Genomic DNA, 57671 nt, shown 5'->3' on the forward strand with positions numbered 1-57671 from the left:
AACTTTTGACTAAACAGCTTATTGATCTGCCCCCTTTACTGTTTCTTGACCTGCACTTTTAACGTAGTTGCCAGCATCTTGGGTATTGTCTTTGATATTTTCAATTCCACGGCGAGTACCTTTAGCTACGCCTTCTCCCACTTCCGCAGCGGAACCGCTGACATCTTCACCTATGCGTTTGACTCTTTCACCGAAAGGTGTGCCTTGCTGATAATTGCGAACATATTGCTCTCGGCTGTCAATGCCTTTTTGGTCTATGTTTCTTTGAGCATTTTTCGCTAGGGCATCACCGCGATCGCTTGCAGCTCGATCATCACCTTTTGCTCTAGGCTCTACATCACTAAAGTTGTTCATCCCACCTTCAGGACTGTTGAGACCATAATTTTTTGTAGGATCGTATCGCTTAGCATAGGGTTGAGCGCCAGAGCTTTGTGGCTGGGCTGAAGGCTGTGGTGGCTGTGTTGCTACTCCTGGTGCAGAACAAGCTTGTGCCACAATTAGGAAGATGCCTGCCAAAAAAACAGTTAAAACTTTCACTGGACGATAGTTTTTTAGCCAATTCATCACTCTTTTCATGTGTTCTCCTTGCGTTTTTGTAACTAAGTTAAATCTTCACCACAATAGGAATTGGGATTGACTTTAAGTCTCTAAATCGAAAACAAAACCAGATTTCTATCTACCTACTGCCGGATTTTTTTGTAACTCAGGTCTAGAACTTGCTTCGTTTCCTTTCTCTTTCAAAAAGCCAGAAGCGTCTTGAACTGCTTCTTTTACTGTTTCCAGACGCTCTTTAACACGAGTTCCTAATTCTGGTTCGTTCTGAATCAAATTACCTGGTTCAGGCTTTTGGAAGTTTTCTTCAGTAATGAGTGGCAATTCTCTTTGTTTTTCGACTCGACCTGCTGGTGTCTCAGCACCCGGATAAAGTATCTCAGACTGATTATTTGTGGCAATCAATACTTGTAAATTTGGCTGTAGGCTAGCTGATTCCCTATATTTGGTATATTTGTCTCCACCACCCTTGTAAGGATTGTTTGCGCCACCGGCTTGCACAGCAGGGTTTTGGGGATTTGCACCTTGAGCATTTGCTCCACTACAAGCAGTGCTAACTATTAAGAATATACCAGCCAGAAATACAGTTAAAATCTGACGCACTGGTAGCCTTTTCCATAAACTTTTCAAACCTTTCACCAAGTCCTCCTTTCAACTAATAACAAGCTTTCTCGCTGAACATATTCTTAGAATATACGAGACTGCATTATTATTTATTGTTGACTATATTTAACTAACAAATCTCAATATAAGCTTGAATTAATTAGATTTACATCTAGCGAAAGTAACATCTTTCTTGGACAAAATACATGAAATTGCTCTAACTCAAGAGAGATATAGAATAATATTATGTATTTTGAATTGTATAGTTCTAGTTAATAAATTAATTAGTAGTTCAGCAAATAAATTAAACAAATAATTCATCCTTGAGAAGGATATTAAATTCATCTTTAGTATATATTTTCGTCTACTCAATGCAAGTCAAGAAGACGAAGTTAACTAACTTCTAAAGAAAATTTGTTATTGCTCAAAAAGACAATAAAATTCGTTAAAACAAATACATCAATATATTTGATATCTGAAGGTAATTTTTCAAAAAATTTGGTATAACGCTGATGTACCATATGATTTGAGGTATTCAGCCCTTGGTGTCTTCGCTGTTAAATTACTAAAATGATGAAACGAATTTTACGCTGGATAATTTTGGGCGGGACGCTGTTTTTTTTAGGGAAAGCCCTGAAGGATCACTGGATCGAGGTGACAGCTATCCGTATTGATGGAGTGGGATGGGCAATTCTAGCGATCGCCACGGGTGTAACTTTACTGGCACATACTTGGGCAGGCTGGATATGGACTTGGGTTCTTCAAGAGTTAAATCAACCTGTACAGCCTGCTGTGTTTATTCAAGTTTACCTCAAAACCAACATTGCTAAGTATTTACCCGGTAATGTTTGGCATTATTACGGACGAATTGTCGCGGCGAAAAATGCCAATGTTTCTGCTGGTGCAGCGACTTTAAGTGTTTTGCTGGAACCGCTGCTGATGGCAGCAGCCGCTTTAATTATTATTGTTCTATTTGGTAGCCAATTGGCGATCGCTAATAATAACTTTGTTGTGCAAATGCTACGATTGCTGAGTTTAGTAGCAGTGCTTTGTGTGGTTCATCCTCGGTTTTTGAACCCAGCAGTTAGGTTTTTATCCCGCTTGAAGGTAAGAAAATCTAATACTAAGTCAGCCATTAGTTTAAGTCTCGAACGCTATCCCCTAATACCTTTGTTAGGAGAAGTAGGATTTTTAGGACTGCGTGGTACTGGATTTATATTAACGATGTTTGCCTTGGGTTCACTGAACTCGAATCAAATTCCTTTATTGCTAGGCGCTTTTAGTTTCGCTTGGTTGCTAGGTTTAGTTGTTCCTGGTGCCCCTGGTGGGTTGGGTGTATTTGAAGCCACTGCGATCGCACTTTTGCAGCATCACTTTCCAGCAGCGTTAGTTATTAGCGCGATCGCCTTATATCGTCTAATTAGTATCATAGCTGAAACTGCTGGTGCTGCTTTAGCTTGGCTTGATGGACAACTTGTTAAGTCTTAAGTTATCAGGACTGACGCACGGACTACGATTTTACGTCATTACGAGCTGAGCGTTGTAATCGCAAAAGCTTAGTTTTTCGTCACGAGTGTGTAAGTCCTAATAAAACTGGGTTACGGCTTTAGCCGTAACGCCACTACCCAAACCTCATGAGTCTATTTATCTTCATCCAGCTACTTGACTCATTTTTGAGTATTTCACTTTAACTGAGAAAAGACTCGATAAGCTTCTAGATTTGATTGCGAATTGCAATCAATATCTTCTTCCATCTTAATCAAGTTGTATTCAACGTTTTCTACATAGATGGCAAACATAATATTAAAAATTTCTATAAAATTAATTAACCACTTGCAATTATCCTCTGAATCATTTTGGTAATAAGTAATTAAATTAGCAATTCTAATTTCTAAATGATTACGTGCATCTGGACAAATTAAAATAATTTTCAGCAGGATAACTACTAATGTTAAAGGATGACCCTGAGAAAGTAATAAGGTAAATAATTGCGAAGGCTCTCGTCCATTTTCTATGGTTAGGCTGTCTATCACTCTGATACAAATTTTTAGCAACAAAATATCATTGATAGGTTCTTCATTTTCCTCTGCCTTCCAATATGCTAGCAACTCTTCTAAAGACTGCTTTAAAATATTTACCAATTCCGAATTTTTAACAGATACGAATAAATATTTATGTAGACTTTTTTTGAAATCTTTTAACAATTCATTTTGATTTTGTTTAATAAATATGTTGGCAATATTTTCATAATTGAAGACACCTCTTTTGATCACAATCAACTTAATTATACGCAAAACGTTATCTCCCAAAGCACTGGGATTTTTATAGCGTGTTTCACTAGAGGCAGCAGACTGAGAACGAGCAATGTACATTGCTAACTCAAATTTGAATCTGTTTCTTATCTGCTTAGAGAGTTTTGCAGCTGCCTCTTGTTGCTCTTTGGGATTATTTTTGTCACAATATTGAGGAACTAGTAAATAGGCAATATAGCGATTAGCCCATTTAGTTTTGTCTTTGTTGTCATGTCTATATGCAAATAATTTTAGTCCTTCATAGTCTCTACTATTGATAAAATTGTCTAACCATTTTTTGTAAATGTTTATAGGTGTAGACTGAGTTGAATTATAATGAGAGTGGTAGTTTTCAAAAATGTTAATTAATTCTTGGATATATCTAGTCTTTCTTTGAGATATCCAGTGATTAACTAAAATGTAACAGCAGCGCTTGAGTGTGTCGCAAAATTCCTGCTCGTTATTGATGAAATAGATTTCACTAAATACTGGTCGAATATTTAAATTGACTGAACCAAAATAGTCTATAAATAACCGTTTAAATTCTTGTAAAGCATCCTCTGGTGGACATTGGCTAACAATTTCCACCAATAATTTATAAATTTTTTCTTGTCTAGTTTTTAGGTTTATTTGTTTAGACCTTAACTGAACATCATTTGGATGTTTATAAATAGTTGGTAAATTATTAGCATTCATCCTAGTTTTTAAGACCAATGAATTTTCTGATCCTATTGTTCTCAGCTTACCTTTAATGAATAAGAGGAGCAATCTAGGTGTTCAAAGATTTTGTAATTTTTTTACGGGGATTTGATAAATTTACGGAATCAAAAGCTAAATATAAAATTTAAATAATCAAAAAATTGGAAAAAATACTAAAACTTAAAATTTTAAGCGATCGCAATACTGTATGAGCAATTTGGCATTGAGCCGAGATGCACACTATTACGGAAATTCAGGAAAGTTTCCGTATAATAAGTAATTGCACTGCTTTGCCTACTAACCTGTACCTATTGAGCATGGAAAAACAAGACACTCCACTTACGGGAGAAGCGCTCATCAAGGAAGTCTGTCGCCGGATTCGGGTAGCCCGTAGCTACTGGGATGCTCACAACAATGCTGCTTGTCGGGGTGAACGCGATCGCGCCCTAGCCCTTTACAATACCCTCAGCAAGGAAGAAAAAGAGCAAATTCCGCAAGTATTGCGGGTGTGGCTGCGCTACCGCAGTGAAAAATACTTCGGCGCACACCGAACGCCGCCTAAGTCGGTACGAAAATCAAAATAGACTTAGGCTTGGACATTAACGCTAACAATATCAAAGACATCAAGCAAAGGTGAGTTGTGCCAATTCGTAAAACTTTCACCACCCTAGCAGTTTGTGCTTTATCAACACTCACCATTTCCCGCATTTTATGACAGCTCAATCCGTAAAAGACTCAACTTTTTTGCAACAGGGTGATAATAGCAAATTCGTTGTTGGGACATATATCTTGTCTACCTTCCTCAATGGCGACTTTATAGGACGTAGAGTGATCACACTGACTCAAGACGGCAACTTTTTCGCCATTGACTCAAACCAAGGTGGCACAAAGGGCGTACCTGTGGCTGCTCAGTCCTTCCCCAACAACCGTTTTACTGATGGACAAGGAGTCTGGAAGGTTAACAAATCAGGAGAAATTGTCGCTACTGCATTTAACTTCAATTTCCCAGCTCCAGATAGTACAGCCTCTGTCACTACTGCTAGAGCCGATTATCGTTTCACATTTGATTCAACGACTCAGACAGTGGAAGGTAAATTTGAAATTCGTACCTTCGATTTAACTAAAAATCCTTTAGATAAAAACGAACCTGTGGGTGAAGGTGAACCGTTTACGTTTTCGTTCACAGGGCAGCGTGTCACTGTTGATGAATAGTCACTTAACCTCAAGCTAGATTAGTAATGTAGATGGCTTGCTGGTCACTTTAAGTGATTCACGATCAAAGGTGAAAAATCATAGCAAATATACAGTTAGACCTGCCTATAGTTGCTAGACAGGTCTGATTTGAATCTGGAGTTTTTTAGTGGGGGTGGAGGGACTTGAACCCTCACGACCTTTTAGGGTCAACGGATTTTCATTCTTCTGTAGCTTTCACTACTGCCTGCCAGCTTTAGCAACTTTGGGCTTTAAGAATTGGACTCTCCCTTTACCCTCGACTTTACGTTAGGGTAGCTCCCGTCGAGTCTCTGCACCTTCCTTCAATTTTAGATTTTGAATTTTGGGTTTTGGATTGACTAGCAATCTAAAATCTCAAATCTAAAATTTTTGGGCTTGGCTCAGGATTGCCATGTCTGTCACCAGATTTAGGTTTCCCTGAGTTTGAGAGCATCCACTTGAGGGATTTCTCCTTCAAGGCTCAGTTAGCTAAGTCCGTAGCGTCTGCCATTCCGCCACACCCCCCTAATTTACTTAGGAGTTACTTGTTTTGTAGGGGCAGTAAATATCCCCTTATCTATTTGAACATCAATTGTGTATTTTGTCCAACTAAATTTCAAAAATTTTTTCCAACTAGGTATGGGGAGGCAGTGCGTGGGAAACTCAGTACATAATTTGTATGATTAAGGACGTATATCTTATAAATACTGCAAATATAGTATTATTTACACACAAAAATACAGTTAAGATCTATGTCCTAGCTTGACACAAGTCTAGAGATTTCTATAGTCTAGAAGCTAGCCTGTAAAACATTCAACAAAACCTCAGATTCTCTGTTCTCTCTTTTCTTGGCAACCTTGCCTGCGCCAGTCTCCGTGAGAATAAGAAAGTCTTCATTTACCCTGGCTCGTCTTTGCAGTTAATCATTTTCACAAGTTCAAACAGGATTGCTAGATTCGCAAATTTCATAGCGAAAAGCATTGTAAGTTGCAAAACTCTGAAAGTAATTTACACACCAGGAGATAAACGTATGAAACGTTACCTCAAAAATTTCTCATTGGCTATACCGTTTTTATTTGTTGGAATCGCCGCACTAGTAGCCTGCGATTTCACACAGGAATCTTCTAACATTCATCAAGCATTGAGCAATTTGATGAATGATTTGCACTTGGGATTAATACCACTAGTATTACTCGGTTGTACCCGTGCCATCTATGTTGCTAACCAGGAAACAAAATCAATCTTTACCGTGCGTTCTATGGACTGGTCTGATCCCAATATACCCACAAGTCTATGGGCATCACCTAGAGGTAGCGATCGCACAGCTGCTGGTGAAAGTGATGAGGGTTATCCGCATACATGGAAATCTCAATATAAGAGCGTGGTTGTATGTAACTATAACAAGTCTGCGACTGATGGCATAAACGAGAAAGGCTTAGTTGCCAATCTGCTTTTTCTACTACAAGCCGACTATACGCATCATAAAGAGAGCCAGGAGAAACCGCGTTTACCGATTACTGCTTTGGCACAGTATGTACTGGACAACTACGCAACTGTCAAAGAAGCTGTAGACGATTTAAAGCAGGATCCATTTTTTATTGTTACCTCTGACCTAGCCGTAGCAATGTTAGACAAAAACAGCGAGCGTTTCAATGTATACCTTAAAAAGATAGTGTTACATTTGTCCATTTCAGATTCTAAGGGTGATTCGGCAGTCTTTCAATACGTGAAGGACGAGCCAACTCGCAAATCTAAGTTAATAATTTACTACCTTCCAGACAAGGAAAAAGTCAAAGGACAAGAAACGCTCAATGTGTTGACTAACGGACTGTTGGACAAGCAATTAGACCTTTTAAAGCAATTTCAAAACAAGAATAAAAACTTTAATTGGGGAGATGAAAATGAAGTTTTTAGCTGGGATGATCTGAAGAAGTATAATTCCCGAAATGAGGAGGTTAAAGAGATGAATCCGCCAATGAATGGCGCTGATATTCGATTTGTCCGCGCTTCATTCTACAGCAATATGCTCGATAAAATTGATAACGATACCAAAAATAAAAGACCATTTATTGATGAGACTCAAAGAGTTCCTGGCAAGTCCGAATCTTATAAAACATGGGTTGAAGACTGGTCAAAACACGAAGGTCTTGCCAGAGCTTTTTCGTTGATTCGTAATATGTCAACGCCTTTAAATGTTCAGGCAATAGATGATAACCCATTCCTTGCCTCTACAGTCTGGCGTACTGTTGTAGATCATGGGAATAAGCGCTATTTCTTTGAATTAAATAGGGCTTTATATCCAGTATATGTTGATTTGGAAGAATTGTTTGCTGACTTAGAGACAGTGAAAAAGCTTGATCTGTATGTGCCGCCAGCAAAAGAGGGTGATACAAGAATTGACCTACTGGAGGATCAACTAAACAAAGGAGAAAAGATAGGCAAGGTTAATCATCTGTTTGAAGATGTGAAAGACAATAAATGGTTTTATTTTGACTATCAGAAGCCGTAACTAAGAAACTAGTGCTTCATTGCAGTAATTAAAAGCCAGCCCGTATAACAGGCGTATAGTGCCGTCCAAGCATATTTCAGTTTGGTAATGCTTGGACGGCGTTTACTCCTAGATCATGTTAACTATGGTATTGGAATCCGATTTGATTCCTGAAAACATTTGCGTAGGAAGGGAACGGGGAACAGTAAGAAGGAATAAAAGTGTACTGAGTTTTGTTCAGAACTCAAATATGAGTCCTATATCCAACGCATCGACCAAGTTAGTCAAGATATTGCTCGTGGCATTGTCACAGCTTTCGATGCCGATTTCAAGACACTGCATATACGATGTGGTTCAGATATTCAAAATAAACTAGCGATCGCAGGTTTCTGTGGTGATTTCCTAGAATTTACTGACCCATACTGCCAGGGGCCTGTTCCTTTAGACACTGAACAGTCGCAATTTCTCAACACACGAGCCACTTTCATCTCACAGGCATACGGTATTACTTTCAAAGATGCCCAAAACCGCCTAGAACGAGAATACAGCCAATTGCATCGCAGCCATGAATATGAGCGAGTGGTGCTGTGGTTTGAGCATGATTCCTACGACCAGCTAATTCTAGCTCGTGTTCTTCACCACTTTTGGAAACATCAATCATTTCCCCAACGCCTAGAGTTAATTTGTATCGATTCTTTCCCTGGTATTCAACGCTTTGTAGGGCTGGGACAACTTTCATCTGAAGCACTCCGCATCCTTTGGGAACGACGACGCCCGATAACTCGCGATCGCCTAGAATTAGGACATCGAGTTTGGCTAGCTTTGAGTGCTGCATCACCCCAAGCACTGATGCAGATTGTGAATACGCAAACTCCCGAACTTCCCTCAATGGCGAAAGCGTTACGGCGACATCTCCAAGAACTCCCTTGGATAGACAATGGACTCAGCTTGACACAGCAGCTAACTTTAGAGATTCTCAAAGATTTTAAAGCGATCGCAGCCGATCAACTGTTTACAATACTGGTTCTAGAGAAGGAACCACTTCCCTATTTGGGAGACAGTATGTATTGGTATGTGCTGAGCCAAATGTTGCAAAGTAATTATCCACCATTGGAAATTACTATTGAATCCATAAACCAGCCTTGGCCGAAGCGAGTACTCCAGCTAACCGAAATCGGACAGGCTTTGGTGAGAAAACAGCTGAATTGGTGGGAAATTAGTAATAGCGATCGCGCTGTTGGTGGCATTCATCTAATGAGCGGTCAACCCGTCTGGATGTGGGATGAACTGCGAAATCAACCAATTTTGCAATCAAGTCTACTTTCCTGAGTTTATCCGTTCAGCCTATGATGGAAAACAGATGCACGGAATAATCTTATCTATGTTGTTAGAGCAAGAATCCCTGATTGTCCCCCTGCTGTATTTGGTTTTGGCTGGGGCTTACCTGTTGATCATCCCGGTTGCTGTACTGTTTTACCTCAAACAGCGCTGGTATGTAGCTAGTGCTGTAGAGCGCACCTTTATGTACTTTCTGGTATTCTTCTTCTTTCCAGGTTTGTTAGTTCTATCGCCTTTTTTGAATTTTCGACCACAACGGCGAAAAATTGAAGCGTAAAAGGGATTGGGGACTGGTGATTAGGGATTGGGGACTGGGAATCGGGGATATATCATGTCTGCTTGATTACTTACAAAACCCGAATCACCCCACCCCACCAAAGCTACGCTTTGTTTCCCTGCCCCTAATCCCCAGAGGGGGCCCCGAGTTCCCCGTTGACGGGGAGGGGTTGGGGAGCCAGTGCGTTGGGCGGCTTTGCCGACTTGAAGCATCTGGCGTGGTGGGGTGCAATGACAGTGGGAATCATAACTAATTAACCGGACATGATATTAGGGAATGGGCATAGGACTAGGAATTACAAAAATCTATAACCATATCTCTTTCCCAGTACCCATTACCCATTACCCATTACCCAGTCCCCAGTCCCCAGCACCCAGTACAACGAGATTGGTAGGTCATAACTCTCATGCGACGCATTGATGCTATTGGAATCGGCTTAGGCGTTTTTATCGCTGGTGGCTTGGCATATGTAGGATTACAGCTAGTTGGTTTAGACGGTCAGCAAGCTGGTATATGGAGCCAAGTTTTGCTAGTTAGTGGCTTGATTGGCTGGTTAGCTACTTATGCTTTCCGCGCAGTGGGGAAAAAAATGACCTACCATCAACAGCGGGAACAGTATGAACAAACCTTTTTCCAAAAGCGGCTGGAAGAACTGACTCCCGAAGAACTGGAGAAAATTCAAGCTGAAATAGAACAAGAACGACAAACTCAGGTGTAAAGTCATTGGTCAGTTGTTTGTTACGATTAACTACTGACCACTGACCAGTGACATTTAACTAATGACTGCCATTTCCGATCGCTTTGAAAAATTAGCACAAAATCAAGAGTGCGCTTTAATTCCCTTTATTACTGCTGGCGACCCAGATTTAGCAACAACAGCAGCAGCTTTGCAGATTTTAGACCAAAATGGGGCAGACATTATTGAACTGGGCATTCCTTACTCCGACCCTTTAGCAGATGGGCCAGTGATTCAAGCAGCTGCTACCCGCGCTTTGGAACGAGGCATCAATTTTGATCAAGTGCTGGAAATGTTGCAAGCAACTACTCCCAGTTTGCGATCGCCCATCGTTTTGCTTACCTACTATAATCCCATTTTGCACCGTGGCATTGACAAGTTTCTCCAAGATGTTGCAGCTGCTGGCGTATCAGGATTGGTAGTACCTGACTTACCCTTAGAAGAAGCCGCAACCTTGCTAGAACCAGCCAGTAAAATGGGAATTGATGTAATTTTGTTAATCGCTCCCACCAGTTCACCTGAAAGAATAGAAGCGATCGCTCGTTATTCTAGAGGATTCATTTATTTAGTCAGTGTTACTGGTGTCACAGGTGTGCGAACCAAGGTAGAGAATAGAGTATCAGATTTATTAAAACAGATTCGTAATGTTACTGAAAAACCAGTTGCGGTAGGATTTGGCATTTCCCAACCAGCACAAGCACTACAGGTAAAAGAATGGGGTGCCGATGCTGCGATTGTGGGTAGTGCATTTGTCAAACTTTTAGCAGAAGGTACACCAGAACAAGGACTGAGTGCGATCGCCGAATTTTGTCAAAGTCTCAAATCAGCCATCACTACAACCGACAACAGCACAAATACTCATTCCAATCAAGAAAAATAGCCATCACAAACTTCCTACACTAGAACAAAGCAAAATATTCCTATCCCTACTCCCCACTCCCTACTCCCCACTCCCTTTTTCAAACTAGTAGATTAAAAAAGTATAATAGAGCAGTTTTTTTATTCTGGGTTGGTGGACAATTTGGCAGATATAGTCTTGAATATTAACAGCAGATACCAGCTTGTAAAAAAACTAGCTAATATAGTTGCTTATACTTTGAGTATTATGTGAAGTTAAATTAGGCAAAACAAGATGAGTGTGAGAGTGACTCAGTTACAAATAATCTATAATTACATTGCAATTAAGGGGCAAAAGCCATGAGTGAGAGTATGGCGTTTATCGGCGGTGTCGCCGTAGCTGGGCTAGCGGCTCTTGTATTACTCAAGGGTACAAGTACTTCCCTACCAAACTTCGCTATGACTCCGCAAATGCCCCAGGTGGTAGGGCCAGTAATGCAACCGCAAGTGCCATATCAACCATATGGACAACCACCTTATGGTAGTCAGCCGCCTGCTGCGCCCAATCCTGATCAGCGTGTGGAAATGGAACGGCTGAAAATGGACGTAGATCGTTTAAAAAACGACAACGATCAGCTAAGGTCGCAAAACCAAGGATTGTTGCAAAATTATAACGCCTTGCAGCAGCAAATAATGCAAAATAACCTGCAAAAAGCAACACCAGCAATTCAACCTCAGAACCCTTGGTGGTCTTCACCCATCGTTTGGGCAGTGGGAGGCGCAACTTTAACAATTGGCGGTGGCGTTGTTGTCGCTGGAGTATTGGCTTTATTCTCACCACGCCAGCGTCCTACCCGTACAGTGCAGGTGATTCACCCCTACCAAGGCCCCACACCACCCTTAGTACCTGTACGTCGCGCTGAGTTTCTCCCCTCCTCTCGCACAGAAGCCAGAAGAGTAGAAGCCCCAGAATACGACGAAATGCAATAAATGGGAGTAGGGAGTAGGGAGTAGGGAGTTAAGAGTTAGGAGTTAAGAGTTAGGAGTTAGGAGTTATTTACCCATCTCCCTCATCACCCCTGCACCCCTGCACCCCTGCACTCCTGCACCCCATCAGCGAATTAATCAACAATCAACTTCTCCAACGCCACCTGCAAATCCTTTGTCAAATTGGCAACGCCTTGTCTAGCTGCTTGTCTGTCAGCTTGAGAACTTAACCAGCGTTCAGTGACTGAAATTGGCTCACCCACTGTGATTTGTGCCTGCTTCCAACCTAAACTGGGTCGTCCTGGAAGTGTTGTATCTTTGATGCGAGAAAGCATATCAAAAATCAGCAAAATTGTTTCAGCAAACCGTTCACTGGTTGGCTGTTCCTCAATATAGTTTGCAGTCACAGCCACAAAACTTTCTGCTAGCCGCATATGCCGCATCCGCAAATCTGCTTCTTCGGCAATCCAATCTGCTAAACCGCGTTTGAATGGTGGTAAAGTATTGATGTCTGCCAAATCTTCACGGTAGATGTAATTCCAACCTGCTTCTTCTAAACGGCGACAGCGGTCAATGAAATTTCCCTGTGGCTGAACTCCAAAATATTCCTCGGCAACTTGTAAAGCTTTATCCAGTAAGCGATGGAGTCTAGCAATTAACAGTTCATTGGGACTAGTAGATTCTACAGTTGAGATGGTTTTGGGAATATCTTGATGATAAAAGCGGCGATAAAATTCTTCCATCTCGGTAATTAGATGTTCAGCTAGCCGGCAAAGTCGTTGATGGTAAATCTCTGGGCTGCTATCAATATTAGATTGATTGATTGACTGCACTGGTAAACCGCTATCTGCTTCTAATTTACTCAAAAGCCAATTTAATTTTGACCAAGGTGGCTGAATGTAGCGATATTGGATACCGATAGGGATAATCACAACAGTCTCAGAACGGTTGGCTTTTTGCAAATCTTCCACACACCAAAACCCCATTTGGGCAACACCAGGTTCTAAGGGGCTAACAATACCACTATGACCATTAGTACCGCCTTCGGGTGCAACTGCGATCGGTAGTTTGCCATTAGCAAATAACTCTCGTGCTGTTTGGATGGCTTGTCTATCTAGTCGTCTACCGCGACGAACCGGCACACCCCCGACTTGAGAAAACAACCAACCCAGCCAATTACCAGCCCACACTGTCATTCCTCGGTCATAGAGAAAGTAGCTGTGAACTCGGTCTTGCAGTGGAATACCTTGCTGACGAGCAACTTTTGGCACAATGCGAGATAGTAGATACAGCATACACAGAGGATCTTCCACCTCTGGATGCCGAAATGCTATCAAAAAGCGAATTTTACCAGCTTGGAATTGTTGATAGAGTTCCGCCAATACCTCGGTATTTTTCGCTTCAATATGCACAATACCCGCAGGTAGCCAAGGTCGAGTCCGAAACCGCAGTATCAGGGGCAAAAACCAACGCAAAATCTGGAGTACAAGCGGGTTAAAACGTTGGGGAATAAATTTTAGTGGTGGTTGAGTAGACTGAATCGATCTAGGCAAGTCGCTCTCCAGATTGTCTTTAAGAGCGATTGTACAATATACATTCTTCTGGTGTGAAAATGATCGAACCGCCAAGATGCCAAGGACGCCAAGCAAAGAAACAGTAGGGTGTGTTGTCGCGAAGCGCAACGCACCATCAATGATTTTCGGTGCGTTATAGCAACGCTTAACGCACCCTACTGGCGTGACCGGGCTAAAATAATGCATTAACGTAGACGCGTAAGCGGTGAGCCAGCGCGGTCTTGGGGGTTTCCCCCATGAGCGACTGGCGAACCCGAAGGGCTTGCCGCAGGCTACCGCAGAGGCGCAGAGAACACAGAGATATTAGAAGAAATTTATGCACTAAATTAGTCCGGTTGCGCTACTACTGGAATGTCTAGACTAAAATGTTGCAATAGTTAGGCGCTTTTCAGATATTTCTCGTTACAAATCATATTGAAAGATGCGCCTAACACACCCTACAAAAATTTTATTTTTACTTAATAAATAACCTCTAGAAGCCCAAGTTTTTTGAAAAGTCGGGCTTCTTATTTAAAGTTATGCAACTAAAATCTGACGGATTAAAATACTCATCACTTCGTCAGGATTCCCAGTTAGTTGTAATGGACTCCAATCTCCTACATTTGCGTAGCCAATCATCTGTAAAAAATGAATTGTGCTGGTGACAGTTTTGGGAGAACCAATTAATACATGTTTAATTGGTTCTCTTTTTGGTAATGGCTTTTGCTCAGATGGCTTGATGTTGGCTGCATCGAAGTCTTGATTATCTAAGAAGTTCTTTTCTTGTGCCATGATATAAGTTAGCTCCTGATAAAGGGGTAGAGAAGGCGATTGCAGGCTCTTGCAGGAGGCGATCGCCTTTCTCATGCTTACTATAATATAGTATAAAATTATACTTGTCAACTACTGTTGCAAAAATTTTTGCAACAAATTTTGCCTGCTCAAAAGCTGGTTAATGATAGGTTTAATACCAATTCTCAAAATCTTGGCAACACATGAATGATCTATCTGTAGGGGCACACCAGCTGTACATTGGTGTCAACTTAAGCTGAAATAGCTTAACTGTTGGCTACCTTACCCGCCTCTTAATAAATTAAGTGGCTAATAGCTAAAGATTTCAGCCAGTAGGGTGCGTTATGGACTCAAGTCCTAACGCACCGTAAATCTCTGGCGGTGCGTTATGCTGGCGCAATAACGCACCCTACAAAACTTTGTTTCCCCTCCCCGTAAACGTGGAGGGGTTAGAGGTGGGGTGCAATGATTGTGGGAAATATAACTAAATTAACCAGACTTGGTATTACTGAATCATCTTGATAGATTTACTTTCATTAAAATGCTCTTGCTGCAAAAGCCATTCATCGCGTAGCAAAGCGTAGATATACTCGTCTCGCCAGGCGCCTTGGATGAAAATGCTTTGCTTCAAATGGGCTTCACGCCGCATACCAAGACGTTCCATTAGCCGCACAGATGCTGTGTTACGTGTGTCGCACATTGCAGTGATTCGGTGTAGCTTGCGCTGTGCAAAGCAATAGTTAAGTAATACTTGTGCTGCTTCTGTTGCATAACCACGCCCTTGATAGTCTGGATGAAGTATCCACCCGATTTCGCCTTGACTTTGTTCCTTTGCTGAGAGGTTAATGCTAACCTGGCCAATCATTTTGGCATCGGCTATGTGCTGAATAGCAAAGACAATAAAAACGGGTTTATCGCCAATCTCTACTGCTGCTAGGTGAGGAACATAGCGCTTTGCTCCCTCTTCAGTAATAGGTTCTCCAGGCATATAAGGCAAAATTTCAGGGTGAGTTTGACATTGCAGATAATCATGTAAATCTGTCTCTGCCAAACGGCGTATAATCAATCGTTTTGTTACCACAGGTTCCATACTTTTATTCACCTCTTTTTTCAACGGTTTGTGGGTGAAATATAAGTTAAATTAATAGTGCTGCATTCCAGGATTTGTTAATTTTTTGTAAAAATTACTTTTGCAGCCAAAGAAAAAATAAACATTTTTAGCCCAAGTTTTTTAGCTTATTTTTTTAGGTATGGCTAATTACCTTACCACATTTAAGTCTCACTTCTTTTAATTTGGATTATTTTATTTGCAGAGTTATTTAAGAAGTTTTTATTTTTTAGTCTCATAGCCAAAATTTCAATAATTAATTTACTCTTTGTTAAATTTCTTAAATTTCTTAACTGTCTTAACTGTCTTAATTTATATTTTCTTGCACCAGGCGACTAGAAGTCGCGGCTACACAGGCAAAACCCGCCTGCGCGGGTTTAAAAACCTTGATTTCCCATTAGTCCGCGTAGGCGGACTTCGTTTGTATAGCCAAGCCACTGCGTTGGGCGGCTTTGCCGACTTGAAGCATGTGGCGCGCGATTTCTAATCGCTAGGGCTAGGTGGAAGATGTGAGTTAACTGTCTTAACTGTCTTAACTGTCTTAACTGTCTTAACTGTCTTAACTGTCTTAACTGTCTTAACTATTTAAATTTTCTTCTTATAAATAGTTCTTAACTGTCTTAACTGTCCTTGCATCCATATTAAATTAGTGATATACGTTAATTTGTTACAGCAAATTTCCGAGGAGGAAATAGCGTGTCTACAAATACAGTAAAAGCATCCGATACTAATGCGGTGCCATTTTTTGCCCGCTTCTTGGAAGAACAATCTGCACAGGCAGATAATACTCCTTATGTAACTAAAAAGTATCCTTCAGATTGGGAAGACTACTAAATCTGAGTGTAGCTTCACTCTGAATTAAACAAGTAGTTTTCAGTGATTCAGTCACTGAAAACTAATCCTAGCTAACAACCAAATTCGAGAGTCAATACTATGTCTAACAACACAGTCAAAGCATCGGATATCCAAGCAGTACCATTTTTTGCCCGCTTCTTAGAAGAACAATCTGCACAGCCTGATAATACTCCATGGGCTGAGACTAAAAAGTATCCTTCAGATTGGGAAGAATACTAAATCTGAGTGTAGCTTCACTCTGAATTAGACTTCTTGCATAAATCAAAAAAAAGAACCCCACCCCGCCTTTGACTAGCGTCAAAGTCTCCCTTCCCCTTAGTAAGGGGAGGGGCTGGGGGTGGGGTGTTCGGGAACTTTTGCAATAGGTCTATTGAACAAGTAGTTTTCAATTATCCAATAACTGAAAACTAATCCCAGCTAACAACCAAATTCGAGAATCAATACCATGTCTAACAACACAGTCAAAGCATCGGATATCCAAGCGGTGCCATTTTTTGCCCGCTTCTTAGAAGAACAATCTGCACAGCCTGATAATCAGCCTGCAATCCCTCAGACTCTCAAGTATCCTTCAGATTGGGAAGATTACTAAATCTGAGTCTAGCTTCACTCTGAATTAAAAAAGTAGTTTTCAGTTATCCAATAACTGAAAACTAATCCCAGCTAACAACCAAATTCGAGAATCAATACCATGTCTAACAACACAGTCAAAGCATCGGATATCCAAGCGGTGCCATTTTTTGCCCGCTTCTTAGAAGAACAATCTGCACAGCCTGATAATCAGCCTGCAATCCCTCAGACTCTCAAGTATCCTTCAGATTGGGAAGATTACTAAATCTGAGTGTAGCTTCACTCTGAATTAAAAAAGTAGTTTTCAGTTATCCAATAACTGAAAACTAATCCCAGCTAACAACCAAATTCGAGAATCAATACCATGTCTAACAACACAGTCAAAGCATCTGATCTCCAAGCAGTGCCATTTTTTGCCCGCTTCTTAGAAGAACAATCTGCACAGGCAGATAATACTCCCTATACGACTAAAAAGTATCCTTCAGATTGGGAAGAATACTAAATCTGAGTGTAGCTTCACTCTGAATTAAAAAAGTAGTTTTCAGTTATTGAATAACTGAAAACTCATCCAAGCTAACAACCAAATTCGAGAGCAAATCTTATGTCTACAAGCGCAGCATTGGATATCCAAGCAGTGCCATTCTTCGCTCGCTTCTTGGTAGAAGAAGAACCACCAAAGCCATCAGAAGAAGAACCAACGCCTATCCCAATCTGGACTCTAAAGTGGCCTTCAGATTGGGAAGAACGCTAAATCAGTTTTGTTTGCTGATAACTGATGACTGATTACTGTTATCGGTCATCGGTCGGCTAGCGTCTGCTCAAGCGAAGGAGTACATAAGTGATTCATATATGTGTGCTTTAGCTTATCATGCTTTGCTAGAAGAGTAAAGTTTTGATGGCTGATGACTGATGACTGATGGCTGTCATGAGTAATGAACTTTTTAAATTTGCTTGAGCTTAAATTTAAAGTGCATTTGTCTATCAAATAGTCTGTTATTTGCGTTAGCCAGAGGCATAACACACATAACAAAATAAAATTTGGGCTGATTAGAGTTCAGTATCGCCAGAGATTTGCGGTGCGTTATGGACTATCGTCCATAACGCACCCTACAAAACTACGGTGTACACACAAGTGGGATTTACCCCCCTTAATCCCCCCTTGTAAAGGGGGGAAATTAGAGATTCGGTTCCCTCTCCTTGATAAGGGGAGGGTTAGGGTGGGGTGTAGTTGATCAATTTGCAATCTGCTGTAATTTTTTTAAAGAAAATTTATTATGCACCTGTCGCGTGATGTTGTATTATTAATCACTCATAGTGGTGATTTCTTCACAATAGATAGAGTAACGGAAGCCATATCAAAAAGAGGGGCGCAACCGTTCCGCCTCGATACTGATTTGTTTCCCCTGGAAGTGCAATTAACAGCACAATTTGACAATTCCAAAAGCTATCACACCATAGAATATGGCAGCCACTCTATCAGCACAGAGCAGGTGCAGGCTGTATGGTTGCGGCGCATTTGGGAGCCAAAACTGGGTGCAGAATTGGCTCCACAGTTCCAACAAGCTTGTGTTAGAGAATCACGAGCGACTTTAAATGGTTTTTGGGATAGCCTCAAAGATGCTCGTTGGGTGGATCATATAGATCGCGTAGATGCTGCACAAGATAAACTGCGTCAGTTGCGGGTTGCGTCTGAAGTCGGTTTGACGATTCCCAAGACGCTTGTCACTAACAAAGCTGAAGCAGCACGGGAGTTTTTCCAGCAAGTCAAGGGGAAAATGGTGAGCAAATTATTAACTCATCTTTCCCACAGTATGCAACCTACCGCCTCGTCGTCGTTTCTTTACACCAGCGCGGTGAAAGAAGAAGACTTACAAGATGCTGAGTCTTTGCGCTATTGTCCGATGGTTTTTCAAGAGCAAATTCCTAAGCATTTAGAATTGCGCGTGGTGTATGTGAATGGCAAAGTATTTGTGGGGGCGCTAGATGCTGGTATTTATGCAGCATCTAAAGCTGATTGGCGTAAACCTGGTGTTGATGTTGGCGCATGGCTACACCATGAGCTTCCTGATGAAGTAGTGCGTCGTCTGCAAGCTTTTATGGGTAAATTTGGGCTGTTGTTTGGCTCGTTGGATTTCATTCTGACACCATCAGGAGAATATGTGTTTTTGGAAAATAATCCCGCAGGAGAGTGGGGAATGATCGAGAGAGATTTAGACTTGCCGATCGCTAGTGCGATCGCAGATGCGCTACTTGAAAAAAGGGATGAAGGCTAGTAGCGAGTTGCAGGTGAGGGAGATGAGGGGGATGAGGGGGATGAGGGAGATGAGGGGGTTTAATAATTTTGACTTTTGACTTTCCCCTTTTGGGGCTGGTGTTAATCCTAAATCCAAAATCTAAAATCCAAAATCTAAAATCAAATGACAGTATTAATAGTTACTTTTAGCAAAGACAACGAAAGTATTCCTCTAGTAATGGAAGCAATTGAGGCTAGAGGCGAAAAAGCATTTCGTTTTGACACAGATAGATATCCCACGGAAGTCAAGCTGGATATTTACTCCGGTGATACTGAACGGGTAATTATTACTGATGGCGAACAGCAGATCGATTTGAGTGAAGTTACCTCTGTTTGGTATCGCCGGATGCGCTACGGGCTAAAAATCCCCGAATCAATGGACAAGCAGTATAGAGAAGCATCAATTAATGAATGTCGCGCCACTGTTAGGGGTATGATTGCCAGCCTGAAAGGATTCCACTTCGACAAAATGATCAATGTGGATCGGGCTAATAATAAACAACTACAGTTGCAAGTTGCACGAGAAGTAGGACTGCTTACTCCACGCACTTTAACTACAAACAATCCAGAAGCAGTTAAGCAATTTGCTTTGGAGTGTAAAGACCAAGGTATAATCACAAAAATGCTTTCTTCCTTTGCTATTTTTGGCGATCGCGGGGAAGAGTTCGTTGTGTTTACGACTCCAATTACAGATGATGATTTGGAGAATCTCGAAGGACTGCGTTTTTGTCCGATGACGTTTCAGGAAAACGTGCCAAAGGCGCTGGAGTTACGGACGACTATTGTCGGACACCAGCTATTTACTGCCGCAGTAGATTCTCAAAGTTTGGAGGGTTCTACTTACGATTGGCGTAAAGAAGGTAGAGCCTTAGTTAAGAATTGGCAACCCTACACCTTGCCAGAAGATGTTGAGAAAAAGCTGCTCAAACTGATGGAGCATTTTGGCTTGAACTATGGGGCTATTGATATTATTGTCACTCCCGATGGTCGCCATGTATTCCTTGAGGTTAACCCAGTTGGCGAATTTTTCTGGACGGAGGTATATTCACCACACTACCCGATTTCGCAGGCGATCGCAGAAATTCTACTTACTCAAAAATAGGGCATAGGGGAAACAATTGATGAGGGAGCAGGCGAAGATTAGGAAAGCAAAATCCCCCTCATCCCCCTCATCCCCACGGCAGTTGCTCCACTTGGGGAAACCCCAAGACCGCACTGCCTCCTCATCTTCTTTTTGGAGGAAGTAACTAATGTCAAAGTCTGAGTTTGATTTTGAAAGAATACTTAATCCGATAGACGCCAAAACTTTTTTTAGTGAATATTGGGAAAAACGCCATTGTCTTATTTCCAGAACTGAGCCGGATTACTATTCTCATCTTCTTTCATTGAAAGATATTGACTCGATTATCCTCTCTCATGGTTCTAACCTTTCGGATGTTGATCTGATCAAGGAAAACTCTTATTTGATTCGTGATGGAGTTGTTGATTTTAAGCAGTTATACAAAGCCTACTCTCAGGGTTATACTCTGAGAATTGGGAGAATTCACGAGCATTCGCAACCCATAGCAGCTTTACGCACAAAATTACAAGTTTTTTTCAATCATCCTGTGGGTATCAATCTGTATATGTCGCCCAAAAATTCGCAGGGTTTTCAGGCACATTTTGATACACATGAAGTTTTTATTTTGCAGGTTGAAGGCTCAAAGAACTGGCGTATTTATGATTCTCCTATAACTTTGCCTCTAATTTCTGATCTAAAATATCAGGAAAAGTTCAAGAATCAACTGACATCTCCTGTAGCAGAATTTACCCTGAATGCTGGCGATTTATTATATATACCTCGTGGCTATATTCATGAAGTATATACTTCTGACTCTTTTTCTATGCATTTGACAGTTGGTATCCATACCTATAAATGGTTTGACTTAATAAATAGTGCCGTTAATTTAATAGCTCAAAAAGATGTTCGTTTTCGAGAGTCACTACCGATAGGTTTTATGCAGCACGGCGAAGCCAAGGTATCTTTAAAAGAGCAATTCCAAGAACTCTTACAAATCCTGGCAGACAAATCAGAAGTTGAGGTTGCAGTTGAAGAAATTACCCAACGTTTTATAGGAGAAATTTCTCCATTAGCTGATGGACAGTTTTATCAGCTAGAAAATGTTGATAAATTGACTCTAGATACAACTGTTAAAAAAAGAGAAGGCATATATCGCTTTATTAAAACAATCGGTCAAGTGGGGATTCAATTTGCAGGGAACACCGTGATGGAGTCAAACAGATCAGAGCGAGCGATTCGCTTCATTTTGGATTCTGAAGAGTTTGCTATCAAAGAAATACCAGGTCTTGTTGATAATAGCAAGTTAACCTTAGTACGTCGCTTAATCCAAGAGGGAGTATTAACTACTGTCTAAAGTTTTTAGTAGGTTGTCAGTTGTCAGTAGTAAGGGTTTCAGATATATTTACGTCTTGTAACCTAATCATGTTTGTTTTTAATCAGTTAGTTATTTTTATTTATCGTTGTCAATCTATAAAGTGAGTTGAATTTGACTTTTTTAAAATTAAAAAATTATGAATTATAAACTAAGAACTACTAATTACAAATTATTATAATTTTTTACTCTTGTTTGGAGCTGGAAATGTTGTGACAAACCAGGTACATACCCAATCCGTTCTGACATTTGATGGTCAGGATGATTATATAGATTTTGGCAGAAATGATCTTGGTGGTGTTTTTGCACAGGGTAGTTCAGCTTTTACGGTTTCAGGGTGGGTAAATCCTCATCAACTAACAAATAAAGCTACTACCTATGGAACGCGCAATGTCTTTTTTGCCCGTTCTTCAGACCGATACAGTGATAATTTTGAGTTCGGTATTAGTGAAGACGGGAATTTAGATCTATTTATTGATGAGACTGTTGAAAAATTTGTTAGAACCTTTGGCAATGGAGAATTAACTCTCGGACAATGGCATTTCTTCGCCATTATTTTTAATCAAGGTCAACTAACTATATATCTTGATGAACATAAATATACAGGGTCTTTTAGAGGTTCTTCTTTAAATAAAGCAACTAGTTCTTTGACTCTGGGCGCAACTTTACACAATCGCATATATTTCACTGGACAATTAGCTCACATTAGCGTCTGGAATTATCCTTGTACTCAAGAACAAATTCAGACGCATCGTTGTGGGTTGATAGTCGGTAATGAAGAAGGATTAGTAGCTTACTGGAAATTAGATGAAGGACAAGGAACAACTGTCCGCAACCAGGCTGGAAGTGTTCATAATGGAAATTTGCGTGGTAATCCTAGTTGGGAAATAGCACAGATTCCATTTGCGACACAATTATCGAATGAAGGCGAGATACAACTTGAAACCGCGAAGGAAACAACGCAGACAAACACAGATAGTGAAGAATCTGATAGTATCCAAACCCTTCTAGTTTTCCAGCCAGAGAGTGAAGAAACCCAAACAGATGAAACTAGCCAAAGTGAAGTTTCAATTAATACTCCTTTAATTCTCCAACCAGAGAGTCAAGAAACCAAAAGCGAAGTTTCAATCAATGTTCAACAGCAAGAACAACCAAAAATATTAACTCAGGAGCAATCGAAAGCTACCATGAATACAACACCCCAGTCCAAATATAAAATACTTGCCATTGATGGAGGCGGTATTCGAGGTATTATTCCAGCAATCCTCTTAGCAGAAATTGAAAAGCGGACAAAAAAACCAATTTTTAGTTTGTTCGATTTAATTACTGGTACTTCAACCGGAGGAATTCTTGCACTCGGATTAACCAAACCCCGATTAACTTCAGAACTATCTGAAAATTTGTCAGTTGCTGAATACAGTGCTGAGGATCTCCTACAAATATATCTTGAATACGGGGCTGAGATATTTTACGAACCATTCTTTGAAAAAATACTCGGTCAAATAGAAGATATATTTATCCAGCCAAAATATTCTTCTGAGGGAAGAGAGGAAATTTTAAAGAAATATTTTGGAGACAGTCCTCTAGAAAATAACCTCAAAGAAGTTTTCGTAACTAGCTATGATATTGAGTTGCGAATTCCTGTATTCTTTACAAACAAAGTTGAAAAACAAGAGATAGAATCTAAAAGGTTTCGTAAGTTGTGTTCAGCTTTTACGGTGACAGATGCGGCATTGGCAACGAGTGCTACTCCGACTTATTTTGCTCCGCATCGGGTTTCTACTTCTCATAATCCCAACGGCTACTATACTTTAGTCGATGGCGGATTGGTAGCTAATAATCCAGCAAATTTAGCTATTGTAGAAGCACAAATTAGTAGGCAAGAAAACAATCAATTCTTCAATACTGAGGATATATTGGTAGTTTCTCTAGGTACGGGTTCTCTGACTACTAACTACCCTTATAAAGAAGTGAAAAATTGGGGGCTGTTGCAATGGGCTAGACCACTTTTAAATATCGTGTTTGATGGTGGTAGTGAGGTAATAGCCGGGGAATTAGAACGGTTGTTTGAACATAAAGGTAATCAAAATTCTTATTATCGGTTTCAGACATTCCTCACAAGTGAACTGGAAGAAATCGACAATACAAAGCCGGAAAATATTCGTAAGCTCCAAGCAATAGCGAATCGGTTGATTACAGAAAGAAGTCAACAAATTGATGAATTGTGTAGCATTTTGTGCAGCTAAATCTTATTATTCTTAATGAGTGTGTCAAACAATGAAAATATTGTGATCAAAATTAACAATAACACTCATAAAGAACAACAAGTGTCAGCAATCAAGACATAAATATCAGACAAGGGTGAATAGATTCTTCTACCCTGAGTAATGTTTTAACCATGAATGTAAGGATTGTAGGTAACTCTAATGGATGAAATCGTAAAAAAAATAGCCGGTCTAGGTCTTCCTGGTATAATTCTTGTGATTTTAACCTCTGCTGCTGGGGGCGTGACTAGTACTCCCGCCCTTATAGGCGTCCTCACAGGGTTGGGAGGGCCGTTCGGCTTTTTAGGTGGTTTAGGTTTGCTTGGTCTTTTAGCCTCTGTAGGAGATCTGATAGCGGGATATGGAATTGAAGCTATTCTCAAGGCTGTCTATTTAGAACGTAGCAAAACCGAATCTGTGAGATTCCTGCTTAAAGAAATTAAAGATTTACCTATCACAGATGAACTCAAACTCAAACTCAAAAATGAACTTAGCCCAGTAGCCACAGGTACTGTTGAAACTGAAAATGTTGCGCCTCCAAAGACAATTGAAATCGTTGAGGAGGAATAATTGCAGTTAAGTAGGTCGGTGTGAATAAAGGTAATTAGTGAGGGTTGTCAGTTGTCAGTTGTCAGTCGTCAGTTGTCTGTAGTAAGGGTTTTAGCCATATTTACGTTTTGCAGCATAATTTGGTTTATTCCTGCCTACCTACTTAAATTTGGTAATATTCTACAAAGAATGTAAAAAATTAAGCGATCGCACCAAATTGCGGTAGGGTAATAAATGGCCTCTGAGTCTGATTTAACCCTCAAAGGCCATCATTTTATTTATAGTGAATTTCAGCGTCATGAAAATCACTATATTTGAACCATGATATTTTCGGCATATGCAAACTCAAGTTGTTCGTGATCAAACCACAACGAATTCTTTCTTTGCTTTTACTCAGTTTTGGGAAGATTTTAGAGTGGTAGCTCAACCTTACTGGTATCCAACAAAAGCAGGGGGAAGAGCATTTTCAGATGTCATTCGCTCATGGGGAATGCTAATTCTCCTAATATTATTAATAACCGGGGCTGTGGGCTTAAATGCCCTAGGTAGCTACTGGAACCGCTATGTGCTGGATATCATTATTGAAGAGAGAGACCTTTCTAAGTATATTGATACGTTATGGATTTCCAGCCTTGCTATTGTACTGACAGTGTTATCGGTAGGATTTTATAGATATCTGGCAAAAAAAATCGCTCTTGATTGGTACAAATGGCTAAGTAATTATATTTTAGAAAAATATTTGAGCAATCGTGCTTATTATAGAATCACTTTTAAATCTGATCTGAATAACCCAGACCAACGCCTAACTCAAGAAATAGAACCCATTACCAGCATTGCATTGAGATTTTCAACTACTTTCTACGAAAAACTGCTGGAAATAATCACTTTTTTATTCGTTCTATGGGACATTTCTCCAGAAATTACAATTTATCTGATTATTTATACGATTGCAGGTAACTTAATTGCTATTTATTTAACTCAACAGTTGAATAAAATTAATCGAGAGGAACTGGAGTTTAAAGCGAGTTTCAATTACAGCGTTACTCATGTTCGGGATCACTCTGAATCCATAGCTTTTTTTCAAGGCGAAGACCAAGAATCAATTATAGTTCAGCGCAGATTTAATAATGTGATGAACGCTGCTGAACGCAGACTGAACTGGGAAAGAGGTCAGGAGATTTTCAATAGAGCATATCAGTCTGCTATTGCTGTATTTTCCATGTTCATCCTCACACCTTTATTTATTCAAGATAAAATTGATTATGGAGAAATTAGTCAAGCTAGTTTAGCTTGCTTTATGTTTTCCAATGCTCTCGGACAAATAATAGGTGAATTTGGAGCTTCAGGACGATTTTCTAGTTACGTTGAGCGATTAGCAGAGTTTACGGATGCGTTAGAAGCTGTTAGCAAACAACCAGAGAATGTAAATACTATTAAAGTTATAGAAGATAGGCGTATTGCTTTTGAAAATGTCACCTTACAAACGCCAAATTATGAGCAGGTGATCGTTGAAGACTTATCGCTGTCTATTGAACGAGGAGAAGGGTTACTGATTGTTGGGCCTAGTGGTCGGGGTAAGAGTTCTTTGTTGAGAGCGATCGCAGGTTTATGGAATGCTGGGACTGGTCGTTTGGTGCGACCTCCCCTAGAAGATATGCTGTTTTTGCCCCAACGCCCCTATATAATTTTGGGAACTTTGCGCGAACAGCTACTCTATCCTCATACAACTCGGAAAATGAGCGATCGAGAACTCGAAGAAGTTCTGCGACAAGTTAACCTGCAAAACTTGCTTACCCGCGTAGAAGGCTTTGATACAGAAGTTCCTTGGGAAAATATATTGTCGTTAGGCGAACAGCAACGTCTTGCTTTTGCGCGACTGTTAATTACACGTCCTAGTTTCACCATATTAGATGAAGCAACCAGTGCTTTGGATTTGAAAAACGAAGGTAATTTATATCAACAGTTGCAAGAAACAAAAACAACTTTTATCAGTGTTGGACATCGGGAGAGTTTGTTTAATTATCATCAATGGGTTTTGGAACTTTTACAAGACTCCAGTTGGCGACTGATTACCGTGGAGGATTATCGGCGGGAAAAAGCAATTATGATTAATTCCCCCGAAACAACTCAAATTACAAAAGATACTTCTTCTCAGAATGAATCCCCAACTCAACCAAAAGTCTCAGTAACAATCAATGCTTCTCCTGAGAATGAATCCCAAAGCCAACCAAAAATTTCAGCAATAATAGATATTTCTTCTGAGAGTGAATTAGAAACTCAAACAAAAATTTCAGCAACAATAGACACTTCCTCTAAGGATAAATCAGAAACTCAACCAGAAATATTAACAACAATAGACACTTACTCTGAGAAGGAATCACAAAGCAAACCCAAAATCTCAGCAACAATAGACACAATTACAGGACTTTCTCATAAAGAAATGCAGGCGTTAACAGGCTACTCTATCACCACCATTAGAAGTAGGGCCAGCCAAGGCAAGTCCATCACTGCTAAAGATGGTTTGACCTACCGTTATAATAAAGATCCAAAGGTGTTGAAATGGATCAGAGATTAGCGGCTATTCATACTTTTTAGAATCAGTGTAATGCTCACTATAAAGCAAAGAAGATTAATTAGTTATGAATCTATTACGATTTATGAAAAAACTTATCGATTACCCATTATAAAAAATACAAAATTAAAAAAGATTCAAAAAAAAATTAGAGATTGTCAAATATTTATTAAGGATGGTGTTCGATATCGTAATGATTTTTGGGGCTTAATTAAGCGAAAAAAAGAAATTAGTCAGGCTGAAATTTTTCAAGAAATCCAATTATTAATGAGAGATTATACTCATGTAATTGATTTTCTGGAAAATTATAAAGACAGTTATCAAGATTTTTTGTTGAAATTTACAGACGACTGGAAAAGTTTATTTACACAAAAATATCTTGAAATCAAAAAATTGAATGAGGAAAGAAATAAATTAGAAATTAAAAATCAGAATAATTATCAAATTCTAGATAAATTAAAGCGAGAAAAGAAAGAAAATCTTAAATCAATTTTACTGCTGAGTAATACTAACTTTTTAATGTTAGAAAAAGTGGAATTGCTCAGTAATGGAATTAAAAATTTAGCAGAAGATACCAAAAATCAAAAACAAACTATTCAAAAAATAGTTAAAGAATTAGAGGTATATCAAGAGTTTTATGAATACCAAATAAAAGCTACAAAAGTCCGTCAAGAAATAGCAAAAATAGCTGAGACAGCAATTAATTTTGAAAATTATTTACAAGATTACTTCAGTCCCTTTCAATCTTTAATAGATGAAGTAGTAAAAGTAGATGAAAATTTTTATGCAACTGTAGGAGAAATTAAAAGCTTAGCAAATAATTTCTTGATGGGCGAATCAAATTTATTAAGATTAGAAGCAGCGGAGGATATTTCTACCAATATTATTAATTCTATAGTAGCAAGTTATGAGAAGAAAGAAAGATTAAACGATGCTCTATTCCAATCTCAGTTACTAAATCAACAAGTCCAAAATTTAAATTTTGAGGATGAAATAGCTCTAGAAAATGCGACTGAATTAATATCTAATTATATTTACAAACAATTTGTTGATCAAAGGAAAGTCCTGGGTGTAGTAGAAAAAAAATTTAGCTCTAGTATTTCTGTTGTTGCAACAGAAGTAACAGAAGCGCAACTGACTAATGACAAGATTACAGCCACAGAAGAATTTAAAAGTAGTAAAAATATTGATTATACTCACCTGCAAAATCTCCTTGCACAGCACAAATGGAAAGAAGCTGATATGGAAACTACTAAATTAATGCTACAAGTTATCGGTAAAAGTTATTGGAATGAAGTTTATAAAGAAGATATTCAAAACTTTTCTTGTAAACATCTTCAGACCATTGATCAACTTTGGAAACAATACAGTCATGGTTATTTCGGCTTTAGTGTTCAGCAAAGCATTTGGAATGAAATAGGTGGTCAAGTAGATTATGAAACAGAAAAGAGACTTGGCGATCGCCTTGGTTGGCGAAAAGAAGGAAATTGGTTAGACTATGACCAACTAACTTTCAAATTATCCTCCACGACACCTATAGGACACCTCCCGGCTAAATGGTTACACTATGATCAAGAGGCGTTTGACTCATCCCCAAATTCATCTGCGGAACCCCTTTCAATGGGTGCGTGGCGCGTAGGTTCTTGGTTAATTTGGCAGATGCACTTATTTTTCTCTCGTGTAAAAATTTGTAACGTAACTTGCCCATGAGTTAATAGTAAATTTCTTAATCACAGGAAAAAATATCACGCAAGTTAATTGTAAACGCTGTTTTGAAAGTACTAATTAACTAAGAGTCACAAAATTAATATGAGTAATATTAGTCTTTCTGACAAAGAACTAGAAAATTTACTTTGCGGTAAATGGCGTTTTAATACAGATTGGGAAAAAATTTATATTGAATTTAAAGATGATATGACCTATGAACAAACCAGGATACAAACATTCATTTTATCTAAACCTAGAGAGTTGATAACAGGTAATAAATTTACTGGGGTATGGCATGTAGATGAAAGAACATTGTGTTTGATGGTTAAGTCTATCCCTAAATTTATTTTCAATTTAGATTTACCGAAATTATCTAAAAATGATATTCTCAACAAGGTAGTTAGTGTTGGTTCTTCTTTATTAAATGAAAAATATGAAATTAGGAAAATTAATAATTATGAATTTTCCATCAAGTATAATAATGAATTGTTTATTGGTACAAAGATAAAATAATTTTTGAAAACTCATAAACTTGGGAAATAGATTCTGCGATCGCTATCCGTTAACTAACATAGATGAATCAGTACATAACATATCAAATTTGTTACCACACAATTGTATTTAGTACCCTTTACCCTGGTTTGAAATGATGAATACTAATAGCCTTTCTGATAGAGAAATAGAGACTTTACTGATTGGTAAATGGCGTTATGATACAGATTGGGAAAAAGTTTTTCTGCAATTTAAGGAAGACATGACTTATGAACAAACCAGAATTCAAACATTCTTTTTAGCTAAACCTAAAGAATTTATAACAGGCAATAAATTTACTGGTGTATGGCATGTAAATGAGCAAAAATTGTGTTTAATTGTTAAAACTCTGCCAAAATCGCTTCTCAATTTACAACTATCGGTATTGTTTAAGGTTTCGATTGCTGATATTATGGCGAGCTTCATTTCTTTATTGGTGATAGAAAATTATAAAATCATTGAAATTGATAGTGAGAAATTTGTCATCATGGATGCCGAAAAATCAATTGTAGCCTTAAAAAGTAGTTAACTTGCATAAATATTTAGTTATTTTTACTAGTTCTTTTATTGCCTGACCCGATTTGTAGAATTAATGCCGTAGTAGGAAATTCTCTTTGCACAGTGATATCAAGTCCGGTTAATTAGTTATGATTCCCACAGTCATTGCACCCCACCCCTAACCCCTCCCCGTGAACGGGGAACTCGGGGCCCCCTCTGGGGATTAGGGGCAGGGAAACAAAGCGTAGCTTTGGTGAGGTGGGGTTCTTACGGTTTAATAAGTAATCAAGCGGACATGATATGATTTCTAAATTTCTCACAAATGATTTAGGATTGCTATTCTATGGTCTTTGCATCAAGGTTTTTGGAATAAATAGCACTAAATCAACGGGGGGAGGGGAAACAAAGCATAGCTTTGGTAGGGTAGAGTTCAGATTTTAGTCCCTTGTAAAATGGAGGTTAGCGGACTCGAACCGCTGACATCCTGCTTGCAAAGCAGGCGCTCTACCAACTGAGCTAAACCCCCGTAAAATTAAAAAGCTGTGTAATTTTAGCTTTCCTAGTTATTGTAACCGAATATTGTGCCGTTGCCAAAGAAATGAAGCAAGAAAATACCCAAGTTGTTGCAACACTATATAAATTTGTCAGGCTACCAGACTTTGCCGAGAAACAAGACCCCTTGTTGTCTTACTGCTTAGCGCAAGGTGTCAAAGGGACTATTCTGCTAGCGGCAGAAGGTATTAACGGTACGATCGCAGGTTCGCGTCAAGCAATTGATTCAGTTCTTTCGTTTCTGCGTTCTGACCCCCGTTTGCAAGACATAGAACACAAAGAGTCATACACTAACACTCCACCCTTTGAGCGCATGAAGGTGCGGTTGAAGCGAGAAATTGTGACTCTGGGGTTGCTTGAAGTTGACCCAAATCAGCAGGTTGGTACATATGTTAGCCCTCTGGAATGGAATGACCTGATTTCTGACCCGGAGGTGACAGTTATTGATACCCGCAATGATTATGAGGTCAATATCGGTACTTTTAAAGGCGCACAAAATCCTCAAACTGAAACATTTCGGGAATTCCCGGAATATGTCCGCCACAACCTTGACCCAAACAAACATAAAAAAGTTGCCCTGTTCTGCACTGGCGGCATTCGCTGTGAAAAAGCTTCATCTTTCATGCTTGCCCAAGGCTTTACTGAAGTTTATCACCTCAAAGGTGGCATTCTCAAGTATTTGGAGGAAGTCCCAACCGAAGAGAGTTTATGGGAAGGGGAGTGTTTTGTCTTTGATGAACGGGTAGCCGTGCGTCATGGGTTGGCGGAAGGAACTCATGAGTTATGTTTCTGTTGTGGGCGTCCGATTTCTGATGAAGATAAGGCATCTCCTAAGTATGAGGAAGGCATTTCCTGTGCCTACTGCTTTGATAGCCTCACTGAGGAAAAAAGAGTACGTCAGCAGGAAAAATGGCGACAATATCAATTAAAAGGGAATGGGGAATGGGGAATGGATAATGGGTGATGGGTGATGGGTAATGGGTGATGGGTGATGGGTAATGGGCCAGATGTGATGACTAATAGTAGAATACAATTCCCAATTCCCAATGCCTAATGCCCAATGCCCTGTTCAATTCTTCAGCGCCAGAGTTAAACCATCTGCAATCGGTATCAAGCTGAGACTGATTCGCTGGTCTTGATGTAGCTTTTGATTAAATGCGCGAATCTTTTTAGTTCTATTGTCCTGTACTTGGGGATCTGCAACTCTGCCTGACCAGAGGACATTATCGATCGCAATTAGTCCCCCCGAACGCACTAGTTGCAGCGATCGCTCATAATAATTCTCATAGTTGCTTTTGTCGGCATCAATGAAGGCGAAATCAAAACTTTCTGCTTCACCTGCTGCTAGCAATCGATCTAAAGTCTCCAGTGCTGGGGCAATGTGCAGGTCAATTTTATCCGCCACCCCTGCTTGCTGCCAATAACGACGAGCGATCGCTGTAAACTCCTCACTGATATCACAAGCTACTACCTTGCCTGTGGTGGGTAATGCCAATGCCACCACCAAGGAACTATACCCCGTAAATACCCCTATATCTAAAGTTTTCTTTGCTCCCATTAATTGCACCAGCAATGCCATCAGCTGTCCCTGTTCAGGAGCAATCTGCATTCTACCTATGGGATACTGGGCTGTTTCCTGCCTCAATTGAGTTAATATTTCTGGTTCTCGTAAAGAAACAGAGACTAAATAGTTGTATAAAATTGGTTCGAGTCCTAGTGTTTGAGTTGTCATATAACAGTTCTAAATATGCTTTGATTTAAACAGTTAGTAATTATACTCATTACCCATGAAATGGACTGAATATTTATTAAACGACATCACCAAATCAGCGATCGCCTGATCAGAACAAACTATAGTCATCAGTAAACCCATTGATCAAAATATTTAAAAAATGCCAAATCTCAAAGAAGATGATAACGCCCTACGTCAAGTATTGACCCAAGCCAAAACCATCGCTGTTGTCGGTCATTCTGATAAACGCCATCGCACCAGCTATCAAATTGCCCAATTTTTACGCAGTGTCGGCTACACAGTTTTTCCTGTTAACCCATTAGTTTCAGAAATTGACGGTCAACCCTGCTATGCTTCTCTTGGGGATATTGCACAACCAGTAGATATTGTCAATATCTTTCGCCGTTCGGAGTACCTACCGGAAATTATCACTGAAGCGATCGCTATCAATGCTAAAACGGTGTGGGCACAATTAGGTATTTCTGATTCTTCATCAGCACAAAAAGTCCTCAATGCAGGATTAAACGTAGTAATGGATGCCTGTATCAAAATTGAGTATTTGCGGTTAAAAGTAAGTTAAACAGAGTCTCCCTTTGGTTGACAATCAGGTGGTCACCAGCGATAAAAACAAGCAAAAGACGGTTTTAGTGGGGGTTTGTCTTTTAGCTTCCAGCTTTCAACAATAATCAAACTACTTTAATCAGTCGGAAATATTATTAATTGACTCTACCCCTTAAGACTGAGTACATTACAAATTTCTTTCCATCTCCAGAGTGATAAACTCTAGCAAAATAAATAGTTTACTTAACAGTAGATGAACAGGAGAAATCCTTCATCACAAGAGAGTTGTGTACTTGTTTTTCGTGGTCAGATTAAGAGTGTGTGCCAGGTGTGAGGAGCAAGGAAGTCGGTGACGTGTAGTTGTCGACAATTAAGTACGATTGGCGAATTATCCGGGTTGAAAACACTTAAACTTGCTATTAGTAAGTGGGTGTCCAAGTAATAAGTAAACCTTGGGTTGAATTATCGATCCAGGGTTTATTTTTGACCTCTTAAAAGCGAAAACCCAGAAATTATGTCTTTTGATTACTTAAGCTCTAATTTTTAGTTAATTATCAGGAGAATTCTATGCCGGAAGAGCAAACATTACAGCCACCACAGCAACAGCAACCACCAGGTACTGAATCAGAAATGACGCCAAAACCCAAAGCAGATGATGCTCAGCATCAAGGTTCTGGCAAGTTACAAGATAAAGTAGCATTAATTACAGGTGGAGATAGTGGTATTGGTCGTGCTGTAGCGATCGCATTTGCTAAAGAAGGCGCAGATGTGGCGATTGTTTACCTGAATGAACATGAAGATGCTAAAGAAACCAAACATTTGGTAGAAAAACAAGGGCGCCGTGCGGTAGCCATAGCAGGCGACATTACCGATGAAACTTTTTGTCAGCAAGCAGTGCAACAAACAGTAGATGAGTTTGGTAAGCTAGATATTCTCATCAATAACGCCGCTGAACAGCATCCACAAAAAAACATTGAAGATATCACCAAAGAACAGTTAGAGCGTACTTTCCGTACTAATATTTTCTCAATGTTTTTTTTGACCAAAGCGGCGATGAAACACTTGCACCAAGGCAGTGCCATCATCAACACTACATCAGTCACAGCTTATAAAGGCAGTCCACAACTACTTGATTACTCTTCCACAAAAGGTGCGATCGTTGCTTTTACTCGCTCCCTATCACAAAATTTAGTAGACAAGGGAATTCGAGTGAATGCTGTTGCACCAGGCCCTATTTGGACACCTTTAATCCCCTCAACTTTTCCGGAAGAGAAAGTTGAAAGTTTCGGTAAACAAGTGCCAATGCAAAGAGCCGGACAACCTGAAGAAGTAGCACCCAGCTATGTATTTTTAGCCTCGGATGATGCTTCTTATATGTCTGGTCAAGTTTTACATCCCAATGGTGGAGAGGTCGTTAATGGTTAAAGAAAGTTAGGAGTTATGAGTTTAGAGTTATGATAATTTTTTAATTTTTAATTAATCAATTCCACCTTTTAACTCTTAACTCTATCCGCAGTGTCTTCCATGAGAGAGATGTACTAATCCTGAAGAATTGTTAATCTAGCATACGACGAACATTTAATAACTAAAAACGAAAGCTTATGGCATCTGCAAAACCATTGCATGGCACAGAATTAGTAGATTGTGCTAGAGCAAATGCGAAGCAGGGAATTGAAACTGCTGCTTACCAATGTGGCTATGGTGATGACCTCAACACTTTTGCACGAGAACTACGGCAAGCTTGTGAAACAATGAATTTACAAGTTAAGGAACTCAGCGAATTGATTACTGACCAAGATTTAATACTAGAATTAGGTACTGGCGAAATTATTGCCCCACAAACAGCATCAGAACTGTAAACTGAAGATTTAGGAGAAAAGGCAAAGATGCACCGCTCCTAAATCTAAATATATAAGTGAAGGCGTTGCCCTAATCGTTCCTAGTAAGAACTGACAGATCAGGCGATCGCTGTATCTTAGCCTTCCAAACCCTACTCTATTATTTCAGTCTGACCAACAAAGTCGGCTATTTAGATTCAAACTAATTTTTTAGTATAAATAATTACAATAAAATGTAATTTTTGAATTCAAATAAACTTTGATGATAAAAAATAGTTCACAGCCCAAAAACCTTTATTTGCAACTTGACTGTATCAGCTACAAGATTTGTCACATAATATTTATTTACCGATATGTACTGAAATTTTAATATTAATTTAATATAAAATACACCAGGTCTGATTTATGTGACAACACGGTGTAAAAGAGTTAGTCAAAAATATTGTTTTTTTCTGGATAAATATAAAGAAATATTGAAATTTTGATATTTTTAGTAGCTAGATTTATCCAGTATGAAAAATTATGCTGTATTTTGGTAAATATCAATCAAGATTCACCAAAACTTTGAGCTAGCTTTAAAAAACCGTAGAAAAATGTAAATATTTCAATAATGCTTCAAAAAAGAATAGACATAATTACGAAATATAGTGTCAAATATCAATACCTTAGCCAATTTGCAAAGACTGGTATAAAGTAAATCCACAGAATACAGACTTCTTTTTGCCATCAGGCAAAAAATTTAGCCAGTAAAACCCTCTATGGTTATTGTGGAAAGAATTTATACTATGTTGTTCACCTAGATAAGGGTTTTACGTTTTGCCTGATAGTCAAGCACATCCTTGTCTTAGTCTGTTTGGACAAAAGTTAGACTGCCTTTATTTTTGGCCAAGGTATTGAAATATGTAATCAATTTATCTTGAGGAACCAGTGACGAACGTTATTATTAATACTAATTTATTAGAATGCGTACTTATATTTGTTAGGTCTTGCTTTGCCTCAAGCTTTGTGAACTAGCATGTAACTTAAATTAAAATTTACCAAAAATAGCCCTAAAAGTACTTATTTTTAATAAGTACTATATATAACTAAGTGATAAAAATATATAGAACAGTTGAGTGATGAGTATTATAGCCTCTAGCATAACTGGCTTCTTGCACTAGTAATATTAATTACATAGATGGAAACGAGTAAAACTAACTCTACTTTCCATGCACTATAAAAGTAATCTTTAGTATTTCTGTTGATACATTTTTCTCGACATATTTGCTTCTTAAGGAGACCAAGAAAAATAGATTGTCGGAGTATTAATCGATCTAAATCAGAGGCTAAAAAAGCTGCGAATTAGATATATGCATTTTCATTTCCATGCATATTCTCCGCAGATTTTCCAAACAAAGCTAGTCCTGAAACCTCCATCAGGGCATTAGTTTTAACCTTCTTTTGAGGTATATATCTCCATGAGTGACAACACCAGCCTGCAAAGTTCATCGGTTCTTGACCCATCAGTCAGTTCACCAAGTGCTACTAAATCGTCTCTAGACATAACTCAACAGCCACAAATCAATAGTTTAGTTGCTGCTAGCGACAGCACGTCCTCTCAAGGGAACGGCCTCTATGCAGAGTATTACGACAACAAAGACTTCACCAACCTAAAGCTAACTCGCATAGACAACAAAGTTGACTTTAACTGGGCTTCGGGTTCTCCTGACTCATCCATAGGTGCGGATACTTTTTCCGTGCGTTGGACAGGTCAAGTACAAGCCCAGTACAGCGAGACTTACAACTTCTACACCACCACAGATGATGGAGTGCGACTGTGGGTAGATGGTAAGCAAATCATCAATAACTTTGTCAATCAAGCTGCCAAAGAAATCAGCGGCACAATCGCATTGGTTGCAGGGCAGAAGTACGACATCAAGCTAGAGTACTACGAAAATGCTGGCCAGGCCGTTGCCAAACTTGCTTGGTCAAGTGCCTCTACTGCAAAACAAATTATTCCCCAGTCACAACTGTATTTACCAGCCCTCGCACCTACTATCACCTTGGGTTCATCTGTCACGACTGTGAAGGAATCTGCTGGTAATGTGATTATCAATGTGGTACGGAGTGGTGAAGATTTAAGTGGCACGTCTTCAGTTCGGTATGCCACTACATCTGTGAGTGCTACACCAGGGAGTGACTACGGCACGAAAGACGTTACAACTGAAGTCACGGGCAGGGTTACATTTGAAGCGGGAGAAACTAGTAAACAGATTTCCATTCCGATATTGAATGATTCAATAGCAGAATCAGATGAAACCTTGACTTTCGTTGTCGATCAAGTGGAGGGAGCAGATCTAGGATTGCAGAGAACTCTCACAGTTACAATTGAAGATGACGATCGCACCGATCTAGACTTTACTCAACCACAAGTCAAGGAAGATGCTGGTACTGTTCAGGTGACAGTGACACGAAACTACACTGGGACGGCTGCTAGTGTGGACTACACAACCGTGGATGATACTGCTAAAGCTGGTTTAGATTACACAGCTATATCTGGAACCTTGAACTTTGCAGTCGGAGAAAGCAGTAAAACAATCAACATCTCCATTCAAGATGACACTGTTGCCGAATCCAATGAACAGTTTAGTTTGAAGTTCAGTAACGCCATCGGTGTGGGACTGGGCCAAGACACAGCTGTGATTTCCATCATCGATAATGATTCGGGTAATTTTAAAACAGAGACTGTGGCTTCTGGGCTGACTCAACCTACAGCTTTTGACTGGACATCTGATGGTAAGCGCATGTTCATTGCCCAGAAAAATGGCGTAGTACGAGTGGTAGACAATGGCACTTTACTAAAAACGCCATTTATAGATATTTCTGGGCTAGTCAATAATGTACGCGATCGCGGTTTGTTAGGTATTGCTGTACATCCAGATTTTGGTAAGACTACAAACCCCAAAAACTACATCTACCTCTTGTACACCTACGATCCACCAGAAACCAGCACCAGCAATCCCAGCAATAATAGCAGTAGTACCTTAGACGATCCTGATAAGTCTGGTAATCGTGGCGCACAATTATTAAGGGTGGAAGCTGACCCTGCTACCAACTACACTACTGCCAAAGCTGGTACAGAAGTGGTTCTGCTAGGCAAAAACACTACTTGGCAGTATATCGTTCACCCCGATGACGATAGCACAGATGTTTCAAAGAACTTTGCACCATCAGGAATTCTCAACAAAAATACTGGTCAACTGTTTACCAGCCTGCAAGATTATCTTAGTAATCTTGACAACGCTGTCAACGTTGAAGATTTCATCGCCACCGATAGCCAATCTCACTCAATCGGAAGTTTGCAATTCGGTACTGATGGATCGTTATTTGTTAGCACCGGTGATGGTACTTCCTACAACAACGTAGACCCTCGTGCAATTCGCGCTCTGGATACTAATAACTTGTCCGGCAAAATTTTGCGGATTGACCCCATAACAGGTGAAGGATTGTCTGATAACCCGTTCTACGACTCTAGTAAGCCCAATAGCAATGCTTCTAAAGTTTGGAACTACGGTTTGCGTAACCCCTTCCGCTTCACTATAGATCAAAAAACCAACACCCCCTACATCGGTGATGTCGGCTGGACACGTTGGGAAGAAATCAACGTTGGCACAAAAGGAGCTAACTTTGGTTGGCCAGCCTATGAAGGTGGCACTGATGCAAATGGTAATCCTACCAGCATCAAAAATTCAAATTACGCTTCCTACTCAGCTATAGCCTCAAGACTACAAGCCTTATATAGCAGCGGCACTGCCACAGCACCAACTTACGCTTACAAACATTACACTGATTCTAATGGAAACAGTTCTGATGCGATCGTTGGAGGTGATTTTTACACAGGCTCTACTTTCCCCTCTATTTACCAAAATTCCTTGTTTATCGGTGATGCAAGTAAAGGAACTATCGATACTTTGACATTTGATAGTGATGGCAAAGTAATTTCAGTTAACCGATTTGCTTCTGGTGTGGGAGCGCCTGTGCAAATCAGTACTGGGCTGGATGGCAATCTGTACTATGCAGACTTGTATGCAGGCAGAATTGTCAGATATACACCCGCTTAGAGAAGAGGGTAGGGATGGGGAGATAGGGGAATGATTCTTTACTCCTAAACTCCTAACTCAGCACTCCTAACTCCTAATACCATTTCACTCAATTACTGATACAAATCCAAAGCACCCCTGCACCAGGTTAACGTGAGTTCGATGAACCTCTCCCCAACCCCTCTCCGACGCGGAGAGGGGCTTTAGCATCTTCGGTAAAGAACGAAAAATCAAGCTTTTAAAGCCTCTCTCCTTTCAGGGGAGAGGTTTGGAGAGGGGTCTTTTAAATCTGTCGAACTCACGTCAGGTTAAGAAAGCTTAGTCAGAAATCCTAATAACTTTTTGGTACGCGGTGTCAGCAGTGTGCGACGATAAGCATCTGCTGCTTTTTTAATGCCCTCGGCTTGAGTAGGATAAGGGTGAATGACGCTGCTTAATTTGTTTAAACCAATCTTATTCACAATTGCTGTTGTCACTTGGGAGATCATTTCGCCTGCATGACTGGCGACAATGGTCGCACCCAGAATTTCATCAGACCCCTTTTTGTGGAGAATTTTCACAAATCCTGATTCTTGATTGTCAGCGATCGCTCGGTCTACACTACTCAAAGGAATTGTAATCTTAGCTACATCAATACCCAACTTCTGTGCTTGGTGTTCGTACATCCCCACATGGGCAATTTCCGGGTCAGTATACGTTACCCACGGCATTACCAGACTACTGAGTCGGGAGCGTCCTAAGCCAAAGGGAGAAAACAGTGTATTCTTAATCACAATCCTGGCTGCTGCATCCGCTGCATGGGTAAACTTCCAGTCCATGCAGATATCCCCAGCTGCATAAATCTTGGGATTGGTAGTTTGCAGGTAATCATTCACCTTCACACCTTGGCGTTTGTCATATTCCACCCCCACGGCTTCTAAATTCAAACCCTCCACATTCGGGGCACGTCCTGCACCGACTAAAATTTCATCTACAGTCACGGAATCTCGGTGACCCTGAGAAGAAAAATAAAGCCGCTTGCCGTCAGTGACAGTTGCTACCTCTTCTAACTGGCAATTCAGTACTAAACGAATTCCTTCACTAATCAAGACTTTTTGAATAATTTCAGCAGCGTCAGCATCTTCTTTATTCAAGATGTGAGAACCGCTATGAAAAAGTACTACCTCACTACCTAAACGCCGGAAAGCTTGCGCCAATTCACAACCGATAGGGCCACCGCCAATTACTGCCAACCGTTCTGGTCGTTGAATCAGAGAAAAAACCGTTTCATTAGTCAGATAGCCTGCTGTTTCAATTCCTCGAATCGAAGGTTGCGTGGCTCTAGCACCAGTGGCAATTACAGCTTTTTTAAACTTGAGAATCTGATCGCCAACTTCTACAGTATTTTTACTCGCAAACCGACCACTACCCAAGAATACATCTACACCCAGTGATGAAAAGCGCTCAGCCGAGTCATGATGGCTAATACCAGCCCTTACCTGCCGCATCCTTGCCATAACTGCGGGAAAATCAACATCAACATGTGTAGGAATGTTAATTCCCAAATCTTTCGCATTCCAGATTTCCCCAACTACACGAGCAGAGCGAATAATAGTTTTAGATGGTATGCAACCAACATTCAAACAATCTCCCCCCATGAGATGCTTTTCAATCAATGCCACCTTCAAACCTAAATCTAAACCCGCTGCACCCGCCGCCACCACTAAACCCGCTGTCCCAGCGCCAATGACAACCAAGTCGTAAATATCAGCAGGTTGAGGATTAACCCAATTTGGTGGATGAACGTAGGACACCAACTTTTGGTTATACTCATCCACTGGACGAACAATAACTCTTTCTAATTCTGAATTTGACATTTGAAGTATGAAGTATAAAGTATAAAATTTACAGTTTCTTTTTTATTTGTTCATTTGATAATTTCCAGATACCCTACAGCCTAAGTTGAATTTTTAATTATTAATTACCTCATCTTCTAAAGCTTTCCGGGCAATACGGGTGACATAAATAGTAGCGCCGACTGTTGCCACAAAACCCAAAATCCGCATTGCCCATTGCACATTAGGGTTAGTGGGTTGAGCCTCAGTTCCAATCATCGCTAAATTGCTAGCTAAAGAACCAAGATAAACATACATGATTGTTCCTGGAATCATACCCACAGAACCGATAAAGTAGTCTTTGAGAGAAACTCCCGTAATCCCAAAGGCATAGTTTAATAAATTGAAAGGAAAAATTGGAGAAAGTCGAGTTAACAGAACAATTTTTAATCCTTCTCTACCAACTGCTCGATCAATAGCAGCAAAATTTTTGTTATCTGTAATTTTACGAGCAACCCAACCCCTGGCTAAATAACGCCCCACAAGGAATGCAGCAGTGGCACCTAAAGTTGCACCCACAAATACGTAAACAGAACCCCACACTACCCCAAAGACAAAACCAGCACCTAAAGTCAAAATCGAACCTGGTAAGAAAGCAACGGTAGCAGTAATGTAAAGTGCAATAAAAGCAATAGCTCCCACCGTACCAAGGCTATCAATCCACTGCAAAGCATTCAGTAAAATTGCTTGAGGATTGAAAGAATTGGTTTTCACTGATTCTTGTGCCCAAGCATTGCTCGTGTCTAAAAATAGAGCGATCGCCAGATTCAACAATATTAACACAGCCACTTGGAAAAGCTTCTGTATGTTGGTGATATCAAATAGATTAGCCCTCAGCGGTTTTTTCATAAATTGCAATAGAAAAAAAAACAAAATTTCAACTTACCTTTTTTGATATCAAGTATAAAAAAGCAAAATAATCGTCTTTTTCATCATTCATGTTTCATACTTTCATTAAGAGCTTTCTGAGCAACTTTTGTCATGTATACTGTGACTGCAACAGTAGCAATTAATCCAACTACTCGCATCACCCACTGCCAAATTTGAGCTTGTGAACTGCTTGGTTGATTAGGTGTGTTAATCATGGCAAGATTACCAGCTAAGGAACCAATGTAAACGTACATCACAGTACCGGGAATGATACCCAAAGAACCTAATATATAGTCTTTGAGAGAAACCTGTGTCACTCCAAAAGCATAATTTAATAAGTTAAAGGGAAAAATGGGGCTAAGGCGAGTCAACAGCACAATTTTCCATCCCTCTTTGGCAACTGCTACATTAATGGCTTTAAATTTAGGATGTTTGTCAATCTGACGAGAAACCCAATCCCGCGACAGGTAACGTCCTATAAGAAAAGCCAAAGTTGCTCCCAGCATTGCAGCAATCAATACATAAACTGAACCCCAAAATACGCCAAACAAGCAACCTCCCTTGAGTGTTAAAACAGAGCCTGGTATAAAAAGTAATGTTGCTAAGTTATAAATGACCATGTAGGCAATGGGCCCTAGAGTACCAAGACTCTCAACCCAAATAACTGATTTATGCAAAAATTCCTGAAGTTGGAAGTGTTGAGCAAGAATTATCAGGGTGGCTACTATTAAAGTTAATAGCAATAGTTTGAGTTTGCTATTTAATCGAGGCTGATGTTTGAAAACCATTATAATTATACTAATTAGTAATTAAGACACACTCTGACAAGGCTTGAGTTAGCAATCTTAAATCATTCGTAAAAATCTTTCTTTATTATCTCGGTGTTCTCTGTATTTGAGCGATTTGTTAAAAAAATATTTTTCATAACTGTGGAAGAGAAGCTGTTACAGTAGTTTGCAAGTAAATAAGGTAAAAAACACAGAACTCAAAATCATATATGAAAACTTTCTACCTCCTGCCTTTTGCGAAAACTGCTGTAAGTGTGATCAAGAGATAATACGTAGTTAGTAATGTAGCAAATTATTCTGATATTGGACTTGAATGAAAACTAATGCTGCTCGACTGCTCGATAAACTAAGTATTCCCTACCAAATTCTCAGCTATGATGTAGATCCTGATGATCTCGCAGCAGAGAGTACAGCCCAGAAAGTTGGTCTTCCTCCAGAACAAGTTTTTAAAACCCTAGTAGTTAGAGGTGATCAGACAGGTATCTGTTTTGCTGTTTTACCTGGAAACGCTCAGTTAGACTTGAAAGCCTTGGCACGGTTTTCAGGAAATCGCAAGATTGAGACAGTTTCCCTCAAGGAAGTTCAGCCACTAACGGGATACATACGTGGGGGTGTAACGGCTTTAGCTAGTAAAAAAAACTATCCAGTCTACATTGATGAAACAGCAACCTTGTTTGAACAGATTACTGTTTCTGGGGGAATGCGCGGTATGTTGTTTTTGCTATCTCCATCTGACTATTTACGTGCAGTCAATGGCATCTTAGGGGCAATTGCACAAAATTAATACTAGAGATTTTCAGTATTGCTGAAGAGGTAAACAGACGATAGTTTTATGCAAATATTGCCGATTGTAGAGAAGCAAGATGGAAACTACACTGTGAAAAGATAATCTCATCAGCGATCGCTACCTCACCAAGTTAGAGGGAGTTTGCTTAGCAAAGTTTCTATCCATCAATTCTGGGCGTGAGTTCGCCCGCACAGCCCGAAACATTCCAAATCGACACAGCCCCGCACCAAATGCCAAACGCATCAACAATAAAGTCGGCACCTCGCGCACAGACTTGATAAAACCAGACAGTCCAAAACGCACTAACCCATTTGGTTTAGCTATCCCTTGCCAAATCGAATCTAACCAAGAAGGAAGCGTTTGTTTCGTCCAGTCTGCGGTAATTACCTCCCCCTCGACTAATTTCGTCTCTACTAAAAGCTCACTAAAGCCTTCTATGCTAGAAAAAGCCGGATGAGACCACTGTTCAAGGAGTTGTTTCATCACTGGTTTTTCCCAGAAATTTAGCGGCTTTTGGCGGTCATCCCTTTGATTCCAGTCAGCTACAACCAATATGCCACCAGGCTTTAGCACCCGCATTAATTCTCTAGCAAAAACGGCTTTATCGGGCATATGGGGGCCTGCTTCAATCGACCAGACTACATCAAAACTGGCATCTGGAAACGACAAAGCCATAGCATCATCCACCGCAAACTGGGCGCTTAGCCCTTGGGGCGTTAACTCCTGGGCGCGTTTTACCTGCTGTGGGCTGATGGTAATCCCGGTGACAGCAAAACCATAATCTCGCGCTAAAATCCGACTACTGCCCCCGATACCACAGCCAACATCTAAGACGGTAGTACCAGGAGGTAATTGATCTAAACCACCCCATTTAACCATTTCATGTACAAAGTCAGATTTAGCAGCCAAAAAATCTTTCCGTCGTGGCGGCGAACCATAGTGACCGAGGTGAATGTGTTCTCCCCAATAAAACTCTAGGATGCCGTCAACAGTCCATTGATCGTAGGAATTGGCGACTGTGGCAGAAGATTCATACTTGCGAGCAGTCAGGAAATAAGCCACAATTGCGATCGCTAAAAGCAGAAGAACACCAATTAGAAGATACAGTAAAGTTGACATTGTTTTGAAAGCTGCCTATACACCTAACGTAGCTGTTTGACTGACAAAACTCAAGTAGGATAGGAGATTTCCAGAAAATCGCTTTCGTCAACTCATTGAAGTATATCCCCAAGCGATCGCTCTTCACTGACTTACTTATCTGATTGGCGTTGTTGCATGGATCTCTGGCTGTCAAGCCCATAATACATAGTGATCAGCGATAAACCCTTGTAGCGGTTACTTTTCAAGCTTTTTAGGTTGCCTACGATACACGTCTTTTCGGGGCGCTATTGAAATTTATCAAAGCTTTTCGTGGTGCGCCTATTCTCTTGATGAGTGCTAGCTTTACTCCCGAACAGTTACAAGCTATTCGCCAAGTACTTGCAGAACAAGGGGAAGAATTAGACGAACCCATCGAAGGGCCAAAGGAATTGGAGGAACTTAAGCGTTACGACATTAAATATGTCCCGATTGTAACTGACTTGGATGAACTCAAGGAAATCTGGGAATCTGCAATAGCAGCTCTCAAAAATCAGCAAAAAGTTTTGTGGGTGACAAACTCTGTCAAAACCTGTATCGAAATTTATCGTACAGCCAAAATTCAGCTTGCTGAACAATTACCAGAATTAGACATTAAACCGTTAATCTATCACAGTCGTTACCGTTACAAAGATCGACTCAAAAAGCATCAAGCTGTAATTGCAGCCTTTGGAAAAGATCAACCAGTCTTGGCTATCACTACGCAAGTTTGTGAAATGTCACTAGATTTAAGTGCTGATTTATTGATATCTGCAATGGCTCCCGCAGCATCTTTAATTCAACGCTTGGGAAGACTGAACCGCAGAATGACCAAACAGGAACAAGGAACAAAGTTGGCAATTATTTATCCTTGGGATAATCCGCGACCCTATGATACAGCAGAACTCGCCACAGGAGAGCAACTAATTCAAGAATTTTCCGGTAAAACAGGTATTTCTCAAAGATATTTAGCTGAATTTGCTAGCTGTCTGAATGCTGAGAAAGTCCAGCAAATTAAATCAAGTTGGTTAGAAGAAAATTGGTGTAATCGCCCAGATTTTCTACGCGAAGGTGGATACACAATTACCGTATTATTGGGTGAGGATGAAACAGCAATCTGGAATATTGCCGAACAACGCAGACAAGAATTACTCAAACAAGGTATCAATGAATCCCGGATGAAATTGTTCAAACGGGAAGCACAAGCTTGGTCAGTACCTATCCGAATTGAACCAGACTATCACAAATGGCAACGTAGGGGCTTTTATCCTATCACTCCAACCGGCAGAATTAATTATAGCGAAGAGGTAGGAGCAGAACAGTGAAATTAGAATTTGATTTAGGTAATCCTAGCTTTACTTGGTTGCATTGTGCTGGTTTAGCTGGTTTATGGATGACTTTAAAGCAGTTAGAAATAGAAAAAGTGGCTCGTCCGGAGGGTTTAAATTGGCAGCTTTCTCACCGAAAAATCATCTTAAATTGGCAGGAAAGCGATAAAACAGTTTTGGAATGGCTATTAAAAGAATCATTTCAAATAAATGATGGACTAATTGCCCTTCGCGGTTTAGATTCGCAAACAATGCGTAAGGATGCTCAGGTGATTGTCCACCAGGGGATTCTTGGCACTTTTTTACAACATACCAGCACTCATAAATCGAGTGGAACTAAAACTGAATCTCTATCATTAGGTGAAGAAGAAAAAGAAATTCAGGTGACATATAAAGCCTTACAAAGCTATGCTTATCAAGATTTTGCTAGTAACCTTTGTGATAAAAACGGACAATTGCTGACAAAACCTATTAGTGTTGCTGGATGGTTAAATCCTGGTGCGGTGGTACGTCATGTAGCCTTTAGTTCTGATACCAGTTTTGAAGAACGTCCAGAAAATGCATTTGTTTTATTATTTGCTTCTGTTGCTTGTTATTACTACATTCTGCGCTCAAAGTTGCGAGATAAACGCGCACAATATGCCTTGGTAGTTCCTGAAATCACAAATCTAGAAAAATATGCTCAATACCGCCAACATCATAACTTGATATATGCCACTTATAAAGATTTTCATGCATCAGGTTTAGGCGATGCTGGATTACGATTTTTGACATTGGAGGAAACTGTAAAGATTACTCATACTTTTGCTGTACAGCGTTGCCAAGTTTTAACTTTGGGAACTGTTGCATGGGCAACTCAACAAAAAACTCGGACAGATATGTATGTAGTAGAAGCCAGTGATGAAGTTTGTCATAACTATAAAGTTTGTGATAATTGGTTGAAAGACAAAGACATTGAAGGTAAAGAAGGCAGATTTGTTGCCACTAACTTTGCAAAAGAACTAATATCTGAAAACTTGGCAAGAAATCAACCTTGGTATTCAGGAATTTCAGAAAAAGTAAACAGTAACGAACTGTTCAAAAAGTTATTTTATGAAAGGGAAGGACTTTATCAAGTGATTCAAAAAGTTAAATCAGATCAACGCGAAAAACTATTTGTTCAAGCTTGCCATGAGGCGATTAAATTTACATATGGTCAAATTTCTGAACAAGCAAATAAACGAGGAGAAGTGCCAAACTTCGACAGGGAAACAGTACGCATTAGAACTGGATTAGGTAGATGTAAAAATTCGGATACATTTCGAGAATTTATTACTGATTTTTGGTCACGAGCAGGGAAAATTCCTACTTTACAGGAACATTGGGAAGAGTTAATGGACTTTGTAATGGCTGATAAGAACTGGAAAAAATCAAGAGATTTAGCTTTGTTAGCATTAGCCAGTTATAAAGGCAAAGGTATTTCTAATGAAGATAATGTGATTGATCTTGGTATTTAAGATCAGGACTTACGCAAAAATTACGAAAAAGCTTAATTTATCGAACTGCAAAGACGCCAAGAACGCCAAGAATTCGTAGAGTGTGCGTAAGTCATAAAAATTTCAGAGAAGTCTAATTTTTGAGAATGTTTGTAATTTCAAGGAGATTTCAAGAATGTCGTTTCATTTATTCGGAAATGTGTTGACTGGGTATGGTACTGCTGCTAATAACCGTGGAGAAAATGAAGGTAATATCACTACCCTACAAAAAATTCTGTGGAAAGGAGAAGTACATACAACAGTTTCATCTGAGGCAATTCGTTGGGCATTACGCTATTATTGGCAAACTGCTGGCAATGGTTATCAAGTAAATCGCCGTTGGGATGATGATACAAATGATAATATTTGGCAAAATGAGAATTTTGATGATACTAATTTTATCGATGATGATGTGTTAGGTTTTATGCGTGCAGAGGGTGCAAAAGTAGAAGCTTCAGATGAACCTAAACAAAAAGGTAAAAAAGCACCCAAAGGTACAACAACTGCTAAACGAGGAGTTTTAGAAGTAACTCGTGCTGTTTCTACAACACCTTTTAGTGGTGATTTAACCTTTAATGCTGCTAGTGGTAAAAAAGGACGGACTTCACTTTATGGAACTGAGGTTCATGCAACTCGTTATCAATATGGATTTGCATTAACTCCAGAACGTTTGAAAAATAAATCTCGGATAATTGCAGTTTTAGATGGTTTGAGTTCTCTAGGTGAAGTAGCGGGTAATCACTCTCGCTTTCTCTACGATTTTTCTCCTGAAAGTTTAGTTTTAAGATGGACTAATGATTTTTCACCCCGAATCCTTTACTGCTATGAAGAGAACGAAGGAGAAATATCAATTGGGGAATTGGTAAGAAAGGTGAAAAATCAGGACATTGAACCGCAGGAGTTATGGATAGCAGGTGCAATTACTGAATCTGAGGAAGTGGAAGAATTAGAAGAATTGGGAGTGAATATTTTCCCAGGAATTAAACTAGCTGTACAAAGCATGAAACAAGTCATCGCTAGAGATTTACAGCTACCTCAACTGGAGTTGATTCGATGACAAAAACCGAGAAAATGTTAGCTTTAGAAGTAGAAGTTCCCATAGCGAGCTTTCGCCAATCTCGTGCAAGAGAGTACGCTGAAACTTACCCAGTACCTCCACCATCCACAGTTTATGGTATGCTACTTTCCATAGTGGGAGAAATAGACAGATATAAACATTGTGGAATCAGGTTAGCGATCGCTCTAATTTCCCAACCACAAAAATCAACCGTCATTCGCACATTTCGCCGCTTTAAAAAGAAAGATATTCATGACCCCAGCAATGCTAGACCAGATTATCAGGAACTATTAACTGATATTAAATTTATTACTTGGGTTGATGCTGGACAAGATAATTCGCAGCCAACGTTACCCGAACGCTTACAGATTGCATTTGCTAACCCTGCTTCGATTAATCGTTTTGGGGGTCTTTGTTTAGGAGAAAGCCGCGATTTGGTCAATGCTGTTACTTTGTTGCCAAAAAACTATCAAAGTCAATCTTTGCAATGGCTGGTGTGCGATGAAAATGGGTTGTTGACTTTACCCTATTGGGTAGATCATGTCGGTTCAAAGGGTACTCGTTGGCAGAGATATATAATACTTGAACCTTCTGAAATATCTCATCCTCCTGAAGCTGCCTGGACATTAATCCAAGCAACTTAGCAATTGTCACTTAAACTAAAAGTAAGCCTCTTTTACCAAAAAAATCAGCTTCAAAGCCTTGCCCGCAAGCGGCCTGGTTTTGAACCTCTGCTTTGAAAGCTCCCCTGCCCCCCTGCTTTTTCATATGGTTCAGTCTTCTAATCAACGCCTAACCCTAGAAGAATTTCTTGCACTTCCCGAAGGGGATATTACCTACGAGTTTGTTAACGGTGAAGCTGTCCCCAAATATAAAAATGATGAAATGTCACCAAAGTTTTTTCATTCTACGGTTCAAAAAACTTTACTTATTTTTCTAGACCAATGCTTTCACAATCAAGGTCGTGTAGAAGTTGAATGGGCTGTTAAATTAAAACTTCAAAATCAAGATTGGATACCTGTACCAGATTTGACCTATGTTTCTTATAACCGTCTTCCTGCTGATTGGCTATTAGATGAAGCTTGTCCTGTTGCACCAGAACTAGTGATTGAAATTATTTCACCTGGTCAAACTTTTGGTGAAATTGCTGAAAAAGCGACAGATTATGTCAAAGCTGGTGTTTCTCGTGTTTGGGTGGTTGATACAAAAGCTAGAATTGTAACTGTATTTGCGTCATCTTCCTTGCTAATTACTTATCGATCTGATCAAGTAATTACTGATGATTTGCTACCAAAATTGGAAATTACCCCTAATGCAATTTTTCAACAAGCTGGGTTAAATCCCTAAAATTGGCGTTGCTGATTGAAAATATGAATTAGTTTCACGCAAAGGCGCAAAGACGCAAAGGTACAAAGAAAAGGAAAGGTAATTTTGGCATTTCATATTCTGATTCAGCAATGCCCTAAAATTCAATTTCCTCTGATGTCGTAAGGCGCTAAAACACAATTACCTTACAGACATATATGCAAACTCTTGAATATCTTGAAATCCCCGCCAAACTCGCAACCATCCGCGTATCTGCCCTCCACGCCCTTGCTTACTGTCCCCGCCTGTTCTACCTTGAAGAAGTCGAAGAACTTTACACGCAAGATGCAGCCGTATTTGCCGGACGCAGACTGCACACCGAACTCGAAAAACAAGAAGATGAGGAGTGGGAGGAGCTTTTTTTAGAAAGCGAAGAATTAGGTTTACGTGGTCGGCTTGATGCTCTTCGCACCCGCGATGGACAAACAATTCCCTACGAACACAAACGCGGTCGCGCTCACCGAGATGAGAATAATCAACCATCTGCTTGGGAGAGCGATCGCTTACAAATTCTCGCCTATGCTTACCTGTTAGAATCGGCACATGGAATTACAGTTCAAGAAGGCCGCATTCGTTATCACGCTGATAACGTACTGATTCACGTACCATTAGATGATACAGGACGCTCAACAGTTCGAGAAGCAATTAAACAAGCGCGGTGTTATGATAACGGTTTCGGCTCTCGCTCTGACTAAACCTGTGATGCCGTAAGGCGTTGAGCACAATAAAATATGGGATGCAGTAACAGGCTCGGATTTGGAAAAATTAACCCGCTTAAGAACTTGACAGTTGGCAAAAGGCTTTGATAAATGCGATCGCTGCGATACTTGTTGAACTTTGTTGTAGAAATCGAACCAAAACAGACTCTGCCCTTAAGGGCAAAGAGTCATGCCAAAAACCAAAGTATTGTTATTGATATAGCAGTCGAAGCATAGTTGAGGACAGTGCTGATTGCTACTAGCCTTGAAATAACTTGCTTTCTACTCAGCAACGCCACATGCTCCACTTGGGGAGCCACTGCGTTGGGCGGCTTTGCCGACTTGAAGCACGTGGCGTGAGACCCCAAGACCGTACTGCCTCACCGCAGTGGCTCCTCAGCACTCAGCACTCAGCACTTTGCTATATCTGTATATCAGTCATTGTGGGCGTGTTCAAACTCATAAACGTAAAATAGTCGGCTAAATTTGTTTAACAAGTATCCTATCACTGCAAATAGGGTTGCGCCTGCAAGGGCCCACCAAAATCCTATAGGGGGAAATGCTAAAAGTGGTATTGGCATTTGATTTACAGATGCAAGGGCAGCCTTTACTGCTATGGCTCTTGCATCCACAATTACACCCACACACAAACAAATTACAGCTAACCCATAAGCCAATACATAAAGGCGTTGAATATTCTTGAGAGCATCCTGGCAAACAGAGCAATGTTGAGTGTGGGTTGTCCAGACATCAAAAAGCTTTTGCTTGTCTAGTTCTGCACAGGAAAGATTCGATTCATGTCCATTAGCCCAAGGTATACTGCCTCCAGCTTTTTTCTCTAACCACTGGCGAAATGTAATTACCATCTTATCTTGAGGATTAGGTGTATAGACTGTATCCAGCCATCGGCTGTTTTGCCGTTTGGCTAGAATCTTCTGTTGGTAATGGAGAAATACCAAATCCTGGTGTAAGAATAGGGATGATAAAACATGACCTAACCAAGTCGGCATTGGTAGACCAAAAATTCCTAATCCTTTGGGCGTTTTCCCGGAATCATTCTTAACTAATACTTGGCAACCAATATGACGACACCATCCAGGACGGGTCGGGGTTGCATATAATGCCAGAATGAGTTTGCCACCATCAACAGAAGTTGAGACAATTCTCATATGACAAGGTGGTTGGAAGTCGTGAAAAGCTTGTTGAATTGTGGGCGCAGTCGGTGTAATTTCAAAGGCGAATCCTTCTTGAGTAGATATATCTTTGATGCAATGCATGTCATAGTAATTCGCATCTTTATAGCGATCGCCTACAATCCCGTGGTGTGAGACAGGTACATGGGCCGGATCTGCTACATTCTCCATAAAAAAGTCCCATCCGTAGGCTAGGTCACGAATATTCCAAAACATATGTACTACTTGAAGTGACTCATCCTCAAGTTCTGGAACAATTCGTGGTGTTCTCAATTGGCTTTCAAACTGTGCCTGTTGACCTGACTCAGCCCAAACCCACAGTAGACCTTGGCGTTCTTGTGTTGGATAGCTAACAGCACATGATCTAGGATTTGAGCAGTTTACAGAGGATGTTTGCTGATCTTTTGATTGGGGAATACTAACACAGTTTCCCTGTGAATCAAAACGCCAAGCATGGTAGGCACATAAAAGTGTGCCATCAGACTCAACACGCCCTTCAGAAAGAGGAGCTAGTCGATGGGGACAAAAATCTTCAAAGCAAGACCATTTACCAAAACTGTCTCGCCACAAAACAAGATCCCTTCCTAATAACTGTATTGCATGTGGGCGAGATGGATCTAAGAAATTTACAACTGCAACTGGATACCACTGCTTTGTCCATTGGAATATTTCTTCATCTTGTTGATTAAATTGTTCGATAGCTTTATCCATATCGCCTTGCAAATTTGTTTTAGTATTCATGGGTGTTTCTTTGACATTCTTTTAACTAATAAGCTTGCTGAAAACTGAACCAAATGTAGGGTATTTAACAACCTTCAAAATCTACTTTTTAACTATTAAGTATCCCCGTGTTTGCTTAGAAGCAGCATCAAAGGTATTCATCGCATTCCAAAGTGTTGATGCTGAAACCCAAACAGGAGGATACTTATAAGTCGATACATCTAGGATGAGAAATTTATCCATTTTCTCAGAATAAGCTGCTATTGGAGAAATATGCCCTCCACCGTTTTGACCTATCTGTGAACGGTCATAATTGACAATTATGAAATCTTGATTGTTTTTTAAATTTGCTTTGGCTTGATGACGAAATTCTTCTAACGTACTGCTTGATGTGTGATGTACCTCCACTTTACGATTGTGGCTTTGCACAAGTGCTGCTAGTTCATCAAGCGTCATCCCAAAAAAAGTGACTAAATATGGTGAGCGAACACTTTGGGCAGGGTCATCAAAGAAACTCTCCTGATCAAGACGCTTGTATCTACTTTCGCCTTTACCTAAAGCATTAAGTACTGTGACTCCACTAGCAACACCACAATAGGCGAAGCGTTTTTGAGTTTCTAGATAAGTAATAAGTGGCGTGTAGTCTTGTTTTATATTACTAGAATTTAGTATTTTCTTTCCCAGAGGTGATTCTAAAGAAATCAGATTTTGTGGAAGTGGCAACTGTTTTATGGGCGGCGGTACAAATGCATAATATCCTACTGCTGCAACACCGCTGACACCTAGCAATCCACTAATGCTAGCTATCACCGCAGCAATTTGTCGAACTCGACCCTTCACTCCATTCACCGGATGTTTTACCTTTGTAGCTTGCTGCTGAAAGCTTCTATTGTCTCCCATTGTCTACTTGTTACCAGTTCTTCCTACGTTTTGTGTAAGCAGTCACTTTTATCTTAAATAAATTAGCATTGTAAATATACTAATTTTCTCATAGTGTAATAAATAATACTAATTATTTCAAATGAAGCAACCCATTCAAACCCCGAAAGCCCTGCCATATAAAACTTTCTTAATTACGAATTACGAATTACGAACTACGAATTGGTATAACATCCGTTCATTCCTAATTATGTAGCGTTTCAGCCGCTCATGAAGAAATATTGCAACTATGAATAAAATTAAACGGCTTGTGATTGTCGGTGGAACCCACGGAAACGAACTGACAGGTATTTATCTGGTGAAAAAATTTGAGCGATCGCCCCAATTAATCCAGCGAAGTAGCTTTGAAACTTGCACGTTGTTAGCCAATCCCAAAGCATATGAAATCGGCAAACGATTTGTAGATACCGATTTAAATCGCTGTTTTCAACGCCAAGATTTGCACAATCTGAATCTATCGAGTTATGAAGCACAACGAGCCAAAGTAATTTACCAAACCTATGGAACTAAAGGTACTTTAGAGGCAAATTTGATGATTGATTTACACAGTTCAACCTCTAACATGGGGTTAACAATTATTCTGGCACGTCAGCTTCCATATAATCTACAGTTGGCTGCTTATCTCACATCCGTAAATCCAAACGTCAAAATACTTTATTCAGAACCCCAAACACTAGAAAATCCTTATTTAGACTCAATTTGTGAATTTGGTTGCAGTATCGAAGTTGGTGCTGTTGCTCAGGGAACATTGAATGCTACTTTATTTCAACAAACTGAAGAACTTATTTACGCAATTCTAGATTATGTAGAAGCCTACAATAAAGAAACGCCACTAAGAGTACAAGATACACTCATGGTTTATCAAAGCATTCGCACGATAGATTATCCCAGGAATGCAACTGGAGAAATTCAAGCGATGATTCATCCGCGATTGCAATTTCAAGATTATCAAGCCTTGCATCCAGGAGAACCAATATTTTTGACCTTTGATGGTGAGGAAATTGTTTATGAAGGTGACAAAGTTGTGTACCCAGTTTTCATCAATGAAGCAGCTTATTATGAGAAAGGTATTGCAATGTTTATGACTCTACCCATTGAAATAGCAACTATTTAGTGATACTAAATTTTTGATTTTTGATTTTGGATTAAAAGTCTTTACCAACAGGCTATACCAAAATATTAAACAATGCTGCTTAGGGAACATCCCAATTTTGCCAAAATACACAAACCTAGCACAAAAATTCTTGATAAACCTCTTTCCTTTGTGTTCTTTGTGCCTTTTATGGTTCGTTATTTTATTTCTCCTGTCTAAATTAAAACACGTATGAAACTAAACTTGCATCTTTGGGATGTTCCCCTTTCACAATCCAACAATCTAAAATCCAAAATGCTATTATAATTCGTCTGCATCAAGACCACTTTCTTGTTGAGCAGCATGAGGCAGTATAGATAGATCATCGTCTGGAATTCGTGTAGGCACTCCTAAACGCTTACGAGCTTGTTCCTCCGCTTGATTTCGGTCATTTTCGTTATCAAACTGATCTGCATCCAATAGATACTTCTCCCGTGCCGCCTGATCTCGTGAAGGCACAGAGCCATTCTTCCATTTGTATTTGAAGTTCATAAACAATAGTTTAAACTCTAGGTTTAAATTTAAGCTAATCGCTATATATATTACTTCTAGCGCTGGGCAGAAAATTCGTGATAATTTTCCTTAATTTGCTCAATCCCACTATTACTTTTTGCTTATTTACTGAAATGAATTTATTTTCTTAACCAGCGATAGAATTTGTTTGCCAATTGGGAAATAATGAGATAACACTAGTAAGTTCGTTGTTAGGATTGCAATCTGGTGGAAAAACAAAAAGTTCTTTTTCCAACAGCTGTGCCTTATGGTGAAGCGCGATCGCTTCCTTCAAAGTATAAAACATAATCGGAATCCATCTGCCACTGTAAAAGTACACAACAACTCGGCGGTTTGCGTACTCCTCCATCGGCAATGGATTTCGCCAAGTTGAAATCATGCCGAATAACACTCCTGATGTTATAGATTGATTGAAAAATTTATTAAACTTTATTATTCATCATCTTAACGGGCTTAAAAGTTCTTAACTTCTGACCGAAGATAGATAAGCATATATACTTAAGATTATTTTTATATTTCTGGTTCTCCAGCTGGCGTTGCTCTTATAGGATTTTGGATTTTAGATTTTGAATTTTAGATTTTTGATATTACATCCACGCTTATTACTTGTTCATCCTACTATTTATATATAAATTTTCTATCCTGCTCACGAGATGCCTTGATGATAATTCTTTAACTAAATACAATACGCTGTTTCTGGAATTAGGTTCAGGCAGATTGAAGTTATTAACTGGAGTTAATGATAAATTTATATGCGTTTACCTATTGGAATTAGTGCCATTTTAATGGCATCTCTCAGCTGGAACACACCAGTAATGTCTCAACCTGCTATACAAGTGGCACAATCACCAGCGATCGCTAGCTCAAATTTTAAGAAACTCACAATTAATCGGCGGTTGTGGTATCAACAAAAAATTACTAATTATCGCTATACATTCACCAGAAGCTGTTTTTGTGTACCCAAAGCCACAGAACCAGTAGTCATTGAAGTACGTAACGGTGTTACAACCTCCATCACTTCTGTAGAGACTGGTCAACCAGTAGATCCAAAATTATTCGAGAGTTACAATACAATTCCGAAGCTCTTTAATATTATTAAAGATGCCATCGCCCGTAGAGCAGCTAACTTAACTGTAAAATACGACCCTAAACTTGGCTACCCAACTCAAATTAATATCGATTACAACAGCCAAATAGCTGATGATGAATTATTCCTCACAATTGAAAATCTGCAAAAAACTTATTAATTACAGGATGATGTTAATTTTTAGTTGATATATCAAGTAAATCTGATTTTTCAACTCAGAACTCTCCTAGATATAAGTTTGAATAATCACGAAATAGTTGATCATAAATTGCCAGCAAGTTGCACCAAGTACAGTTAACGTGATCACCTCTAAACTAAACCAGCGTTCCCGCAGCAGTCCGGCTAGTGCGCGTAAACCCCATACTTCACTGCGACGATGACCAATAGCGATCGCTCCCATTTTACTATCTCGCATCGCTTCTAAAGCTGGCTGTCGAAATTGTCCCGTGATATAAACACCAGCACCACGGACTGCTGCTTCACGTATTAACAAATCTGTCATAGCACCAACAACAGCAATGCGTTTGACATCAGTTTGAACTGCTAAATATATTTGCTCTTGTCCGCCAAAAATTTGAGTTACACAACTGCACAAACCCGTAAAACTTTGAGTGGGAATCTCTCCTAACATCCCAATTGCTCTATTATCTTTCTCTCCCAATACTTCTAAACTAGACATATTTAATACTTGAGCCAAGCGAAAATTGAAACCCATCGTCAAGCATTCATCAAATGGGAGATGATAAGAGATTACCCCAATATCGGGCGGGATTTGTGCGGCTTCTAGTTTCCACGGTCGATGTAAGAACAGCGCATCTAAACGTTGGGCCCTTACCCATTCTTGCAATTGCATCCCTGGTTCCAGTGCTAACCCCAAACGTCTTACAGGTCGTAGTGAAGGTAAATACACGCCTCCTCTTTCACTTGCGGGAAACCGCTCAACAGCAAACAGGCGATTGAGGAATTCTACTATATCTTCTATAACAATTGAATTACATTCAGATGTCATTGGTACAGGTTTTGCTGCTGAGGATTCAGCTATTTACAAAAAAATTGGGAACAGAGTGCATAAACGAATGAAGGTCTACCTATTGAGTAAGTGAAGGGGTTGAAACCCAAAATACACACTAACACTGAAACTTTAGTAGCATGACTATAAAATTCCGCCACTTAACAGGTTCTTTGCTAACAGCTACCGCACTGTTTACCTCTACATTACCAGCTTTCGCTGGGCCATTTGATGCCAAACCTGCGGGTATCTTTAACCACATTCCTCTCACCCCCGCAGCATCTGTAGGTAATGGTACTTCCAGCACTCCCACCAGCACACCCAGTAATTCAGTTGGAAATTCTGAAATTCAAGGATTAGGCGACCATCAGGGTTGGGTTGATCCAAAAACTTTAGCAAATGATCCCCGCGCCTTGTGTAGCGATGTTGGTTTAGGCAACAATACCAGCAACAGTTCCAGCAAATTTGCCCTAGCAACTTCTAGCAGCAGCCGTTCTAGTTCTTCCCGCAGTCACAACGATGGCGGTGGCGGTGGTGTTAGCTTCTTAGGTATTGGTGTCAGTGGTAGTGGTGCTAGCCAAGGAAGCCAAAATAATAGTGATTCTAAGGATCAAAGTAGCAACCGCACCGAAGAAAAGACTAATAGTACCTCAACAGTAGTTCAAGGCAAGAATTGTGATGCTTTTGTCAACGCCGCCGCAGCCAGAGACATGAACTACCAAGATAACCTCACCCGCCGCTATGAAATCAAAACTGGTCGTCGCGGACAACAGGTCAATCAACTACTGGAAAATAAATAATTGTTTGATGACTGATGACTGATGACTGATAACTGTTGTTATTCTATCCCTCCTGCCTCCTTTGCCCTATCCTCTTATGTTTTGAGTAATTAATTTTGAATTGTTGAGACGCCGGGGTCAGCGCCCTGGCTATTACTTTATCTACTATCAGGAGAAACTTATGAACAGCAAGCTAGGTGGGGGAATGATTGCTCTCAGTACAATGCTGTTGCTATCTGTAACATCTTTAGCAAGCGCTGAAACCCCATCTCGTACAATTGATAACTCACGAATCCTACCCTATCTACTGGATAATTCCAATGACAACTCATTGGTGAGAGTGCATTGTGTATCTAAGGATCACAAGCAAGTTAATAGAAGGCGGCGTATCATCAGAGA

At 39.9% G+C, this 57671-nt stretch carries 55 protein-coding genes, 1 tRNA gene and 1 pseudogene (1 of these 57 only partly in view); 40 read left to right on the forward strand and 17 right to left on the reverse strand.

The genetic code is table 11. The features are described from left to right. Window positions 1-18: 18 nt before the first annotated feature. Window positions 19-576: a DUF6658 family protein gene (locus tag I8748_RS10440; RefSeq protein WP_198124514.1), complete on the reverse strand. Its 558-nt coding sequence runs from the start codon at window positions 574-576 to the stop codon at window positions 19-21. A 96-nt stretch (window positions 577-672) separates the two neighbouring features. Beyond that, window positions 673-1191, reverse strand: coding sequence for a DUF6658 family protein (locus I8748_RS10445; RefSeq protein WP_198124515.1), 519 nt, complete (start codon window positions 1189-1191; stop codon window positions 673-675). A gap of 534 nt (window positions 1192-1725) precedes the next feature. Here I8748_RS10445 and I8748_RS10450 point away from each other — a divergent pair. Further along, window positions 1726-2643 (forward strand): lysylphosphatidylglycerol synthase domain-containing protein, encoded by a 918-nt coding sequence (locus I8748_RS10450; protein ID WP_198124516.1) that lies wholly within the window; start codon window positions 1726-1728, stop codon window positions 2641-2643. Window positions 2644-2837: 194 nt separating this feature from the next. Here the strand turns inward: I8748_RS10450 and I8748_RS10455 are convergent, their stop codons facing one another. Next, entirely contained in the window at window positions 2838-4142 is a 1305-nt protein-coding gene (locus tag I8748_RS10455) for a hypothetical protein (protein ID WP_198124517.1), read from the reverse strand. Window positions 4143-4462: 320 nt separating this feature from the next. Here I8748_RS10455 and I8748_RS10460 point away from each other — a divergent pair, with 320 nt between their 5' ends. The 8 genes from I8748_RS10460 (at window position 4463) to I8748_RS10495 (ending at window position 12023) form a co-directional block, all read left to right on the forward strand. Further along, window positions 4463-4729 (forward strand): SAM-dependent methyltransferase, encoded by a 267-nt coding sequence (locus I8748_RS10460; RefSeq protein WP_198124518.1) that lies wholly within the window; start codon window positions 4463-4465, stop codon window positions 4727-4729. 127 nt (window positions 4730-4856) lie between these two features. Beyond that, window positions 4857-5357 carry a hypothetical protein gene (locus tag I8748_RS10465; protein WP_198124519.1) on the forward strand — a complete coding sequence of 167 codons (501 nt, stop codon included), beginning with the start codon at window positions 4857-4859 and terminating at the stop codon, window positions 5355-5357. A 1030-nt stretch (window positions 5358-6387) separates the two neighbouring features. Continuing rightward, window positions 6388-7866: a linear amide C-N hydrolase gene (locus I8748_RS10470; protein ID WP_198124520.1), complete on the forward strand. Its 1479-nt coding sequence runs from the start codon at window positions 6388-6390 to the stop codon at window positions 7864-7866. 321 nt (window positions 7867-8187) lie between these two features. Beyond that, the gene (locus I8748_RS10475) at window positions 8188-9174 is read left to right on the forward strand and encodes a DUF1835 domain-containing protein (RefSeq protein WP_318781207.1); all 987 of its coding nucleotides are present in this window, start codon (window positions 8188-8190) and stop codon (window positions 9172-9174) included. A gap of 52 nt (window positions 9175-9226) precedes the next feature. Further along, the gene (gene ndhL, locus I8748_RS10480; RefSeq protein WP_263975730.1) at window positions 9227-9460 is read left to right on the forward strand and encodes an NAD(P)H-quinone oxidoreductase subunit L; all 234 of its coding nucleotides are present in this window, start codon (window positions 9227-9229) and stop codon (window positions 9458-9460) included. A gap of 406 nt (window positions 9461-9866) precedes the next feature. Continuing rightward, on the forward strand, window positions 9867-10178 hold the full coding sequence (locus tag I8748_RS10485) for a DUF3007 family protein (RefSeq protein WP_198124521.1): 312 nt from the start codon (window positions 9867-9869) through the stop codon (window positions 10176-10178). A gap of 61 nt (window positions 10179-10239) precedes the next feature. After that, the gene (gene trpA, locus I8748_RS10490) at window positions 10240-11076 is read left to right on the forward strand and encodes a tryptophan synthase subunit alpha (protein ID WP_198124522.1); all 837 of its coding nucleotides are present in this window, start codon (window positions 10240-10242) and stop codon (window positions 11074-11076) included. A 317-nt stretch (window positions 11077-11393) separates the two neighbouring features. Next, a complete protein-coding gene (locus tag I8748_RS10495) occupies window positions 11394-12023 on the forward strand; it encodes a heterocyst differentiation related protein (RefSeq protein WP_198124523.1) in 630 nt (209 codons plus the stop codon). A gap of 131 nt (window positions 12024-12154) precedes the next feature. Here the strand turns inward: I8748_RS10495 and I8748_RS10500 are convergent, their stop codons facing one another. The 3 genes from I8748_RS10500 to I8748_RS10510 all read right to left on the reverse strand — a co-directional run bounded on the left by I8748_RS10500 (window position 12155) and on the right by I8748_RS10510 (window position 15455). Next, the gene (locus I8748_RS10500) at window positions 12155-13573 is read right to left on the reverse strand and encodes a lysophospholipid acyltransferase family protein (protein WP_198124524.1); all 1419 of its coding nucleotides are present in this window, start codon (window positions 13571-13573) and stop codon (window positions 12155-12157) included. A 537-nt stretch (window positions 13574-14110) separates the two neighbouring features. Continuing rightward, the gene (locus I8748_RS10505) at window positions 14111-14365 is read right to left on the reverse strand and encodes a hypothetical protein (RefSeq protein ID WP_214662503.1); all 255 of its coding nucleotides are present in this window, start codon (window positions 14363-14365) and stop codon (window positions 14111-14113) included. Window positions 14366-14870: 505 nt separating this feature from the next. Continuing rightward, window positions 14871-15455, reverse strand: coding sequence for a GNAT family N-acetyltransferase (locus I8748_RS10510; protein WP_198124525.1), 585 nt, complete (start codon window positions 15453-15455; stop codon window positions 14871-14873). A 714-nt stretch (window positions 15456-16169) separates the two neighbouring features. Here I8748_RS10510 and I8748_RS10515 point away from each other — a divergent pair. The 15 genes from I8748_RS10515 (at window position 16170) to I8748_RS10585 (ending at window position 29772) form a co-directional block, all read left to right on the forward strand. After that, the gene (locus tag I8748_RS10515; protein ID WP_198124526.1) at window positions 16170-16307 is read left to right on the forward strand and encodes a microviridin/marinostatin family tricyclic proteinase inhibitor; all 138 of its coding nucleotides are present in this window, start codon (window positions 16170-16172) and stop codon (window positions 16305-16307) included. 99 nt (window positions 16308-16406) lie between these two features. Then, entirely contained in the window at window positions 16407-16547 is a 141-nt protein-coding gene (locus I8748_RS10520) for a microviridin/marinostatin family tricyclic proteinase inhibitor (RefSeq protein WP_198124527.1), read from the forward strand. 226 nt (window positions 16548-16773) lie between these two features. Beyond that, the gene (locus tag I8748_RS10525; protein WP_198124528.1) at window positions 16774-16917 is read left to right on the forward strand and encodes a microviridin/marinostatin family tricyclic proteinase inhibitor; all 144 of its coding nucleotides are present in this window, start codon (window positions 16774-16776) and stop codon (window positions 16915-16917) included. Window positions 16918-17016: 99 nt separating this feature from the next. Further along, a complete protein-coding gene (locus I8748_RS10530) occupies window positions 17017-17160 on the forward strand; it encodes a microviridin/marinostatin family tricyclic proteinase inhibitor (protein WP_198124528.1) in 144 nt (47 codons plus the stop codon). Window positions 17161-17259: 99 nt separating this feature from the next. After that, on the forward strand, window positions 17260-17397 hold the full coding sequence (locus I8748_RS10535) for a microviridin/marinostatin family tricyclic proteinase inhibitor (RefSeq protein ID WP_198124529.1): 138 nt from the start codon (window positions 17260-17262) through the stop codon (window positions 17395-17397). 99 nt (window positions 17398-17496) lie between these two features. Continuing rightward, entirely contained in the window at window positions 17497-17646 is a 150-nt protein-coding gene (locus tag I8748_RS10540; RefSeq protein ID WP_198124530.1) for a microviridin/marinostatin family tricyclic proteinase inhibitor, read from the forward strand. A 523-nt stretch (window positions 17647-18169) separates the two neighbouring features. Next, window positions 18170-19168: an MvdC family ATP-grasp ribosomal peptide maturase gene (locus I8748_RS10545; RefSeq protein WP_198124531.1), complete on the forward strand. Its 999-nt coding sequence runs from the start codon at window positions 18170-18172 to the stop codon at window positions 19166-19168. Window positions 19169-19312: 144 nt separating this feature from the next. Further along, window positions 19313-20290: an MvdD family ATP-grasp ribosomal peptide maturase gene (locus tag I8748_RS10550; protein WP_198124532.1), complete on the forward strand. Its 978-nt coding sequence runs from the start codon at window positions 19313-19315 to the stop codon at window positions 20288-20290. A gap of 148 nt (window positions 20291-20438) precedes the next feature. Beyond that, entirely contained in the window at window positions 20439-21602 is a 1164-nt protein-coding gene (locus I8748_RS10555) for a cupin domain-containing protein (protein WP_198124533.1), read from the forward strand. Between the two features lie 230 nt (window positions 21603-21832). After that, window positions 21833-23866 carry a patatin-like phospholipase family protein gene (locus I8748_RS10560; protein ID WP_198124534.1) on the forward strand — a complete coding sequence of 678 codons (2034 nt, stop codon included), beginning with the start codon at window positions 21833-21835 and terminating at the stop codon, window positions 23864-23866. Window positions 23867-24046: 180 nt separating this feature from the next. Continuing rightward, entirely contained in the window at window positions 24047-24454 is a 408-nt protein-coding gene (locus tag I8748_RS10565; protein WP_198124535.1) for a hypothetical protein, read from the forward strand. Between the two features lie 316 nt (window positions 24455-24770). Further along, window positions 24771-27008, forward strand: a complete 2238-nt coding sequence (locus I8748_RS10570) for an ABC transporter ATP-binding protein/permease (protein ID WP_198124536.1) — start codon at window positions 24771-24773, stop codon at window positions 27006-27008. 30 nt (window positions 27009-27038) lie between these two features. Further along, the gene (locus I8748_RS10575; protein ID WP_198124537.1) at window positions 27039-28715 is read left to right on the forward strand and encodes a GUN4 domain-containing protein; all 1677 of its coding nucleotides are present in this window, start codon (window positions 27039-27041) and stop codon (window positions 28713-28715) included. A 99-nt stretch (window positions 28716-28814) separates the two neighbouring features. Next, window positions 28815-29225: a hypothetical protein gene (locus tag I8748_RS10580; protein WP_198124538.1), complete on the forward strand. Its 411-nt coding sequence runs from the start codon at window positions 28815-28817 to the stop codon at window positions 29223-29225. Between the two features lie 136 nt (window positions 29226-29361). Then, entirely contained in the window at window positions 29362-29772 is a 411-nt protein-coding gene (locus tag I8748_RS10585; protein ID WP_198124568.1) for a hypothetical protein, read from the forward strand. Between the two features lie 422 nt (window positions 29773-30194). Here the strand turns inward: I8748_RS10585 and I8748_RS10590 are convergent. Beyond that, window positions 30195-30267 (reverse strand) — tRNA-Ala (locus tag I8748_RS10590). A gap of 72 nt (window positions 30268-30339) precedes the next feature. Here I8748_RS10590 and trhO point away from each other — a divergent pair. Then, on the forward strand, window positions 30340-31257 hold the full coding sequence (gene trhO / locus I8748_RS10595) for an oxygen-dependent tRNA uridine(34) hydroxylase TrhO (RefSeq protein WP_198124539.1): 918 nt from the start codon (window positions 30340-30342) through the stop codon (window positions 31255-31257). 105 nt (window positions 31258-31362) lie between these two features. Here the strand turns inward: trhO and I8748_RS10600 are convergent, their stop codons facing one another. Continuing rightward, window positions 31363-32025, reverse strand: a complete 663-nt coding sequence (locus I8748_RS10600) for a class I SAM-dependent methyltransferase (protein ID WP_198124540.1) — start codon at window positions 32023-32025, stop codon at window positions 31363-31365. Between the two features lie 160 nt (window positions 32026-32185). Here I8748_RS10600 and I8748_RS10605 point away from each other — a divergent pair, with 160 nt between their 5' ends. The 4 genes from I8748_RS10605 (at window position 32186) to I8748_RS10620 (ending at window position 38524) form a co-directional block, all read left to right on the forward strand. Beyond that, window positions 32186-32605 carry a CoA-binding protein gene (locus tag I8748_RS10605; RefSeq protein ID WP_198124541.1) on the forward strand — a complete coding sequence of 140 codons (420 nt, stop codon included), beginning with the start codon at window positions 32186-32188 and terminating at the stop codon, window positions 32603-32605. Between the two features lie 548 nt (window positions 32606-33153). Then, window positions 33154-34011 carry an SDR family oxidoreductase gene (locus I8748_RS10610; RefSeq protein WP_198124542.1) on the forward strand — a complete coding sequence of 286 codons (858 nt, stop codon included), beginning with the start codon at window positions 33154-33156 and terminating at the stop codon, window positions 34009-34011. A 176-nt stretch (window positions 34012-34187) separates the two neighbouring features. Continuing rightward, entirely contained in the window at window positions 34188-34445 is a 258-nt protein-coding gene (locus I8748_RS10615) for a hypothetical protein (RefSeq protein WP_096559334.1), read from the forward strand. A 1436-nt stretch (window positions 34446-35881) separates the two neighbouring features. Continuing rightward, the gene (locus I8748_RS10620) at window positions 35882-38524 is read left to right on the forward strand and encodes a PQQ-dependent sugar dehydrogenase (RefSeq protein ID WP_198124543.1); all 2643 of its coding nucleotides are present in this window, start codon (window positions 35882-35884) and stop codon (window positions 38522-38524) included. Between the two features lie 287 nt (window positions 38525-38811). Here the strand turns inward: I8748_RS10620 and I8748_RS10625 are convergent, their stop codons facing one another. From I8748_RS10625 to I8748_RS10635, 3 genes are all read right to left on the reverse strand, one after another. Beyond that, on the reverse strand, window positions 38812-40359 hold the full coding sequence (locus I8748_RS10625) for a mercuric reductase (protein WP_198124544.1): 1548 nt from the start codon (window positions 40357-40359) through the stop codon (window positions 38812-38814). 93 nt (window positions 40360-40452) lie between these two features. Then, entirely contained in the window at window positions 40453-41226 is a 774-nt protein-coding gene (locus I8748_RS10630) for a TVP38/TMEM64 family protein (RefSeq protein WP_198124545.1), read from the reverse strand. 83 nt (window positions 41227-41309) lie between these two features. Further along, a complete protein-coding gene (locus tag I8748_RS10635; RefSeq protein WP_198124546.1) occupies window positions 41310-42035 on the reverse strand; it encodes a TVP38/TMEM64 family protein in 726 nt (241 codons plus the stop codon). Window positions 42036-42348: 313 nt separating this feature from the next. Here I8748_RS10635 and ybaK point away from each other — a divergent pair, with 313 nt between their 5' ends. Continuing rightward, complete coding sequence (gene ybaK / locus I8748_RS10640; RefSeq protein WP_198124547.1) at window positions 42349-42819, forward strand: Cys-tRNA(Pro) deacylase; 471 nt, start codon at window positions 42349-42351, stop codon at window positions 42817-42819. 120 nt (window positions 42820-42939) lie between these two features. Here the strand turns inward: ybaK and I8748_RS10645 are convergent, their stop codons facing one another. Next, window positions 42940-43941 carry a methyltransferase domain-containing protein gene (locus I8748_RS10645; RefSeq protein ID WP_198124548.1) on the reverse strand — a complete coding sequence of 334 codons (1002 nt, stop codon included), beginning with the start codon at window positions 43939-43941 and terminating at the stop codon, window positions 42940-42942. Between the two features lie 266 nt (window positions 43942-44207). Between I8748_RS10645 and cas3 the strand changes: the two are divergent. The 6 genes and pseudogenes from cas3 to cas4 all read left to right on the forward strand — a co-directional run. After that, window positions 44208-45263 (forward strand): annotated as a pseudogene (gene cas3, locus I8748_RS10650) (CRISPR-associated helicase Cas3'); the annotation flags it as partial. Next, on the forward strand, window positions 45260-46762 hold the full coding sequence (gene cas8a1 / locus I8748_RS36035; RefSeq protein WP_198124549.1) for a type I-MYXAN CRISPR-associated Cas8a1/Cmx1: 1503 nt from the start codon (window positions 45260-45262) through the stop codon (window positions 46760-46762). The pseudogene cas3 and the gene cas8a1, both read left to right, overlap by 4 nt. 154 nt (window positions 46763-46916) lie before the next feature. Next, entirely contained in the window at window positions 46917-47837 is a 921-nt protein-coding gene (gene cas7i, locus I8748_RS10660; protein ID WP_198124550.1) for a type I-B CRISPR-associated protein Cas7/Cst2/DevR, read from the forward strand. Continuing rightward, window positions 47834-48481, forward strand: coding sequence for a type I-MYXAN CRISPR-associated protein Cas5/Cmx5/DevS (gene cas5, locus I8748_RS10665; protein ID WP_198124551.1), 648 nt, complete (start codon window positions 47834-47836; stop codon window positions 48479-48481). The genes cas7i and cas5 overlap by 4 nt, the downstream gene beginning before the upstream one ends. A gap of 124 nt (window positions 48482-48605) precedes the next feature. Further along, window positions 48606-49184: a Uma2 family endonuclease gene (locus I8748_RS10670; protein WP_198124552.1), complete on the forward strand. Its 579-nt coding sequence runs from the start codon at window positions 48606-48608 to the stop codon at window positions 49182-49184. A gap of 176 nt (window positions 49185-49360) precedes the next feature. After that, window positions 49361-49897, forward strand: coding sequence for a CRISPR-associated protein Cas4 (gene cas4 / locus I8748_RS10675; RefSeq protein WP_225896376.1), 537 nt, complete (start codon window positions 49361-49363; stop codon window positions 49895-49897). 437 nt (window positions 49898-50334) lie between these two features. Here cas4 and I8748_RS10680 read toward each other — a convergent pair whose 3' ends face one another. Together I8748_RS10680 and I8748_RS10685 are read right to left on the reverse strand one after the other, a co-directional pair. Beyond that, on the reverse strand, window positions 50335-51834 hold the full coding sequence (locus tag I8748_RS10680) for an aromatic ring-hydroxylating dioxygenase subunit alpha (protein WP_198124553.1): 1500 nt from the start codon (window positions 51832-51834) through the stop codon (window positions 50335-50337). An 81-nt stretch (window positions 51835-51915) separates the two neighbouring features. Then, window positions 51916-52713: a phytochelatin synthase family protein gene (locus I8748_RS10685; protein WP_198124554.1), complete on the reverse strand. Its 798-nt coding sequence runs from the start codon at window positions 52711-52713 to the stop codon at window positions 51916-51918. Between the two features lie 268 nt (window positions 52714-52981). Here I8748_RS10685 and I8748_RS10690 point away from each other — a divergent pair, with 268 nt between their 5' ends. Further along, window positions 52982-53866, forward strand: coding sequence for an aspartoacylase (locus I8748_RS10690; protein WP_198124555.1), 885 nt, complete (start codon window positions 52982-52984; stop codon window positions 53864-53866). Between the two features lie 279 nt (window positions 53867-54145). On the opposite strand, the gene I8748_RS10695 is transcribed toward I8748_RS10690, so the two are convergent. Together I8748_RS10695 and I8748_RS10700 are read right to left on the reverse strand one after the other, a co-directional pair. Then, window positions 54146-54376 carry a bromodomain-containing protein gene (locus I8748_RS10695; RefSeq protein WP_198124556.1) on the reverse strand — a complete coding sequence of 77 codons (231 nt, stop codon included), beginning with the start codon at window positions 54374-54376 and terminating at the stop codon, window positions 54146-54148. Between the two features lie 148 nt (window positions 54377-54524). Continuing rightward, a complete protein-coding gene (locus I8748_RS10700) occupies window positions 54525-54776 on the reverse strand; it encodes a hypothetical protein (RefSeq protein ID WP_198124557.1) in 252 nt (83 codons plus the stop codon). A 373-nt stretch (window positions 54777-55149) separates the two neighbouring features. Here I8748_RS10700 and I8748_RS10705 point away from each other — a divergent pair, with 373 nt between their 5' ends. Further along, window positions 55150-55644 (forward strand): DUF6174 domain-containing protein, encoded by a 495-nt coding sequence (locus tag I8748_RS10705; protein WP_198124558.1) that lies wholly within the window; start codon window positions 55150-55152, stop codon window positions 55642-55644. Between the two features lie 66 nt (window positions 55645-55710). Here the strand turns inward: I8748_RS10705 and I8748_RS10710 are convergent, their stop codons facing one another. Next, window positions 55711-56493 (reverse strand): Nif3-like dinuclear metal center hexameric protein, encoded by a 783-nt coding sequence (locus I8748_RS10710; RefSeq protein WP_198124559.1) that lies wholly within the window; start codon window positions 56491-56493, stop codon window positions 55711-55713. 146 nt (window positions 56494-56639) lie between these two features. Between I8748_RS10710 and I8748_RS10715 the strand changes: the two genes are divergently transcribed. Then, window positions 56640-57293 carry a hypothetical protein gene (locus I8748_RS10715; RefSeq protein WP_198124569.1) on the forward strand — a complete coding sequence of 218 codons (654 nt, stop codon included), beginning with the start codon at window positions 56640-56642 and terminating at the stop codon, window positions 57291-57293. Window positions 57294-57453: 160 nt separating this feature from the next. Further along, a protein-coding gene (locus I8748_RS10720; protein ID WP_198124560.1) for a hypothetical protein crosses the window boundary here: on the forward strand, window positions 57454-57671 show its 5' portion. It continues 208 nt past the right edge of the window; 218 of the gene's 426 nt are visible here — the first part of the coding sequence; it begins with the start codon at window positions 57454-57456; its stop codon lies off the right edge, out of view.

It is taken from the genome of Amazonocrinis nigriterrae CENA67 (assembly GCF_016056305.1).
Classification (GTDB): Bacteria; Cyanobacteriota; Cyanobacteriia; order Cyanobacteriales; family Nostocaceae; genus Amazonocrinis; species Amazonocrinis nigriterrae.

Excerpts from the sequence above, each read along its gene's own strand:
- I8748_RS10440 (WP_198124514.1), bottom strand. The coding sequence starts at position 576 with ATGAAAAGAGTGATGAATTGGCTAAAAAACTATCGTCCAGTGAAAGTT.
- I8748_RS10450 (WP_198124516.1), top strand. The coding sequence starts at position 1,726 with ATGATGAAACGAATTTTACGCTGGATAATTTTGGGCGGGACGCTGTTT.
- I8748_RS10455 (WP_198124517.1), bottom strand. The coding sequence starts at position 4,142 with ATGAATGCTAATAATTTACCAACTATTTATAAACATCCAAATGATGTT.
- I8748_RS10460 (WP_198124518.1), top strand. The coding sequence starts at position 4,463 with ATGGAAAAACAAGACACTCCACTTACGGGAGAAGCGCTCATCAAGGAA.
- I8748_RS10465 (WP_198124519.1), top strand. The coding sequence starts at position 4,857 with ATGACAGCTCAATCCGTAAAAGACTCAACTTTTTTGCAACAGGGTGAT.
- I8748_RS10470 (WP_198124520.1), top strand. The coding sequence starts at position 6,388 with ATGAAACGTTACCTCAAAAATTTCTCATTGGCTATACCGTTTTTATTT.
- ndhL (WP_263975730.1), top strand. The coding sequence starts at position 9,227 with ATGTTGTTAGAGCAAGAATCCCTGATTGTCCCCCTGCTGTATTTGGTT.
- I8748_RS10485 (WP_198124521.1), top strand. The coding sequence starts at position 9,867 with ATGCGACGCATTGATGCTATTGGAATCGGCTTAGGCGTTTTTATCGCT.
- trpA (WP_198124522.1), top strand. The coding sequence starts at position 10,240 with ATGACTGCCATTTCCGATCGCTTTGAAAAATTAGCACAAAATCAAGAG.
- I8748_RS10495 (WP_198124523.1), top strand. The coding sequence starts at position 11,394 with ATGAGTGAGAGTATGGCGTTTATCGGCGGTGTCGCCGTAGCTGGGCTA.
- I8748_RS10505 (WP_214662503.1), bottom strand. The coding sequence starts at position 14,365 with ATGGCACAAGAAAAGAACTTCTTAGATAATCAAGACTTCGATGCAGCC.
- I8748_RS10510 (WP_198124525.1), bottom strand. The coding sequence starts at position 15,455 with ATGGAACCTGTGGTAACAAAACGATTGATTATACGCCGTTTGGCAGAG.
- I8748_RS10520 (WP_198124527.1), top strand. The coding sequence starts at position 16,407 with ATGTCTAACAACACAGTCAAAGCATCGGATATCCAAGCAGTACCATTT.
- I8748_RS10525 (WP_198124528.1), top strand. The coding sequence starts at position 16,774 with ATGTCTAACAACACAGTCAAAGCATCGGATATCCAAGCGGTGCCATTT.
- I8748_RS10530 (WP_198124528.1), top strand. The coding sequence starts at position 17,017 with ATGTCTAACAACACAGTCAAAGCATCGGATATCCAAGCGGTGCCATTT.
- I8748_RS10535 (WP_198124529.1), top strand. The coding sequence starts at position 17,260 with ATGTCTAACAACACAGTCAAAGCATCTGATCTCCAAGCAGTGCCATTT.
- I8748_RS10540 (WP_198124530.1), top strand. The coding sequence starts at position 17,497 with ATGTCTACAAGCGCAGCATTGGATATCCAAGCAGTGCCATTCTTCGCT.
- I8748_RS10545 (WP_198124531.1), top strand. The coding sequence starts at position 18,170 with ATGCACCTGTCGCGTGATGTTGTATTATTAATCACTCATAGTGGTGAT.
- I8748_RS10550 (WP_198124532.1), top strand. The coding sequence starts at position 19,313 with ATGACAGTATTAATAGTTACTTTTAGCAAAGACAACGAAAGTATTCCT.
- I8748_RS10555 (WP_198124533.1), top strand. The coding sequence starts at position 20,439 with ATGTCAAAGTCTGAGTTTGATTTTGAAAGAATACTTAATCCGATAGAC.
- I8748_RS10565 (WP_198124535.1), top strand. The coding sequence starts at position 24,047 with ATGGATGAAATCGTAAAAAAAATAGCCGGTCTAGGTCTTCCTGGTATA.
- I8748_RS10570 (WP_198124536.1), top strand. The coding sequence starts at position 24,771 with ATGCAAACTCAAGTTGTTCGTGATCAAACCACAACGAATTCTTTCTTT.
- I8748_RS10575 (WP_198124537.1), top strand. The coding sequence starts at position 27,039 with ATGCTCACTATAAAGCAAAGAAGATTAATTAGTTATGAATCTATTACG.
- I8748_RS10580 (WP_198124538.1), top strand. The coding sequence starts at position 28,815 with ATGAGTAATATTAGTCTTTCTGACAAAGAACTAGAAAATTTACTTTGC.
- I8748_RS10585 (WP_198124568.1), top strand. The coding sequence starts at position 29,362 with ATGAATACTAATAGCCTTTCTGATAGAGAAATAGAGACTTTACTGATT.
- trhO (WP_198124539.1), top strand. The coding sequence starts at position 30,340 with ATGAAGCAAGAAAATACCCAAGTTGTTGCAACACTATATAAATTTGTC.
- I8748_RS10600 (WP_198124540.1), bottom strand. The coding sequence starts at position 32,025 with ATGACAACTCAAACACTAGGACTCGAACCAATTTTATACAACTATTTA.
- I8748_RS10605 (WP_198124541.1), top strand. The coding sequence starts at position 32,186 with ATGCCAAATCTCAAAGAAGATGATAACGCCCTACGTCAAGTATTGACC.
- I8748_RS10610 (WP_198124542.1), top strand. The coding sequence starts at position 33,154 with ATGCCGGAAGAGCAAACATTACAGCCACCACAGCAACAGCAACCACCA.
- I8748_RS10615 (WP_096559334.1), top strand. The coding sequence starts at position 34,188 with ATGGCATCTGCAAAACCATTGCATGGCACAGAATTAGTAGATTGTGCT.
- I8748_RS10620 (WP_198124543.1), top strand. The coding sequence starts at position 35,882 with ATGAGTGACAACACCAGCCTGCAAAGTTCATCGGTTCTTGACCCATCA.
- I8748_RS10625 (WP_198124544.1), bottom strand. The coding sequence starts at position 40,359 with ATGTCAAATTCAGAATTAGAAAGAGTTATTGTTCGTCCAGTGGATGAG.
- I8748_RS10630 (WP_198124545.1), bottom strand. The coding sequence starts at position 41,226 with ATGAAAAAACCGCTGAGGGCTAATCTATTTGATATCACCAACATACAG.
- I8748_RS10635 (WP_198124546.1), bottom strand. The coding sequence starts at position 42,035 with ATGGTTTTCAAACATCAGCCTCGATTAAATAGCAAACTCAAACTATTG.
- ybaK (WP_198124547.1), top strand. The coding sequence starts at position 42,349 with ATGAAAACTAATGCTGCTCGACTGCTCGATAAACTAAGTATTCCCTAC.
- I8748_RS10645 (WP_198124548.1), bottom strand. The coding sequence starts at position 43,941 with ATGTCAACTTTACTGTATCTTCTAATTGGTGTTCTTCTGCTTTTAGCG.
- cas7i (WP_198124550.1), top strand. The coding sequence starts at position 46,917 with ATGTCGTTTCATTTATTCGGAAATGTGTTGACTGGGTATGGTACTGCT.
- cas5 (WP_198124551.1), top strand. The coding sequence starts at position 47,834 with ATGACAAAAACCGAGAAAATGTTAGCTTTAGAAGTAGAAGTTCCCATA.
- I8748_RS10670 (WP_198124552.1), top strand. The coding sequence starts at position 48,606 with ATGGTTCAGTCTTCTAATCAACGCCTAACCCTAGAAGAATTTCTTGCA.
- cas4 (WP_225896376.1), top strand. The coding sequence starts at position 49,361 with ATGCAAACTCTTGAATATCTTGAAATCCCCGCCAAACTCGCAACCATC.
- I8748_RS10680 (WP_198124553.1), bottom strand. The coding sequence starts at position 51,834 with ATGAATACTAAAACAAATTTGCAAGGCGATATGGATAAAGCTATCGAA.
- I8748_RS10685 (WP_198124554.1), bottom strand. The coding sequence starts at position 52,713 with ATGGGAGACAATAGAAGCTTTCAGCAGCAAGCTACAAAGGTAAAACAT.
- I8748_RS10690 (WP_198124555.1), top strand. The coding sequence starts at position 52,982 with ATGAATAAAATTAAACGGCTTGTGATTGTCGGTGGAACCCACGGAAAC.
- I8748_RS10695 (WP_198124556.1), bottom strand. The coding sequence starts at position 54,376 with ATGAACTTCAAATACAAATGGAAGAATGGCTCTGTGCCTTCACGAGAT.
- I8748_RS10700 (WP_198124557.1), bottom strand. The coding sequence starts at position 54,776 with ATGATTTCAACTTGGCGAAATCCATTGCCGATGGAGGAGTACGCAAAC.
- I8748_RS10705 (WP_198124558.1), top strand. The coding sequence starts at position 55,150 with ATGCGTTTACCTATTGGAATTAGTGCCATTTTAATGGCATCTCTCAGC.
- I8748_RS10710 (WP_198124559.1), bottom strand. The coding sequence starts at position 56,493 with ATGACATCTGAATGTAATTCAATTGTTATAGAAGATATAGTAGAATTC.